The 55,939-nt window shown below is 71.7% G+C and carries 53 protein-coding genes (1 of these 53 only partly in view); 17 read left to right on the top strand and 36 right to left on the bottom strand.

The features are described 5' to 3' along the window. The first annotated feature begins 345 nt into the window (after positions 1-345). The gene (locus tag AB0924_RS09020; RefSeq protein WP_358927484.1) at positions 346-1,149 is read left to right on the top strand and encodes an enoyl-CoA hydratase-related protein; all 804 of its coding nucleotides are present in this window, start codon (positions 346-348) and stop codon (positions 1,147-1,149) included. A gap of 1 nt (position 1,150) precedes the next feature. Here the strand turns inward: AB0924_RS09020 and AB0924_RS09015 are convergent, their stop codons facing one another. Next, positions 1,151-1,747 carry a DNA-3-methyladenine glycosylase I gene (locus tag AB0924_RS09015; RefSeq protein ID WP_358927483.1) on the bottom strand — a complete coding sequence of 199 codons (597 nt, stop codon included), beginning with the start codon at positions 1,745-1,747 and terminating at the stop codon, positions 1,151-1,153. Next, on the bottom strand, positions 1,744-2,094 hold the full coding sequence (locus tag AB0924_RS09010) for a DivIVA domain-containing protein (protein ID WP_358927482.1): 351 nt from the start codon (positions 2,092-2,094) through the stop codon (positions 1,744-1,746). The genes AB0924_RS09015 and AB0924_RS09010 overlap by 4 nt, the downstream gene beginning before the upstream one ends. Positions 2,095-2,231: 137 nt before the next feature. Here AB0924_RS09010 and folP point away from each other — a divergent pair, with 137 nt between their 5' ends. Then, the gene (gene folP / locus AB0924_RS09005; protein ID WP_366911032.1) at positions 2,232-3,092 is read left to right on the top strand and encodes a dihydropteroate synthase; all 861 of its coding nucleotides are present in this window, start codon (positions 2,232-2,234) and stop codon (positions 3,090-3,092) included. Positions 3,093-3,231: 139 nt separating this feature from the next. Here the strand turns inward: folP and AB0924_RS09000 are convergent, their stop codons facing one another. Further along, positions 3,232-3,990 (bottom strand): TIGR00730 family Rossman fold protein, encoded by a 759-nt coding sequence (locus AB0924_RS09000; RefSeq protein WP_358927480.1) that lies wholly within the window; start codon positions 3,988-3,990, stop codon positions 3,232-3,234. Between the two features lie 104 nt (positions 3,991-4,094). Beyond that, entirely contained in the window at positions 4,095-5,174 is a 1,080-nt protein-coding gene (gene dapE / locus AB0924_RS08995) for a succinyl-diaminopimelate desuccinylase (RefSeq protein ID WP_358927479.1), read from the bottom strand. Between the two features lie 94 nt (positions 5,175-5,268). Here dapE and AB0924_RS08990 point away from each other — a divergent pair, with 94 nt between their 5' ends. Next, on the top strand, positions 5,269-6,264 hold the full coding sequence (locus tag AB0924_RS08990; RefSeq protein WP_366911031.1) for a heavy metal transporter: 996 nt from the start codon (positions 5,269-5,271) through the stop codon (positions 6,262-6,264). A gap of 275 nt (positions 6,265-6,539) precedes the next feature. Further along, complete coding sequence (locus AB0924_RS08985) at positions 6,540-6,992, top strand: ATP-binding protein (RefSeq protein ID WP_366911030.1); 453 nt, start codon at positions 6,540-6,542, stop codon at positions 6,990-6,992. A gap of 77 nt (positions 6,993-7,069) precedes the next feature. On the opposite strand, the gene AB0924_RS08980 is transcribed toward AB0924_RS08985, so the two are convergent. Together AB0924_RS08980 and fdxA are read right to left on the bottom strand one after the other, a co-directional pair. Then, the gene (locus AB0924_RS08980; protein WP_358927476.1) at positions 7,070-8,167 is read right to left on the bottom strand and encodes a bifunctional succinyldiaminopimelate transaminase/glutamate-prephenate aminotransferase; all 1,098 of its coding nucleotides are present in this window, start codon (positions 8,165-8,167) and stop codon (positions 7,070-7,072) included. Positions 8,168-8,290: 123 nt separating this feature from the next. Continuing rightward, positions 8,291-8,608: a ferredoxin gene (fdxA, locus tag AB0924_RS08975; RefSeq protein ID WP_004926152.1), complete on the bottom strand. Its 318-nt coding sequence runs from the start codon at positions 8,606-8,608 to the stop codon at positions 8,291-8,293. A gap of 140 nt (positions 8,609-8,748) precedes the next feature. On the opposite strand from fdxA, the gene AB0924_RS08970 reads away from it, so the two are divergent. Next, positions 8,749-9,765, top strand: coding sequence for a GNAT family N-acetyltransferase (locus AB0924_RS08970; RefSeq protein ID WP_366911029.1), 1,017 nt, complete (start codon positions 8,749-8,751; stop codon positions 9,763-9,765). A gap of 29 nt (positions 9,766-9,794) precedes the next feature. Then, entirely contained in the window at positions 9,795-10,661 is an 867-nt protein-coding gene (locus AB0924_RS08965) for a transglutaminase-like domain-containing protein (RefSeq protein WP_358927474.1), read from the top strand. 45 nt (positions 10,662-10,706) lie between these two features. Here AB0924_RS08965 and AB0924_RS08960 read toward each other — a convergent pair whose 3' ends face one another. From AB0924_RS08960 to mshB, 7 genes are all read right to left on the bottom strand, one after another. After that, complete coding sequence (locus AB0924_RS08960) at positions 10,707-11,321, bottom strand: response regulator transcription factor (RefSeq protein ID WP_358927473.1); 615 nt, start codon at positions 11,319-11,321, stop codon at positions 10,707-10,709. A 20-nt stretch (positions 11,322-11,341) separates the two neighbouring features. After that, positions 11,342-12,505, bottom strand: coding sequence for a histidine kinase (locus AB0924_RS08955; protein ID WP_358927621.1), 1,164 nt, complete (start codon positions 12,503-12,505; stop codon positions 11,342-11,344). Between the two features lie 5 nt (positions 12,506-12,510). Beyond that, positions 12,511-13,251, bottom strand: coding sequence for an ABC transporter permease (locus AB0924_RS08950; protein ID WP_358927472.1), 741 nt, complete (start codon positions 13,249-13,251; stop codon positions 12,511-12,513). Further along, complete coding sequence (locus AB0924_RS08945; RefSeq protein ID WP_366911028.1) at positions 13,248-14,177, bottom strand: ABC transporter ATP-binding protein; 930 nt, start codon at positions 14,175-14,177, stop codon at positions 13,248-13,250. The genes AB0924_RS08950 and AB0924_RS08945 overlap by 4 nt, the downstream gene beginning before the upstream one ends. Before the next feature lie 140 nt (positions 14,178-14,317). Beyond that, positions 14,318-16,672, bottom strand: coding sequence for a hypothetical protein (locus AB0924_RS08940; RefSeq protein WP_366911027.1), 2,355 nt, complete (start codon positions 16,670-16,672; stop codon positions 14,318-14,320). A gap of 155 nt (positions 16,673-16,827) precedes the next feature. Beyond that, positions 16,828-17,244 (bottom strand): DUF6113 family protein, encoded by a 417-nt coding sequence (locus AB0924_RS08935; protein ID WP_358927469.1) that lies wholly within the window; start codon positions 17,242-17,244, stop codon positions 16,828-16,830. Further along, positions 17,241-18,107, bottom strand: a complete 867-nt coding sequence (mshB, locus tag AB0924_RS08930; RefSeq protein WP_366911026.1) for an N-acetyl-1-D-myo-inositol-2-amino-2-deoxy-alpha-D-glucopyranoside deacetylase — start codon at positions 18,105-18,107, stop codon at positions 17,241-17,243. Before mshB ends, AB0924_RS08935 begins: the two co-directional genes overlap by 4 nt. Before the next feature lie 165 nt (positions 18,108-18,272). Between mshB and AB0924_RS08925 the strand changes: the two genes are divergently transcribed. Together AB0924_RS08925 and AB0924_RS08920 are read left to right on the top strand one after the other, a co-directional pair. Next, positions 18,273-19,157 (top strand): helix-turn-helix transcriptional regulator, encoded by an 885-nt coding sequence (locus tag AB0924_RS08925; protein ID WP_366911025.1) that lies wholly within the window; start codon positions 18,273-18,275, stop codon positions 19,155-19,157. After that, on the top strand, positions 19,154-19,360 hold the full coding sequence (locus AB0924_RS08920) for a DUF397 domain-containing protein (RefSeq protein WP_366911024.1): 207 nt from the start codon (positions 19,154-19,156) through the stop codon (positions 19,358-19,360). The genes AB0924_RS08925 and AB0924_RS08920 overlap by 4 nt, the downstream gene beginning before the upstream one ends. 34 nt (positions 19,361-19,394) lie before the next feature. Here AB0924_RS08920 and AB0924_RS08915 read toward each other — a convergent pair whose 3' ends face one another. Then, positions 19,395-19,589: a hypothetical protein gene (locus tag AB0924_RS08915; RefSeq protein WP_358927465.1), complete on the bottom strand. Its 195-nt coding sequence runs from the start codon at positions 19,587-19,589 to the stop codon at positions 19,395-19,397. A gap of 211 nt (positions 19,590-19,800) precedes the next feature. On the opposite strand from AB0924_RS08915, the gene AB0924_RS08910 reads away from it, so the two are divergent. Beyond that, positions 19,801-21,933, top strand: coding sequence for a prolyl oligopeptidase family serine peptidase (locus tag AB0924_RS08910; protein WP_366911023.1), 2,133 nt, complete (start codon positions 19,801-19,803; stop codon positions 21,931-21,933). Positions 21,934-22,043: 110 nt separating this feature from the next. Here AB0924_RS08910 and AB0924_RS08905 read toward each other — a convergent pair whose 3' ends face one another. From AB0924_RS08905 to AB0924_RS08885, 5 genes are read right to left on the bottom strand one after another with little or no spacing between them, the layout of a single operon-like run. Next, positions 22,044-23,135 (bottom strand): dipeptide ABC transporter ATP-binding protein, encoded by a 1,092-nt coding sequence (locus tag AB0924_RS08905; RefSeq protein WP_366911022.1) that lies wholly within the window; start codon positions 23,133-23,135, stop codon positions 22,044-22,046. Then, the gene (locus tag AB0924_RS08900; RefSeq protein ID WP_366911021.1) at positions 23,119-24,102 is read right to left on the bottom strand and encodes an ABC transporter ATP-binding protein; all 984 of its coding nucleotides are present in this window, start codon (positions 24,100-24,102) and stop codon (positions 23,119-23,121) included. Before AB0924_RS08900 ends, AB0924_RS08905 begins: the two co-directional genes overlap by 17 nt. A gap of 8 nt (positions 24,103-24,110) precedes the next feature. Then, a complete protein-coding gene (locus AB0924_RS08895) occupies positions 24,111-25,097 on the bottom strand; it encodes an ABC transporter permease (protein WP_358927461.1) in 987 nt (328 codons plus the stop codon). Further along, positions 25,090-26,013 (bottom strand): ABC transporter permease, encoded by a 924-nt coding sequence (locus AB0924_RS08890; RefSeq protein ID WP_358927460.1) that lies wholly within the window; start codon positions 26,011-26,013, stop codon positions 25,090-25,092. Before AB0924_RS08890 ends, AB0924_RS08895 begins: the two co-directional genes overlap by 8 nt. A 6-nt stretch (positions 26,014-26,019) precedes the next feature. Then, the gene (locus AB0924_RS08885; RefSeq protein ID WP_358927459.1) at positions 26,020-27,645 is read right to left on the bottom strand and encodes an ABC transporter substrate-binding protein; all 1,626 of its coding nucleotides are present in this window, start codon (positions 27,643-27,645) and stop codon (positions 26,020-26,022) included. A 120-nt stretch (positions 27,646-27,765) separates the two neighbouring features. Here AB0924_RS08885 and AB0924_RS08880 point away from each other — a divergent pair, with 120 nt between their 5' ends. Next, positions 27,766-28,506: a class I SAM-dependent methyltransferase gene (locus tag AB0924_RS08880; protein ID WP_366911020.1), complete on the top strand. Its 741-nt coding sequence runs from the start codon at positions 27,766-27,768 to the stop codon at positions 28,504-28,506. A gap of 12 nt (positions 28,507-28,518) precedes the next feature. Here AB0924_RS08880 and AB0924_RS08875 read toward each other — a convergent pair whose 3' ends face one another. From AB0924_RS08875 to AB0924_RS08845, 7 genes are all read right to left on the bottom strand, one after another. Next, the gene (locus AB0924_RS08875; RefSeq protein ID WP_358927457.1) at positions 28,519-29,640 is read right to left on the bottom strand and encodes a dipeptide ABC transporter ATP-binding protein; all 1,122 of its coding nucleotides are present in this window, start codon (positions 29,638-29,640) and stop codon (positions 28,519-28,521) included. Between the two features lie 13 nt (positions 29,641-29,653). After that, the gene (locus AB0924_RS08870) at positions 29,654-30,715 is read right to left on the bottom strand and encodes an ABC transporter ATP-binding protein (protein ID WP_358927456.1); all 1,062 of its coding nucleotides are present in this window, start codon (positions 30,713-30,715) and stop codon (positions 29,654-29,656) included. A gap of 15 nt (positions 30,716-30,730) precedes the next feature. Then, positions 30,731-31,708: an ABC transporter permease gene (locus AB0924_RS08865; protein WP_358927455.1), complete on the bottom strand. Its 978-nt coding sequence runs from the start codon at positions 31,706-31,708 to the stop codon at positions 30,731-30,733. A gap of 99 nt (positions 31,709-31,807) precedes the next feature. Next, entirely contained in the window at positions 31,808-33,616 is a 1,809-nt protein-coding gene (locus tag AB0924_RS08860; protein WP_358927454.1) for an ABC transporter substrate-binding protein, read from the bottom strand. Between the two features lie 104 nt (positions 33,617-33,720). Further along, positions 33,721-34,767 (bottom strand): ABC transporter permease, encoded by a 1,047-nt coding sequence (locus AB0924_RS08855; protein ID WP_358927453.1) that lies wholly within the window; start codon positions 34,765-34,767, stop codon positions 33,721-33,723. A gap of 404 nt (positions 34,768-35,171) precedes the next feature. Next, on the bottom strand, positions 35,172-37,088 hold the full coding sequence (gene typA / locus AB0924_RS08850; RefSeq protein ID WP_358927452.1) for a translational GTPase TypA: 1,917 nt from the start codon (positions 37,086-37,088) through the stop codon (positions 35,172-35,174). Between the two features lie 207 nt (positions 37,089-37,295). Beyond that, entirely contained in the window at positions 37,296-39,467 is a 2,172-nt protein-coding gene (locus AB0924_RS08845; protein ID WP_358927451.1) for an ABC transporter family substrate-binding protein, read from the bottom strand. A gap of 286 nt (positions 39,468-39,753) precedes the next feature. Between AB0924_RS08845 and AB0924_RS08840 the strand changes: the two genes are divergently transcribed. Genes AB0924_RS08840 through AB0924_RS08825 form a run of 4 tightly spaced genes read left to right on the top strand, consistent with a single transcriptional unit; the run spans position 39,754 to position 43,613 of the window. Beyond that, entirely contained in the window at positions 39,754-40,044 is a 291-nt protein-coding gene (locus AB0924_RS08840) for a hypothetical protein (RefSeq protein WP_358927450.1), read from the top strand. A gap of 25 nt (positions 40,045-40,069) precedes the next feature. Further along, positions 40,070-40,891 carry a hypothetical protein gene (locus AB0924_RS08835; protein ID WP_358927449.1) on the top strand — a complete coding sequence of 274 codons (822 nt, stop codon included), beginning with the start codon at positions 40,070-40,072 and terminating at the stop codon, positions 40,889-40,891. A 23-nt stretch (positions 40,892-40,914) separates the two neighbouring features. Next, positions 40,915-42,846, top strand: coding sequence for a fumarate reductase/succinate dehydrogenase flavoprotein subunit (locus AB0924_RS08830; protein ID WP_366911019.1), 1,932 nt, complete (start codon positions 40,915-40,917; stop codon positions 42,844-42,846). Beyond that, complete coding sequence (locus tag AB0924_RS08825; protein WP_366911018.1) at positions 42,843-43,613, top strand: succinate dehydrogenase/fumarate reductase iron-sulfur subunit; 771 nt, start codon at positions 42,843-42,845, stop codon at positions 43,611-43,613. Before AB0924_RS08830 ends, AB0924_RS08825 begins: the two co-directional genes overlap by 4 nt. Before the next feature lie 9 nt (positions 43,614-43,622). Here AB0924_RS08825 and AB0924_RS08820 read toward each other — a convergent pair whose 3' ends face one another. After that, positions 43,623-44,828 (bottom strand): hypothetical protein, encoded by a 1,206-nt coding sequence (locus AB0924_RS08820; RefSeq protein WP_366911017.1) that lies wholly within the window; start codon positions 44,826-44,828, stop codon positions 43,623-43,625. 80 nt (positions 44,829-44,908) lie between these two features. Here AB0924_RS08820 and AB0924_RS08815 point away from each other — a divergent pair, with 80 nt between their 5' ends. After that, positions 44,909-46,459, top strand: a complete 1,551-nt coding sequence (locus tag AB0924_RS08815) for a hypothetical protein (RefSeq protein WP_366911016.1) — start codon at positions 44,909-44,911, stop codon at positions 46,457-46,459. 107 nt (positions 46,460-46,566) lie between these two features. On the opposite strand, the gene AB0924_RS08810 is transcribed toward AB0924_RS08815, so the two are convergent. From AB0924_RS08810 to AB0924_RS08780, 7 genes are all read right to left on the bottom strand, one after another. Beyond that, the gene (locus AB0924_RS08810) at positions 46,567-49,155 is read right to left on the bottom strand and encodes a SpoIIE family protein phosphatase (protein WP_366911015.1); all 2,589 of its coding nucleotides are present in this window, start codon (positions 49,153-49,155) and stop codon (positions 46,567-46,569) included. A 250-nt stretch (positions 49,156-49,405) separates the two neighbouring features. Then, positions 49,406-49,834, bottom strand: coding sequence for an ATP-binding protein (locus tag AB0924_RS08805; protein ID WP_358927443.1), 429 nt, complete (start codon positions 49,832-49,834; stop codon positions 49,406-49,408). Positions 49,835-49,969: 135 nt separating this feature from the next. Further along, on the bottom strand, positions 49,970-50,380 hold the full coding sequence (locus AB0924_RS08800; RefSeq protein WP_358927620.1) for a (deoxy)nucleoside triphosphate pyrophosphohydrolase: 411 nt from the start codon (positions 50,378-50,380) through the stop codon (positions 49,970-49,972). 45 nt (positions 50,381-50,425) lie between these two features. Continuing rightward, positions 50,426-50,620 (bottom strand): SPOR domain-containing protein, encoded by a 195-nt coding sequence (locus tag AB0924_RS08795; protein ID WP_358927442.1) that lies wholly within the window; start codon positions 50,618-50,620, stop codon positions 50,426-50,428. Between the two features lie 336 nt (positions 50,621-50,956). Further along, the gene (locus AB0924_RS08790; RefSeq protein WP_358927441.1) at positions 50,957-51,709 is read right to left on the bottom strand and encodes a GntR family transcriptional regulator; all 753 of its coding nucleotides are present in this window, start codon (positions 51,707-51,709) and stop codon (positions 50,957-50,959) included. Between the two features lie 184 nt (positions 51,710-51,893). Beyond that, positions 51,894-53,102, bottom strand: a complete 1,209-nt coding sequence (locus AB0924_RS08785; protein WP_358927440.1) for a DUF4190 domain-containing protein — start codon at positions 53,100-53,102, stop codon at positions 51,894-51,896. 146 nt (positions 53,103-53,248) lie between these two features. Then, entirely contained in the window at positions 53,249-53,392 is a 144-nt protein-coding gene (locus tag AB0924_RS08780) for a hypothetical protein (protein WP_366911014.1), read from the bottom strand. Positions 53,393-53,774: 382 nt separating this feature from the next. Between AB0924_RS08780 and AB0924_RS08775 the strand changes: the two genes are divergently transcribed. Both AB0924_RS08775 and AB0924_RS08770 read left to right on the top strand, forming a co-directional pair. Next, on the top strand, positions 53,775-53,942 hold the full coding sequence (locus AB0924_RS08775; RefSeq protein WP_366911013.1) for a hypothetical protein: 168 nt from the start codon (positions 53,775-53,777) through the stop codon (positions 53,940-53,942). Next, positions 53,939-54,190 (top strand): hypothetical protein, encoded by a 252-nt coding sequence (locus AB0924_RS08770; RefSeq protein WP_366911012.1) that lies wholly within the window; start codon positions 53,939-53,941, stop codon positions 54,188-54,190. Before AB0924_RS08775 ends, AB0924_RS08770 begins: the two co-directional genes overlap by 4 nt. 101 nt (positions 54,191-54,291) lie before the next feature. Here the strand turns inward: AB0924_RS08770 and AB0924_RS08765 are convergent, their stop codons facing one another. After that, positions 54,292-55,635 carry a hypothetical protein gene (locus AB0924_RS08765; RefSeq protein WP_366911011.1) on the bottom strand — a complete coding sequence of 448 codons (1,344 nt, stop codon included), beginning with the start codon at positions 55,633-55,635 and terminating at the stop codon, positions 54,292-54,294. A gap of 73 nt (positions 55,636-55,708) precedes the next feature. Continuing rightward, positions 55,709-55,939, bottom strand: partial view of a hypothetical protein gene (locus AB0924_RS08760; protein ID WP_358927437.1) — the final stretch only. 1,113 nt of this gene lie beyond the right edge of the window; 231 of the gene's 1,344 nt are visible here — the last part of the coding sequence; its start codon lies beyond the right edge, outside the window; it ends in the stop codon at positions 55,709-55,711.

Genomic DNA, 55,939 nt, shown 5'->3' with positions numbered 1-55,939 from the left:
GTCTGCCGAAGCCCCACGAAGGGCACCCCGCGGTCCTCGTACCGGACACGCGACACCGGCATCGAACACATTGCTTCCAGGCCATTATCCCGCATCGCAGGACCCGATGACCAACATCAGTCGGCATCGCTTGCGCAACGCGCGCGAGCAAAACCACCCAATTCGGCGATGTGGCTGCGATACTGCGCCACCGCGCGGACGCATGGGGAGCGGCCCCGCTCCGTTTTTGTTTGACGCAGGTCACACGTCCGGTCCGGCCCCCGGGCGGCGATCTCCGCCATGCTGTCCTTCGGACCGTGGCGTACTGAGCGGTACGTCACCACTTCTGACCGGAGGGGATGCCCCATGGCCGACACCGTTCTCTACGAGGTGAGCGAGGGACTCGCGACGATCACGCTGAACCGCCCGGAGGCGATGAACGCGCTGAACATCGCGACCAAGGTCGCCCTCCGGGAGGCGGCGGAGTCCGCGGCCGGGGACAGCGCCGTACGGGCGATCCTGCTGACCGCGGCCGGGGACCGGGCGTTCTGCGTGGGCCAGGACCTCAAGGAGCACATCGGGCTGCTGGTGTCGGACCGCGAGACCGGTTCGGGGCAGACGATGACCACGGTCAGGGAGCACTACAACCCGATCGTGCGGGCGCTGACCGGAGCGGCGAAGCCGGTGGTCGCCGCGGTGAACGGGGTCGCCGCCGGGGCCGGTTTCGGTTTCGCGCTGGCCGCCGACTACCGGGTGGTGGCCGACACGGCGGCGTTCAACACCTCGTTCGCGGGCGTCGCGCTCACCGCCGACTCCGGCATCTCCTGGACGCTGCCCCGGGTGGTCGGCCCGGGCCGCGCCGCCGACCTGCTGCTCTTCCCGCGCAACATCAGCGCGCAGGACGCCCTGGAGCTGGGCATCGCCAACCGGCTCGTGCCCGCCGCCGAGCTGCGGGCCGAGGCCGAGAAGGTGGCCCGGGCCCTGGCCGAGGGCCCGACGGTGGCGTACTCGGCGATCAAGGAAGCGGTGGCCTACGGCCTGACGCACTCCCTTGCCGAGACCCTGGACAAGGAGGACGAGCTGCAGACCCGCGCGGGCAGCTCCGAGGACCACGCGATCGCGGTCCAGGCCTTCGTGAACAAGGAGAAGCCGAAGTACCTGGGCCGCTGAGCTACCGGGCCTGCGGGCGGGTGCGGCTCACGCACCCCTCCAGGTGGTCGTCGACCAGCCCGCAGGCCTGCATCAGCGCGTACGCCGTCGTGGGGCCGACGAACTTCAGGCCCCGCTTCTTCAGCGCCTTGGACAGGGCCGTGGACTCGGGGGTGACGGCGGCGACGTCGGCCAGGGTCCGCGGCACCGGGCGGCCCGCCGGGTCGGGGGCGTGCGACCAGATCAGCTCGTCCAGTTCGCCCTCGGCCCAGCCGGCGAGCACGCGCGCGTTGGCGAGCGTCGCGTCGATCTTGGCGCGGTTGCGGATGATGCCCGGGTCGGCCAGCAGCCGCTCGCGGTCCTCGTCCGTGAACGCGGCGACCTTCTCGATGTGGAAGCCCGCGAACGCGGCGCGGAAGCCCGGGCGGCGGCGCAGGATAGTGATCCAGGACAGGCCCGACTGGAAGGCCTCCAGGCTGACCCGCTCGAAGAGGGCGTCGTCGCCGTGGACCGGCCGGCCCCACTCCTCGTCGTGGTACGAGACGTAGTCCTCGGCGGACAGGGCCCACGGGCAACGCGCCCTGCCGTCCGGGCCGGCGAGGGCGGCTCCGGCGCTCATCGCTGGTCCTCCTGGCCCGGCTTGTCCAGCCGGGCGTGCGCGGCGGCGCGGGCGCCGGCCAGCGCGGACTCCAGGTCGGCGATACGGGCGTCCCGCTCGGCGAGTTCGGCGGCGAGCCGGCCGAGGGCGTCGTCCACGTCGGACATGCGGTAGCCGCGCGGCGCGAGCGGGAAGCGCAGGTTCTCCACGTCCTGGCCGCCGACCGGGCGGTCCGGGGGCAGGGGGTCCCGCAGCCGCTCCGGGGCGGCCTCCGGCAACGGGCCGCGCTCACCGCCGCTGACCACGGCGAGTGTCACCGCGGCCACCACGACGGCCAGGGCGACGACCAGGAACAAGAACATCAGCATCGCCAGGGGTCCCCACGCTCGGTACCGGACGCTGTGCCGGAAGACGAATCTGTCAGGCTCCGATCGTGCCATGCGAGCCGGGCGGTTAGGGTCGCAGGCGGCTGTACCGAGGGACGTACTAGGAGAGGTCACAGCGGATGCTCAGGCTGGGCAAGCGGGAATTCGGGTCGCACGAGCCCGTGATCATGGCGATCGTGAACCGGACCCCGGACTCCTTCTACGACCAGGGGGCCACCTTCCACGACGAGGCGGCCCTCGCGCGCGTGGAGCGGGCGGTGGCCGAGGGCGCCGCGATCGTCGACATCGGCGGGGTGAAGGCGGGACCCGGCGAGGAGGTCACGGCGGAGGAGGAGGCACGGCGGACGGTGGGCTTCGTCGCCGAGGTACGCCGCCGCTTCCCCGATGTGATCATCAGCGTGGACACCTGGCGGGCCGATGTCGGCGAGGCGGTGTGCGAGGCGGGCGCGGACCTGCTGAACGACGCCTGGGGCGGCGTCGACCCGGCCCTCGCGGAGGTGGCCGCGCGGCACGGTGCCGGGCTGGTGTGCACGCACGCGGGCGGGGCCGAGCCCCGGACCCGTCCGCACCGGGTGACCTACGACGACGTCGTCGCCGACATCCTGGAGGTGACCCTGGGGCTGGCGGAGCGCGCCGTCGCCCTGGGGGTGCCGCGGGAGTCGGTGCTGATCGATCCCGGGCACGACTTCGGCAAGAACACGCGGCACAGCCTGGAGGCGACGCGGCGGCTGGACGAGATGGTCGCCACGGGGTGGCCCGTGCTGGTGTCGCTGTCCAACAAGGACTTCGTGGGCGAGACACTGGACCGGCCGGTGAAGGAACGGCTGATCGGCACGCTGGCGACGACCGCGGTGTCGGCGTGGCTGGGGGCCCAGGTGTACCGCGTGCACGAGGTCGCCGAGACCCGCCAGGTCCTGGACATGGTCGCCTCCATCGCCGGCCACCGCCCCCCGGCGGTCGCCCGCCGCGGCCTGGCGTAGACGAGGGCCTGGCGTAGACGAGGGCCTGGCGTAGAAGAGGCCGGCGAAAGGCCCTGGCAAACCCCCGAGACGGGCGGGCGGTCGGGAAAAAAGGGGGCCGGGGCGAAGCCCCAGGCCCCGCCCCACCCAGGCACAGCGCCTAGCGCCCCGCCTCCTTGGACACCAGTGCCACCGCTTCCTCGACCTCGTCGGTCAGGTGGAACAGCAGCAGGTCCTTCTCCGTCGCCTTCCCCTGGGCCACGAGCGTGTTCTTCAGCCAGGACACCAGCCCGCCCCAGTACTCGCTGCCGAACAGGACGATCGGGAAGCGGGTCACCTTCTGGGTCTGGACCAGGGTGAGGGCCTCGAAGAATTCGTCCAGCGTGCCGAGGCCGCCCGGCAGCACCACGAACCCCTGCGCGTACTTGACGAACATCATCTTGCGGACGAAGAAGTAGCGGAAGTTCAGGCCGATGTCGACGTAGGGGTTCAGCCCCTGTTCGAAGGGCAGCTCGATGCCGAGCCCGACCGAGGTGCCGCCGGCCTCGCACGCGCCCTTGTTGGCCGCCTCCATGGCTCCCGGGCCGCCGCCGGTGATCACGGCCCAGCCGGCCTCCACCAGTCCCCGGCCCAGCCGCACGCCCGCGTCGTACTCCGCGGAGTTCACCGGCGTCCGCGCCGAGCCGAACACGCTGATCGCGGGCGGGAGTTCGGCCAGCGTGCCGAAGCCCTCGACGAACTCCGACTGGATCCGCAGGACCCGCCAGGGGTCGGTGTGGACCCAGTCCGCGGGGGCGCGCTCGTCCAGCAGCCGCTGGTCGGTGGTGCTGGCCGTCACCTTGTCCCGCCGCCGGAGGACCGGTCCGAGCCGTTGCTCGTCCGGCGGCTGCTTCTTCCCCAGGGGGTTGCCGGTCGCCATGTGCGCTCCCTCCGCTTGCGGGTAGTACGGGCTCAGCCTAGATCCACGTGGGTTTCGGAGGGGGGACGTGAGCATGTCCGGCGTGCGGCGCCCGGTGGCCCCCGCTACGCGGTCAGCCAGGAACGCAGCCGCTCCTCACCCGCGAGGATCTTGGCCACTTCTACCCGCTCGTCCCGCTTGTGTGCCAGGTGCGGGTTGCCGGGACCGTAGTTGACGGCGGGCACGCCGAGCGCGGAGAAGCGGGAGACGTCCGTCCAGCCGTACTTGGGCTGCGGGGTGCCGCCCACCGCCTCGATGAAGGCCGCCGCGGCCGGGTGGGAGAGGCCGGGCAGCGCGCCGGGGCTGTGGTCGTCGATGACGAACTCCGCCACGCCGCAGTCCGCGAACACCTCACGGACGTGCGCGATCGCCTCCTCCTCGGTGCGGTCGGGGGCGTAGCGGAAGTTGACCGTCACCACGCACTCGTCGGGGATGACGTTGCCCGCCACTCCCCCGGAGATCCCCACGGCGTTCAGGCCCTCGCGGTACTCCAGGCCGTCGATGACCGGCCACCGGGGCTCGTAGGAGGCGAGCCGGGCCAGGATCGGGGCGGCCGTGTGGATGGCGTTGGACCCCATCCAGCCGCGCGCCGAGTGCGCCCGCTCGCCCCGGGTCTTCAGCAGCACCCGCAGCGTGCCCTGGCAGCCGCCCTCGACCTGGGCGTCGGAGGGCTCCAGCAGGACCGCGAAGTCACCGCGCAGCCAGTCCGGGTGGGCCTCGGCGACATGCCGGAGGCCGTTGAGGTCGGCGGCGACCTCCTCGTTGTCGTAGAAGACGAACGTCAGGTCGCGGTTGGGGGCGGGGACCGTCGCCGCGATGCGGAGCTGCACCGCGACGCCCGACTTCATGTCGCAGGTGCCGCAGCCCCACAGCACGCCGTCCTCGTCCAGCCGGGACGGCACGTTGCCGGCGATCGGGACGGTGTCGATGTGGCCGGCCAGCACGACCCGCTCCGCGCGGCCCAGGTCGGTGCGGGCGATCACGTTGTTGCCGTGGCGGTCGACCGTCAGGTGCGGCAGCGCGCGCAGAGCGGCCTCGATCGCGTCCGCGAGGGGCTTCTCGGTGCCGCTCTCGGAGGGGAAGTCCACGAGCCGGGCGGTGAGCTCGGCGGCGTCCAGCGTGAGGTCCAGGGAGGTGTCGGCCATGACCTCGACCCTAGGCCATGGCGTCGTGGCGGGTCCGCGCCGCGCTGCGCGGACCCGCCGCCCGGGGCGGGAGGCCCTCCAGTACCTTGTACGCGTGCCAGAGCCGTCCCCCAGCCGTCCCAAGCGTCGCGGCCGCCTCCTGCGTTTCGGGGCGGCCCTGTTGGTCCTGTGCGGCGTCGCCGCCTACCTCGTGGTGCAGTACGTCACCGGTGGCTCGGGCGCCCGCGGCTGCAAGGTGGTCGCCGGCGACGACGGGGCGTCCTACGAGTTCACTCCCGAGCAGGCGGTGAACGCGGCGACGATCGCCGCCGTGGGCACCGGGCGGAACATGCCCGAGCGGGCCATAACGATCGCGCTGGCGACCGCCCTCCAGGAGTCGGGGCTGCGCAACCTCGAACACGGCGACCGGGACTCCATCGGCCTGTTCCAGCAGCGGCCCTCGCAGGGCTGGGGCACCGAACGGCAGATCATGGACCCGGCCTACGCGGCGGGCATCTTCTACGCCCACCTGGCCAAGGTGCCGGACTACGCCGGCCTGCCGCTGACGGTGGCCGCGCAGCGGGTGCAGCGCAGCGGCTACCCGGAGGCGTACGCCAAGCACGAGCCGGACGCCGAGCTGCTGGCGGCCGCGCTGACCGGCCGCGCGGCGGCCTCGCTGACCTGCGCCGGGCGCCCGGAGCGCACCGCGCGGGCGACGGGCCCGGACGCGGTACGGGCGGCCTTGGTACGGGACTTCGGGCGGGACGCGCTGCAGGAGACGAACGCCGTGGTGGGCGGTACGCCGGTGCCCTCGCCGTCGCCGTCGCCGAGCGTGACCGCGACCGCGCACGGGCGGACGGTGACCGTGCCGGTGTCCGAGGGCGCGCGGAGGGACACGGGCACGGCGGGCGAGCGGGAGCGCGAGCGGGGCTGGCAGCTGGCGCACTGGGCGGTGGCCAACTCCTCTGCGCTGCACATCCAGCGGGTGTTCTACGCGGACCGGGAGTGGACCGCGAGAGACGGCGGCGGCACCTGGCACCGGGTCGGCGCGGACGGTGCCGGCGGTGCGGAGAAGTCCGCCGGGTCGGTCCGGATCGTGGCCGGACAGTAGTACGGGGACTCCCCCGGCCGGGTTGCGCGGCCGTGGTGCGGGCGCCTTTCCAACCGGGGGTGGAAGACACCGCTACAGCCCTTGGGAATCAAGGGCTGTAAGGATTCTGCACCACCCCCGACGGACTCCCTTTGCCCGTTTTTATCCACAAACGATAATGCGATGCGTTGCCCATTCTTTACCTTCGGCGTCCGCAACCTTCATCGGCCTCGAGCGGTAAGCACGGCGTCCGGGCCCGGCCCGGGCTCACCGTTCCTCCCGTCGAATGGAGCACCATGTCCCTCCCCCTGACCCGCCGGATCGCCCGTGCCGCGCTGCTCGTCGCAGCGGGAGCGGCCGCCGGGGTCGGTGCGGCCGGCTCTGCCGGCGCGGCCACGAACCTGCCGGTAGCCACCCCGGAGCTGGGCGGCATGTCCGCGCTGGACAGCGCGGCCAACGTCGGCAGCACCGTCGACGGTGCGACGCAGCACGTCACCGGCATCACCGGCAACACGGGCGGCAAGGCGGTCAAGAAGGCGGGCCCGTCCGCGGCCCGGACCGGCGCCGGCACCGTGAAGAAGGCGGCCCCCGCGGCGAAGGACGCGGCCGGGAACGCGGCCCGCGCGGCCGGCGGCGTCATCGGGCGCACCGCGACCGGTGCGGCGGGCGGTCTGGCCACGGGCTCGCTGACCCAGGGCGGGCTGCCGACGTCGTCCCTGCCGGCCGCGCAGCTCCCGCTCGGCGGCTGAGCTACGCCGTCACCGGCGCACGGCCGACGGGGTCCGGGGAAACGCTCCCGGACCCCGTTCGCGTGTGCGTTGACGGCCTAGGCGGCCAGGCGCCCCACCGCCGCGCGCACCCGCTCGTCCGTCGCGGTCAGGGCCACGCGCACGAACCGGTCGCCGGCCTCGCCGTAGAAGTCGCCGGGCGCGACCAGGATGCCCAGGCCGGCCAGATGGGCGACGGTGTCCCAGCAGGACTCGTCGCGGGTGGCCCACAGGTAGAGGCTGGCCTCGCTGTGCTCGATGCGGAAGCCGTGGCCGAGCAGGGCCTCGCGCAGCAGCGCGCGGCGGGCGGCGTAGCGCTCGCGCTGGACGCGGACGTGCTCGTCGTCGCCCAGGGCCGCCACCACCGCGGCCTGCGTCGGAGCCGAGGTCATCATGCCACCGTGCTTGCGGATCTCCAGCAGCGGGCCCAGGACGGCCGGGTCGCCCGCCAGGAAGGCGGCGCGGTAGCCGGCCAGGTTGGACCGCTTGGAGAGCGAGTGGACGGCCACGATGCCGTCGTAGGAGCCGCCGTTGACGTCCGGGTGCAGGACCGAGACCGGGTCGGCCTCCCAGCCCAGTTCGAGGTAGCACTCGTCGGAGACGAGCAGCACGCCGTGGGCGCGGGCCCAGGCGACGATCCCCGTCAGCTCGTCCTTGGACAGGACCTTGCCGGTCGGGTTCGACGGGGAGTTGAGCCACAGGAGCCTGAGGTTCGCCGGGTCCAGGTCGCGCGGGTCGTCGTAGACCTCGTACGCGGCGCGGGCCAGGCGGGCGCCGACCTCGTACGTCGGGTAGGCCAGACGCGGGTACGCGACCTTGTCGCCGGGGCCGAGACCGAGCTGGGTGGGGAGCCAGGCCACCAGTTCCTTGGAGCCGACGATCGGCAGGACGTGCCGGTGGGTGACGTCCCGGGCGCCGAGGCGGCGCTCCAGCCAGCCGGTGATCGCGTCGCGCAGCGCCGGGGTGCCCCAGACCGTCGGGTAGCCCGGCGAGTCGGCCGCGTCGACCAGCGCCTTCTGGATCAGTTCGGGGACCGGGTCGACCGGGGTGCCGACGGACAGGTCGACGATGCCGCCGGAGTGGGCCGCGGCCGTCTTCTTGTACGGCTCCAGCTTGTCCCAGGGGAAGGTCGGAAGCCGGTCGGAGACTGCGGACACGGGTGCTGGCTCACTTTCTGCTTCGGCGAACGCCACGGTCCCGCACGGCACTGATCGAGGCGATCGGCCGTACGGGACCGGGGCGGCGCGCTGCGGGCCGCTGGGCCGCCGCCCAGCGGGTCACTAGGCCTGCGGCGGCAGCGCGGCGATGAAGGGGTGGTCCCGCTCGATCAGGCCCAGCTTGCTGGCCCCGCCGGGGGAGCCCAGCTCGTCGAAGAACTCGACGTTCGCCTTGTAGTAGTCCTTCCACTCCTCCGGAGTGTCGTCCTCGTAGAAGATCGCCTCGACCGGGCAGACCGGCTCACAGGCACCACAGTCGACGCATTCGTCCGGGTGGATGTACAAGGACCGCTGGCCCTCGTAGATGCAGTCGACCGGGCACTCCTCGATGCACGCCTTGTCCTTCACGTCGACACAAGGCTGCGCGATGACGTAGGTCACGCTGTCGTTCCTCCTCGATAGGGCGCTGGCGGGCCTCCGTAGGCTCCGCCGCCTGGCGCGCGGGAGCGCGGCGTCGTCGATGCCCGCCCCTAGTATCTCCGTTCTGGGGCAAGATCCGAACAGGAGGGGTGAACTGACCGGTGGAAATCTCGGCGCACGGACGCCTCGAGGTCCGTATCACCAATGCTGACGTGGGCAAACGCGTCTCCGTTCGGCGCTTGAGCGAGCCCGGGTCGGGGCCGGAGAAGTTCACCGACACGGTCGGTGTTCTCACATCATGGGACGACGGCGTGCTCATGATCACATCGCGGGACGGGCGCGCCGTCCGGATCGCGGAGTCCGCGCTGGTCGCGGGGAAGGTGATCCCGGCCGCGCCGGCCCGCCGCCGGGGCCCGGCCGCCGCCTACGCGGAGCTGGCCCGGGTCGCCGCACGGGCGTGGCGGCCGGTGGAGAGCGAGCGGCTGGGCGAGTGGGAGCTGCGGGCGGCCCAGGGGTTCACCCGGCGCGCCAACAGCGTGCTGCCGCTCGGCGATCCGGGGCTCGGTCTCGACGCCGCCCTGGAGGCCGTACGGCGCTGGTACGGCGAGCGGGGCCTGCCCGCCTACGTGCAGACCGCCACCGGCGCCGAGGGCACGCAGGAACTGCTGTGCGCGGAGCTGGAGCGGCGCGGCTGGGTGCGCGAGGTGACCGCCGAGTTGTGGACCGGTGCGCTGGCACCGCTCGCGGACGCCGCCGAGGGCGCCGGGGTGGTGCTGTCCCGGGAGGCGGACGAGGCGTGGCTCGCCCGGTACCGGCGCAAGGGGGTGAGCGAGGTGGCCCTGCGGGTGCTGGGCGGTGGCCCCTCGGTGTGGTTCGCGACCGTGCCCGATGCCGCCGGCGAGGCTCCGGCGGCGATCGGGCGGTGCGTGGTGGACGGGCGCTGGGCAGGGTTCGCCGCCGTGGAGGTCGATCCCGCCCGCCGCCGGCAGGGTCTTGCCACCGAGGTGATGGCCGCGCTGGCCCGGCGGGCCCTGGACGAGGGCGCCTCGGCGGCCTGGCTGCAGGTGGAGAGCGACAACGAGGGGGCCCGGGGACTGTACGCCCGGCTGGGCTTCGCGCCCCACCACGCGTACCACCACTACCGCCTGCCGGACACCGGTGGCACCGGAGGGTCGTAGCGATCGCCGTGGGAGGGCATGACCCAGACATGCGGCACCCTCGACTCCCGCCCCCGTACCCGCCCCCGCCGGAGCGGTCGGCGGCGCTGCGGCGGCGGTTCGACGCCGAGGCCCGGTCCGAGCGGCCGGACCTGTCGGCGCTGTGCCTGCTGATCGGCGCCGAGGCGGACGGCTCGCTGGACGAGGACGGCATCGACGCGGCCCAGCAGGAGCTGGACGGGCTGGCCGGGCGGCTGCCGTACCGGCCGGGCGGGCCGCGCGCGTGGGCGGAGGCGGTGTGCCGGCTCCTGGGCGAGGACGAGGCGTTCCACGGCGTCCCCGCCGACTACCAGCGGCTGGAGTCCTCGCTGCTGCACGAGGTGCTGCGGCGGCGGCGCGGGCTGCCGATCCTGCTGTCGGTGGTGTGGCTGGAGGTCGCCCGGCGGGCGGGGGCGCCGGTGTACGGGGTCGCGCTGCCGGGGCACTTCGTGGTCGGGTTCGGCGCGGCGCGGGAGCAGGTGCTGGCCGATCCGTTCGACGGCGGGCGGGTGCTGACCGGTACGGATGCCGAGCTGCTCGTGGCCGGGGCCACCGGGGCGCCGTTGCAGCCGTCGATGCTGGAGCCCGCGACACCGCTGGAGGTCGTGCAGCGCATCCTCAACAACGTCCGGGCGTGGGCCTCGGCCCGTCCCGAGCGGTCGGACGTCGCGCTGTGGGCCGTGGAGCTGAGCCTGCTGCTGCCCGCGCATCCGGCCCGGCTGCGCTACGAGCGCGGTCAACTTCTGGTGCAGCGCGGCGAGTTCGAGGACGGCGCCATGGAGCTGGACGCTTACGCGCATCTGATCGAGGTGGTCGACGAACCGGCCGCCGACCGGGTGCGCCGGCAGGCCCGGACCGCCCGGTCGATGCTCAACTAGGCAGCCGGGTCCGGCCCGGAACGCGGGCCGCGCCCGGCCGGAACCTCAGAGCCAGCCCTTCTCACGGGCTGTGCGGACCGCCTCAGCCCGGTTGCGGACCGCGAGTTTCTGGATGGCCGTGGAGAGGTAGTTGCGGACCGTGCCCTGGGACAGGTGCAGGGCCGCCGCCAGTTCCGCGTTGGTGGAGCCGTCGGCCGCCGCGCGCAGGATCTCGCGTTCGCGGTCGGTGAGGGGGTTGGCGCCCTCCGCGAGGGCCGCCGCGGCCAGAGTGGGGTCGATGACCCGCTCCCCGGCGAGCACCTTGCGCACCGCGGCGGCGAGTTGGGCGGCCGGCGCGTCCTTGACCAGGAAGGCGTCGGCGCCGGCCTCCATCGCGCTGCGCAGATAACCGGGACGGCCGAAGGTGGTGAGCACGACGAGCTTCACCTCGGGGTACTCCCGGCGCACCCGGGCCGCCGCCTCGATGCCGGTGCAGCCGGGCATCTCGATGTCGAGCAGCGCCACGTCCACGCCGTGCGCGCCGACGGCCGCCTGCACCTCGTCGCCGCGCGCCACCTGGGCGACGACCTCGATGTCGTCCTCTAGGCCGAGCAGGGCGGCCAGCGCCTCACGGACCATCGACTGGTCCTCGGCGAGGAGGACCTTGATCGGGCTGCTCATGCCCGGGATCCTACGTGCCGTCAGGGCGTCAGCGGCACCCGGGCGACCAGCCGGAAGCCCCGCCTGGCACGCCCGGCCTCGAGCATGCCGCCGGCCTTCTCCAGCCGCTCGGTCAGGCCGGTCAGACCGTTGCCGGGGGCGCCGCCGGGGCCGCCGGGGCCGTCGTCCTCCACGGAGAGTTCGAGCATCGGGCCGTCGAGGGTCTGGCGGTGCAGGAGCTGGACGACGCAGCGGCGGGCGCCGCTGTGCCGGACCACGTTGGTGACGGCCTCGCGCAGCGCCCAGGCGAGCGCGGCCTCGCTGTCCTCACCGGCGCCCGCGAGGTCCGGCTCGGCGGGCAGTTCGGCGCTCACCCCGGCCGCGGTCAGCGCGACCTGGGCGCCCGCCAGCTCGGCGGACAGGCGGGGGCGCCGGTATCCGGTGACGGCCTCCCTGACGTCCACCAGGGCCTGCCGGCTGACCTGTTCGATGTCCGCGACCTGCTGGGCCGCCTTGTCGGGGTGCCCGGGCAGCATCCGCCCGGCCAGCTCGCTCTTCAGCGTGATCAGGGAGAGCGAGTGGCCGAGGAGGTCGTGCAGGTCCCGGGCGAGGCGCAGCCGCTCCTCGTTGGCGGCGAGATGGGCGACGGTGGCCCGGGCCTCGCGCAGCTCCACCGTGGTGCGGATGAGCTGGACGACACCCGTCATCGCGAACCCGATGAGCACCACCACCAGCACCAGGTTCCACGCCGTCGTCACGTCGGTCGCCAGGCCGACCAGCATCATCACCACGCCGGTCGCCGGGACGGCCCAGTAGGCGGCCCGGAGCGGCAGGGCCGCCCCGCAGGCGACGGAGACGTAGCAGAACAGGCCGAGCCAGGCGGCGCCGAGCGTGAGGCACAGCACGACGGCCAGCAGGCAGAGGACGACGATGAGGCCGGCGACCAGGGACCGGCGCATCGGATGCCCCATGTTCCGGAAGACCAGCAGCAGGTAGACCCCGGCGAACACCGTCAGGCCCAGCCAGCCGGCCGCCGTGCCGGAGGGCGTGTGGTGGCCGGCGGCCAGGTCGTGGACCGGGGAGCTCATGAAGACCAGCCAGACGGCGATCCAGACGAGCTTGCGCAGCAGCTCCCGGCGGTTGCGGGGCGGCTGCCCCAGGCCCGTGGGGTGCTCCGGGCCGCGCGGTCGGTCCTCGGTCGTCATGGCGCTCACGCCTTCAGCGTGTCCTTCCGGTACAGCCAGGCCGCACCGCCCGCGAAGAGGACGAAGTAGACGGCGAGGACGGCGATGTCCGACGTGTGCGGGGCCTGGCTCTGTTCGATCGCCCGCCCCAGTGCAGCGTACGCGTGCGTCGGGAGCCACTCGGCGATGTCCTGCAGGATCCGCGGGAAGGTCGTGGAGGGCATCCACAGGCCGCCGAGGATCGACAGACCGAAGTAGACGATCATCGTGATCGGGCGGACCGCGTCCCCGGAGGCGACGTAGCCGATGGCGACGCCGAGCGCGGCGAAGACCAGGCTGCCCGCCCAGATGACCCCGGTGAGGGCGAGCCACTGCCAGGTGGCCAGGCGCACGTCCTTGAAGGCGGCGGCGACGACGAACACCACGACGATGGACGGCAGGCTCACCACGGCGGCGCTCGCGGTCTTGGCGAGGACGTAGCCGCGACCGGGCAGCGGGGTCAGCCGGAGCTGCCGCACCCAGCCGCTCTCGCGCTCCTTGGCGATGCGTTCGCTGTTGCCCATGAGGACGGCGGTCAGGGCGCCGAAGGACGCCATGGAGACCATCAGGTAGGTGGCGACCGTCAGGCCGGTCTCGTCGACCTTCTCGCCGGAGCCGGCGCTGCTGGAGAAGATCAAATAGATGAACGAGGGGTAGAGCACCGAGAAGAACAGGAACTTCTTGTTCCGCAGGGAGCGGGCCAGTTCCAGCTTGATGAGGGAGTTCACGACTGCTTGGCCTCCTCGGCCTCCGTGATGGCGACGAAGGCCTGCTCCAGACCGAGCCCGGCGACTTCGAGGTTGCGGGGGTAGACACCGAGGCCGTACAGGGCGTGGACGGTGGCGTCGGCGTCGGAGGACTGGATGCGGACGGTCTGCCCCGAGACGTCGAACGACGTGAGGAACGGAAGGCCGCGCAGTGCCGCCTCCTCGATGCTCCCCTCCAGGTCGAAGGAGATCCGGCGGGCTCCGGCGCGGGCCTTGATCTCGGCGGCGGTGCCGTCCGCGAGGAGCCGGCCCCGGTGCAGCACCAGCACCCGGTCGGCGATGGCGTCGGCCTCTTCGAGGTAGTGGGTGGCGAAGAGGACCGTTCGGCCCTGGTCTGCCTGCTCGCGCATGGTGGCCCAGAAGGCCTGGCGGGCGGAGACGTCCATGCCGGTGGTGGGCTCGTCCAGGACGATCAGGTCGCTGTCGCCGGCGGTGGCGAGGGCGAAGCGGACGCGCTGGGCCTGGCCGCCGGAGAGCTTGTTGACCTTGTGGTCGGCGATCTGCGTGATGCCCGCGCGGGCGAGGACGTCCGCGGCCTTGTACGGCTTCGGGTGCAGTGAGCAGGCCAGCTTCACCAGTTCGGCGACGGTGACCTCGTCCATCAGCCAGCCGCTCTGCAGCATGGCCCCGACCCGCCCGGCGACGATGGCCTCGCGCGGGCTGGTGCCGAACACGCCGACCGTGCCGCTGTCGGGGTGCTTGAGCCCGAGCAGGAGGTCGAGCGTGGTGGACTTGCCGGCGCCGTTCGGGCCGAGCAGTGCGACGGTCTCCCCCGGGTACAGCCGGAGCGAGAGGCCGTCGACGGCCCGCACGCTCCCGTACGTCTTGGTCACCTGGTCGAACCCGACCACCGGGGTGGTGGTGGCCGGTGCCGCTGTCGTTGTCATGTCCCCATGCTGGCCGGGCGGGGCGGGGGCCCGGCAGTGTCGGCGGTCCTCGGTGCCGGATGACAGATGTCATACGGTTCCGGTGACATGACGAAAAAAGGGGGGCGTCCAACCCGCGGACGCCCCCCTTCCCTGTCTCGCTAGCTCGGGTTCGTGTCGATGACCGCGACCCGGTTCGTCCCGCTCGTCAGCGCCTGGCGCAGGGCGACGTACACGTCCTGTGGCGTGACCGCCGTCTTCTTGCCGTTGCCCCGGGTGATGAGCACGCCGTCGAAGGTCTGGCCGTAGAGCTGCTTCAGGGCGGCCAGGTCGGGCTTGTCGGTGAGCTTGCCGTCGGGCGTGGCCTCGACCCGGAGGAACTTCCACAGGGATTTCTGCGGGCTCATCTCGATCGAGTGCACGGCGTCGGTCCGCACCGTCACGTTGGCCGACATCGCCGGCTCCGCGAACTCCTTCATCTCGCGGTCGACCTCGGCCTTGGAGACCGTCGGCTGCCGGGTGGCGGTCGGGACCGCGACGGGGGTGGCGGTGTCGGTCTCCACCAGCGTGCGGTAGGCCTGTTCGACGGCCCGGGTGGAGCCGGCCGCGTCGATGGCCTTGCCCTCCTTGCCGTAGACGGCGACGGCCTTTCCGGCGCGGAACTCGACACCGCCCTCGACCACGGAGCCGGAGCCGGAGCCGCCGCCGGCCTGCTGGAGGGCCGCCTGCAGCTTCTCCTCGTCCACCGGCATGACCGGCTCGACCTCGCGCTTCTGCCCGAAGAGGGAGCCGATCACGGAGACCGGGTTGTAGTCGCTCTGCGCGGCGTCGCTCACCGTGGCCGCGAAGTCGAACTGCAGGCCCGCGTTGTCCGGCTCGACGGAGACGGTCTTGCCGCCCACGGCCAGCTTCAGCGGCTTGTTCACCCGCCCGCCGAAGGCGTCGTCGAGCTTCTTGACGGCCTCGTCGCGGGTGCCGCCGCCGATGTCGACGCCGAGCACAGTGGTGCCCTTGGGCACGTCGGTGTGGTTCATCAGCAGCCCGGCGCCGTAGGCACCGGCCGCGACGACGACCACGCCGACGGCGAGCAGCACCAGCTTGCTGCGGCCCTTCTTCTTCGGCCGGGCCGCCGCCTTGGGCCGCGGGGCCGGGTCGGGCAGCTTGGGTGCCTGGTGCGGCACCGGGCCGTCGGCGGGGGCGCCGGGGCCGAACGGTGAGTTCCCGGCGGACGGGACGACCGGGATGCCGCTGGTGACGGTGTGGCCGGACACGTTGCCGGCGGGGCGGTATCCGGGCGTGCCCGGTTCGGGGGCCGGCTTCTGCGGGGTGAGGATCGCGGTGTCGTCGCTGAGGCCGCCGCCGGGGCCGGCGAAGGCTCCTGGTGCCAGCGGACCGCCCTGGCGGCCCTGGCCGTTCGCGCCGCCGGGGAGCGAGTGGCTGCCGGTGTCCCCGGGCAGCGGATGGCTGCCGGTGTCGCCGGGCAGCGGATGGCTGCCGGTGTCGCCGGGCAGCGGGTGACTGCCGGTGTCGCCGTAGCCGCCGAAGGACTCGCCCAGATCCCGGTCCAGGTCGCTGAGCGAGCTGCGGGGAGCGGCCGGCGGGATCCTCGGCCCGTCGCCGGTGACCGGTCCGCTCGTCGGGCCCGCGGGGCCCTTGGGGCCGCGGGCCCCCTGGCCGTTCTGCCCGTTGGAGCCGCTGGGCCCGCCCGGGCCGCCGAGTCCGCCGGCTCCGCCCGCGGGGCCGCCGCCGGGGCCGTCGAACCCGCTCGGTCCGCCCTCGGAGAAGAACGGCAGGTCGTCGCGGCTCGGCTCGTCACCGGTGCCGCCGGAACGGGCGCCGCCGCGCGGGCCCGCCGCCAGCGCCTCGGTCACGTCGAAGGAACCGGTGCCGCCGCCGTGGCCCGGGGCCACGGGGCCGCCGGTGGCGCCGGGCAGGCCGGATCCGTTGGTGCCGCCGGGGCGGGAGCCGCCCGGTGCGCCCATGGCGCCGACGACACCGCCGGGGCGGCCGGCGCCCGGGCGGGAGCCGGTGGCACCCGGCCGCGGAGACGGTGCGGCGGGTGCGGACGCTGCCGCCGCCGAACCGCCGGGCTGCCCGGAGCCGTTCGTGCCGCCGCCGCCCGGACCGCCCTTGGGCGCGGACGACTTGCGGGGCGCGAACCAGTCGCTGGTCTTCTCCTCGGCCTGCGGCGCGGGCTCGGCGGGCGTCTCGGCGGGCGCCGGGGCGGCCGGAGCGGGCCGCGGGTCGGACCCCGCGTCGTCCTTGACGGCCTCGGCATCGCCGACGGGCTTGCGCACCACGACCGGCGGGATGGGCCGCGATCCGGGGATGTTGATCCGGATCCGGGTCGTCAGCGTGGTCTCGGTCTTGCGTTCCTCCGGCTGCGCGGCCGAACGGCCCGCGTCCGCACCGGCTTCGGAGGCGACGGGGGTTCCGTACGGAGGCGTCCCGGAGGGGTATGCGGCTCCGCCGCGCCCGTTGGGCCCGGAGGACGGAGTGTCAGTTTCACGACTCAAGGCAGGTTCTCCCGGTTGGCTCCACCGCCCGTTACGACCTCAGCGGGCAGTTCGGCGGCGCGCACCACCATACTGGCCACTTCTGGCGCGTATCCCATGACCGCTGAGGAAATGCACACCGGACTCGCACGTGCGCCGTACGGCGAAGTGGTACGTCACTTGCCAAGTCGGGCAGCGTCGCCGCCGGGTTGCCGCCCCGGGCCAAGGGTGGCGCAGATCACAGCCACCGCCATGCCGCCGAACAGGAAGAGGTAGGAGCCCAGTCCGGCGCTGAACAGGAAGTCGCCCTCCGGACGGCTGGCGGTGAGCAGGATGACGGCGATGATCCAGCCGGCCACCGGCGCCACCGCCCCGCCCCGGCCACGCAGCACGTAGGCGCCGCCGAGGAACAGCCCGGCCGCGCCCGCGAGGGCGAGCAGCAGGCCCCCGGGGAACCAGGCACCCTGGACCAGGGCCCCGGCGAGGGCGACGACCGCACCGAGCACGAACAGCCCGGCGTAGGCGGCCATCCGCCCGGCCGAGGGGCGCCGCAACGGCTGGGCCAGCGCGGATCCGCGTCCGGCGGTGCTCATGACGCCTCCTCGGCGTCGCCGGTGACACCGGCGAACAGGTCGGTCTCCCCGGGCCCGGCGGTACCGCGCACCAACTCGTAGTACTCGGTGGTGAACAGTGGCTGCGCCAGCTCGTTGGACAGCGCGAAGCAGGGCTCGGCCACCTCGATCTGGGTGGCGTGGGCGCGCATCGCGGCGGCCTTGGCCGAGGCGTGGGCGGTGCCGTCGACGGTGGTGGTGATCCGCTCGTCGTCGACCACTCCGGGCATGTCGTCCAGGGAGGCGCTCTTGGCGAACGGCAGCGCGGGCAGCTCGTCCTGGAGGCGGGCGAAGGCGGCCTCGGCGACGGAGCGCGGGACGCGGTTCCAGTAGACCTTCTCGATCCGGTGACCCTGTTCGGCCGCCAGTTCGACGGCGCGCATGGCGACGCGGTGGGCCTGGATGTGGTCCGGGTGACCGTAGCCGCCGTCGTCGTCGTAGGTGACCAGGACCTGCGGGCGGATCTCCAGGATCACCTCGACGAGCGACCCGGCGGCGGTGTCCAGGTCGGCCTGCCAGAAGCAGCCGGGGTCCTCGTTGTCGGGGGTGCCCATCATCCCGGAGTCGCCGTAGCGGCCGGCGCCGCCGAGCAGCCGGAAGTCCGTCACGCCCAGCTCGCCGAGGGCTGCGGCCAGCTCGCCGCGGCGGTGCGCGCCCAGCGCGGCACCGGTCAGATGCCGCAGCTCGGGCGGGATGACCTCGCCCCGCTCACCGAGGGTGCAGGTGACCAGGGTCACATGTGCGCCCTCGGCCGCGTACCTGGCCATGGTCGCGCCGTTGTTGATCGACTCGTCGTCCGGGTGCGCGTGCACCAGCAGCAGACGCCGGTCGGGCAGTTCCGTCATGGGACCACCCTACGAGGCGCCGTGCGGCGGCGTCCGGAACCGGGCTCTCCCATCGGCGATCTCCCGATTTTCCCGATTCACGCACCCTGGGACGCCCGGGCGCCCCACCCTTGATGAGTGATCGCACTGTCGCGCAGGGTCACTGGGAACTACGGAGGGACGCGGATGTCGGTGGACGGTGAGGCGGTGCGGGTCCGGACCGGGGCGGCGCAGGCCGATGAGCCCGGGTGGGAGGTGGATCCGGACGACGACTGGGCGCTCGCCGTGGTGGCCACCGTGGGCAGGCAGTTGCGGCTCCGCCGGGAGGCGGCCGGGATGCGGGCCGGTGAGTTCGCGGCGGCGGTCGGCTACGGCGAGGACCTCGTCTACAAGATCGAGGCCGGCAAGCGGATCCCCCGGCCCGAGTTCCTGGACACGGCGGACGGGGTGCTGGACGCCGGGGGCCTCATCGCGGCGATGAAGGAGGACGTGAAGAAGGTCCGGTATCCGAAGAAGGTGCGGGATCTGGCGGAGATGGAGGACAAAGCCGTCGAGATCGGGGTGTACGTGTGCAGCAGCATTCCTGGCCTGCTGCAGACACCGGAGCACGCGCGGGCGTTGCTGGAGAGCTGGCTCCCCGCCTACTCACCGGAGGATCTGGAACGACGGGTGGCCGCCCGCATGGCCAGGCAGTCCATTTTCGAGCGGTCGCCCGCCCCTGCCCTCGGCTTCGTCCTGGAGGAGGCGACACTGCGCCGCAGGGTTGGTTGCACAATGGTGCGGCGACAGCAGTTCGAACGCCTGCTGAACGTGGGGCGGCTGAACAACGTCACATTTCAGGTGATGCCGTTGGACAGCACACCGCACCCCGGCATGAGCGGCAGGATCGAGTTGCTGAAGTTCGAGGACGGCACGGCGGTGGGACGCGGGGACGGCATGTTCAACGGGCGGCCGGTCTCGAGCCTGAGGGAGCTGCGCATCCTCGAACTGCGCTACGGCACCGTCAGAGCCCAGGCTCTTCCACCCGGGGAGTCACTGGCCCTCATCGAGCAACTGCTGGGAGCGACATGATCCGCAAGTCCACTACCGGCGACGCCGAACTGGTGTGGTTCAAGAGCAGCTACAGCGACGGCCCCGACGGCGACTCCTGCGTCGAGATCGCGACAGCCCCCCGCACCGTGCACGTCCGTGACTCGAAGGACGTCGAGGGGCCGCGCCTCACCTTCGCCCCCGCCGCGTGGTCCCGCTTCGTGCCGTACGCGGTCGAGGGCTGACCCGGCTGCCGCCGCTGTCCGGCGTCGGCAGCCCTCAGAACTTGATGCTGCCGATCATGCTGGCGACGTTGGTCGTCAGCTCGCTGATCGTGGGGGCCACGGTGGAGGAGGCGAGGTAGAACCCGAGCAGCATGCAGACGACCGCATGACCGCCCTTCAGTCCCGACTTCTTGATCAGCAAGAAGACGACGATCGCCAGCAGCACCACCGCCGAAATCGAGAGTGCCACGGCGGCTCACCTCCAAAAATCCCAGGGACGCGGGGGTTCGGACTATGGGGGTTGTGACCCGGTCGTATGCCGGGCGTCGATCTGTACGGCAAGTCCATGCGGACGCCAGCGGGTTCATACCCACTCAGCGGTAGTGATCATAACTATCCGTACTCGCGCATCGCTCGGCGCACGGCCGCACAAGGGGGCGCATGGCCAATATGGTCGGGGTATGACGACCGAGGCTCACTCCTTCCCCCGTCGGCACGCCCGCACGCAGCGGTTCACGCTCGGCGCGCCGCGCGCGTTCGCGGTGGCACCCGACGGTTCGCGTGTCGCGTTCCTGCGTTCCAACTCCGGTACCGACCGGGCCAACTCGCTCTGGGTCCTGGACCCGGCGGACGGCTCGGAACGCCTGGCCGCCGATCCGGATGCCCTGCTGCAGGGCGCCTCGGAGGAGCTGCCGCCCGAGGAGCGGGCGCGCCGGGAGCGCAGCCGGGAGGGCGGGGCCGGCATCGTCGGCCACGCCACCGACGTCAACGTGGAGTTGGCGGCTTTCGCCTTGTCAGGGCGGCTTTTCACGGCCGAGCTGCGGGCCGGTACGGCACGCGAACTCCGGGTCCCGGGGCCGGTGATCGACCCGCGCCCGTCGCCGGACGGACGGCACATCGCGTACGTGGCGCGGGGCGCGCTGCGGGTGACGGGCGCCGAGGGCGAGGGCGACCGGGCGCTGGCGGAGCCCGAGAGCGAGCAGGTGACCTACGGGCTCGCGGAGTTCATCGCGGCCGAGGAGATGAGCCGCAACCGGGGTTTCTGGTGGGCACCGGGGTCGGACCGGCTGCTGGTGGCGCGGGTGGACGACACGCCGGTGCGGCGCTGGTGGATCGCCGACCCGGCCCACCCCGAACGTGACCCGAACCACGTCGCGTACCCCGCGGCGGGGACTCCCAACGCGGACGTACGCCTGTTCGTCCTCGGCCTCGACGGAGGGCGCACGGAGGTCGCGTGGGACCGGGCGCGCTATCCGTATCTGGCCCGAGTGCACTGGTCGGACGCGGGGGCGCCGCTGATCCTGGTGCAGGCCAGGGACCAGCGCAGCCAGCTCTTCCTGGCGGTGGACCCGGACACCGGTGCCACCCGGATGGTGCATGCCGACGAAGATCCAACATGGCTGGAACTGTTCGCAGGGGTGCCCTGCTGGAGCCCGTCCGGACAGCTTGTCCGGATCGCGGACGAGGGCGGCGCGCGGGTACTGACGGTGGGCGAACGGCCCTTGACCGGCCCGCAGTTGCACATCCGTTCGGTGCTGGATGTGACGGCCGACGACGTGCTGGTCACGGCGTCCGCGGGCGAGGAGGCCGCGTCACCGGAGATCGGCGAGATCCATGTGTACCGGGTGAACGAGCTGGGCGTGGAGCGCGTGTCGCAGGAGCCCGGCGTGCACTCGGCGGTGCGGGCGGGAGGCGTGACGGTCCTGGTGTCCGCCACGTTGGACAGTCCGGGGACCCGTGTCCAGGTGCTGCGTGACGGAAAACGGACGGCGACTGTCACCTCGTACGCCGAAAATCCTGGTATGTCCCCCCGCGTGACGCTCACCCAGGGGGGCGCACGCCGAATTCCGTGCGCCGTGCTTATGCCAACGGACTACCCCGGTGACACTCCCCTCCCCGTGCTCATGGACCCCTACGGTGGCCCGCACGGCCAGCGGGTGGTCGCCGCGCACAACGCGCACCTGACCTCGCAGTGGTTCGCCGATCAGGGGTACGCGGTGATCGTGGCCGACGGGCGGGGCACACCGGGCCGCTCGCCGGCGTGGGAGAAGGAGATCCGCGACGACCTCGCGGCCGTCGTGCTCCAGGACCAGGTCGACGCGCTGCACGCCCTCGCCCGGGACTTCCCGCTCGACCTCGGCCGGGTGGCCGTCCGGGGCTGGTCCTTCGGCGGCTACCTGGCCGCGCTGGCGGTACTGCGCCGCCCGGACGTCTTCCACGCCGCGGTGGTGGGCGCGCCCGTCACCGATCTGCGGCTGTACGACACCCACTACCAGGAGCGCTACCTCGGCCTGCCGGACGAGCAGCCGGAGGTCTACCGCCGCAACTCGCTGATCGACGACGCGGGCCTGGTCGACGCGGCGGAGCCGCACCGGCCGATGATGGTCATCCACGGCCTGGCGGACGACAACGTGGTCGTCGCCCACTCCCTGCGCCTGTCCTCCGCCCTGCTGGCCGCGGGCCGCCCGCACGAGGTCCTGCCGCTGTCCGGGGTGACCCACATGACCCCGCAGGAGAACGTCGCGGAGAACCTGCTGCGCCTGCAGCTCGACTTCCTCCGCCGTTCGCTGCCCCAGCCCGGCGAATCCGCGTGAACTGCCTTAACAAACAGGCAACTTCACGGAAGCGGTGCCGATATACGCACGCGCGAGGCTGAACAGCGTACGGCCGTGCGGGTGCCGTGAGCGGGCCGGGATGCGCCATGTCATCCCGGCCCGCTGCCGTTGCCCGCGGACTCGCCCGCCTCCTCCGCCCGGCCGGGCCCGGAGCGGCCCGTGGGCAGGGTCTCGGCGAAGTGGCAGGCCGAGTCGTGGGCCGCCGGGCCCGGTGCGTCGCGGAAGACGGCCGGGACCGCCAGGGCCGGGACCTCCCGGGCGCACCGTTCCCGGGCCTTCCAGCAGCGGGTGCGGAAGCGGCAGCCGGAGGGGATGTCCGTGGGCGACGGTACGTCGCCGGACAGGATGATCCGCTCGCGGTCCTTCCTGGTCTCCGGGTCGGGCACCGGGACCGCCGAGAGCAGCGCCTGGGTGTAGGGGTGGGTCGGATGGTCGTAGATCTCGGTGTCCGTGCCGGTCTCCACGATGCGCCCGAGGTACATCACCCCGACCCGGTCCGAGATGTGCCGGACGATCGACAGGTCGTGCGCGATGAACACGTAGGAGAGGTCGAACTCCGACTGGAGACGGTCCATCAGGTTGATCACCTGGGCCTGCACGGAGACGTCCAGGGCGGAGACCGGTTCGTCGGCGACGATCACCTCTGGGCGCAGCGCCAGGCCCCGCGCGATGCCGATGCGCTGGCGCTGTCCGCCGGAGAACTGGTGCGGGTAGCGGTTGATGTGCTCCGGGTTGAGACCCACGACGTCCAGCAGCTCCCGGACCTTGCGCCGGCGCTCGCCCTTGGGGGCCGCCTCCGGGTGGATCTCGTACGGCTCCCCGATGATGTCCCCCACCGTCATACGGGGGTTGAGCGAGGTGTACGGGTCCTGGAAGACCATCTGGATGTTGCGGCGGACGGCCTTCAGGGCCCGGCCCGACAGCCCGGTGATGTCCTCGCCCTTGAACCGGATCGAGCCCGCCGTCGGCCGTTCCAGGTTGCACAGCATCTTCGCGACCGTCGACTTGCCGCAGCCCGACTCCCCGACGATGCCCAGGGTCTCGCCCCGGCCCAGGTGGAAGTCGACGCCGTCGACCGCCTTGACCGCGCCGACCTGTTTCCGGAAGACGATGCCCCGGGTCAGCGGGTAGTGCTTGACGAGGCCGTCGACCTCCAGGACGGGCTCAGTGGTCGCGGTCATCCAGGCACTCCCTCCAGAAGTGGCAGGCGCTGCCGCGCTCCTCGGAGACCGCGTACAGCGGGGGCACGTCGGTGCGGCAGACGTCCCGGGCCATCGGGCAGCGGGGGTGGAAGGCGCAGCCGGGCGGGATGTGCGTCAGGCTCGGCGGCAGGCCCTTGATGGCGTACAGCTCCCGGCCCTTCAGGTCCAGGCGCGGGATGGAGTCCAGCAGGCCGCGGGTGTAGGGGTGCGCGGGCGCCTTGTAGATGTCGTGCACGGGGGCCGACTCCACGATCCGTCCCGCGTACATCACCGCGATGCGGTCGGCCACGTCCGCGACGACCCCGAGGTCGTGGGTGATCAGGATCAGGCCCATCCGGTACTCGCGCCGCAGCTCGGCCAGCAGCTCCATGACCTGGGCCTGCACGGTGACGTCCAGGGCGGTGGTGGGCTCGTCGGCGATGATGAGCGCGGGCTCCAGAGCCAGCGCCATGGCGATCATGATGCGCTGGCGCATACCGCCGGAGAACTGGTGCGGGTAGTCCCGCACCCGCTGCGCCGCGGCCGGGATGCGCACCCGGTCCATCAGCTCGACCGCCCTGGCCCGGGCGTCCTTCTTCGACATGCCCCGGTGCACCACGAACATCTCGCCGAGCTGGTCGCCCACGCTGAGCACGGGGTTGAGGGCGGACAGCGCGTCCTGGAAGATCATCGCCATGCCGGAGCCCCGGACGGCGCGCCGCTCCTCCTCCTTCAGCCGCAGCAGGTCCTGGCCCCGGAAGAGGATCTCCCCGTCCGTGATCCGGCCCGGGGGCATGTCGAGGATGCCCATCACGGCCTGCGCGGTCACCGACTTCCCCGAGCCCGACTCGCCGAGCACCGCCAGGGTCTCCCCCGCGTCGACGGCGTACGACACCCCGTTGACGGCCTTGGCGACCCCGTCCCGGGTACGGAACTCCACGTGCAGGTCGCGCACTTCGAGCAGCATGCCGTCCGTCACCTCAGCTTCGGGTCGAGGGCGTCGCGCACCGCGTCGCCGAGCATGATGAAGGCCAGGACCGTGACGGCGAGGGCACCCGCGGGCCACAGCAGCGCGTGCGGGGCGTTGCGGACGTAGGGCGAGGCGGCGGAGATGTCGATGCCCCAGGAGACACTGGGCGGCTTGAGGCCGACCCCGAGGTAGGACAGGGTCGCCTCCAGCGCGATGTACGTGCCGAGCGCGATGGTCGCGACGACGATCACCGGGGCGACGGCGTTCGGGGCGATGTGCCGCAGCAGGATCCGGGAGTGGGAGGCGCCGAGGGCGCGGGCCGCCTGGATGTAGTCGTTCTGCTGGACGGTGATGACCGAGCCGCGCGCGATCCGGGAGATCTGCGGCCAGCCCAGCAGCACCATGAACCCGATGACCGGCCAGACCGTGTTGCTGGTGACCACGGAGAGCAGGACCAGACCGCCGAGGACGACCGGGATGGCGAAGAAGATGTCGGTGCCCCGGGAGAGCACCGAGTCCCACACACCGCCGTAGAACCCGGCCAGGGCGCCCAGCACCGACCCGAGCAGCGCGACCCCGAGCGTGGCGCAGAAGCCGACCGTGACGGACGTACGGGCGCCGTACACGGTCCGGGTGTAGACGTTGCAGCCCTGGCCGTCGTACCCGAAGGGGGCGCCGGGGCCGGGGCCGTCCTGGGCCTTGGCCAGGTCGCAGCTCAGGGGGCTGCCGGGGGCGATGGCGGACGGCCAGAGGGAGATGAGGACGAGGAAGAGGATGACGAGGGCGGAGACCAGGAAGACCGGGTTGCGGCGCAGGTCCCGCCAGGCGTCGGACCACAGCGAGCGCGGCCTGCCGGTGTCCTTCGTGCCCCCGGGTCCGGGGCCGCCCGGGGTCCGTTCGAGCGTCGTCGCCTCACTGGCCGCGAAATCCATGGCGCCTCCCATGCCGGTCCCGGCGATCGCACCGTCCTGCTCCCGTCGCCGTTCAGGCATAGCGGATCCTCGGGTCGAGTACGGCGTACAGGAGGTCCACGAGCAGGTTGGCGACCAGGAAGACCAGTACGAGCACGGTCACGAAGCCGACGACCGTCTGGGTGTTCTGCCGCAGGATGCCCTGGTAGAGCTGGTAGCCGACGCCGTGGATGTTGAAGATCCGCTCGGTGACGATGGCGCCGCCCATCAGCGCGCCGATGTCGGTACCGATGAAGGTGACCACGGGGATCAGGGAGTTGCGCAGCAGGTGCCGGGTGATCACCCGGTGCCGGGGCAGGCCCTTGGCGACGGCCGTGCGCACGTAGTCGGCCCGCTTGTTCTCGGCGATGGAGGTGCGGGTCAGCCGGGTGACGTAGGCGAGCGAGACGGAGGCGAGGACCAGGCCGGGCACGATCAGCTCGTCGAAGCTCGCGGCCGGGGAGACGGAGGGCTTGATCCAGCCCCACTCGACGCCCAGCAGCAACTGGAGCAGCAGACCGGTGACGAAGGTGGGCACGGCGATGACCACGAGGGTGACGACGAGCACCGAGGTGTCGACGGGCCGGCCGCGCCGCAGCCCCGTGACCACGCCCAGGGCGATGCCGACGACGATCTCGAAGAGGATCGCGACGATCGTCAGCCGGATGGTTACCGGGAACGCCGCCGCCATCAGCTCGGTGACCGGCTGGCCGTTGAACGCCGTCCCGAAGTCCCCGGTGAAGACGTTCCCCATGTAGATCAGGTACTGCTGCCACAGGGGCTTGTCGAGGCCGAACTCCTTGCTGAGCTGGGCCGCCGTCGCCGGGTCGCAGCTCCGCTCGCCGCACAGGCCGGCGATGGGGTCGCCCATGACGTTCACCATCAGGAAGATCAGCAGCGTGGCCCCGATGAACACCGGGACCATCTGCAGCAGCCGCCTCACGACATAGCGCCCCATGACGGCTCAGCCGACCTTGATCTCGTTGTAGACCGGGACGCTGAAGGGGTTGAGCGCGACGTGCGACAGGCGGGCGGAGTAGCCGGCGCTGCCGTTCTGGTACCACAGGGGGATGGCGGCCATGTTGTCCCGCACCACACCTTCGGCCTGCTGGAAGAGCGCGACCGAGCGGGCGGTGTCGGTCTCGGCGTTGGCCCGGTCGACGAGACGGTCGAACTGCTTGTTCGTCCACCTGCCGTCGTTGGACGAGGCTCCCGTGTAGTACAGCGGCTGCAGGAAGTTCTGGATCAACGGGTAGTCCATCTGCCAGCCGGCCCGGAAGGGACCGGGCATCTTGTGCCGGGAGATCTGGCTGCGGAAGTCGGCGAAGGTGCCGATCGGGTTGCCGACGCAGGCCCGGTCGTCGCCGAGGGCGTTGTTGATGGAGTTGCACACGGCGTCCACCCACTGCTTGTGCGAGCCGGAGTCCGCGTTGTAGGTGATCTTCAGCCGCCCGCCGGGGATCCCGCCGCCCTCCTGGATCAGCTTCCTGGCGCCGCCGGGGTCGTAGTCGCAGGCGTGGCCGCACAGGCCGGACTGGTAGCCGCCCTTCGCGCCGAGGACCGGGGAGGTCCAGTCGGTGGCCGGGGTGCGGGTGCCGCGGAAGAGGGTCCGGGTGATCTGCGCGCGGTTGATCGCCATGGACAGGCCGGTGCGCACCTTGCGGGCTCCGTCGGTGTTCCACTTGGGGTCGTAGAACGGGAAGGCGAGGGTCTGCAGGATGCCGGCCGGGGTGTTGATGTAGCGGCCGTCGAGGTCGGTCCGCACGTTCTTGAGCTGGGTGGCGGGCACGTCGTCGACCAGGTCGAGGTTGCCGGCCAGCACGTCGGTGTACGCGGTGTTGTTGTCGGTGTAGACCAGCAGGCTGACGCCCTCGTTGCGGGCGCGGTCCCGGCCCGGGTAGGCGTCCCACTTCTCCAGGGCCATCGCGGAGCCCTTGATGTACGACCGGACCCGGTACGGCCCGTTGCCGACCGGCTTGCTCACCCAGGCCGCGTGGTCGGTGAAGAACGCCCTCGGGAGCGGCGCGAAGGCGACGTAGCCGAGGGTGTCGGGGAAGCTGGAGAACTTCTGGTTGAGCCTGACCGTGAAGGTCAGGGGGCCGGTGACCCGGAGCCCCGACAGGGTGTCCGCGGTCTGCTTGCCGCTGTCGGGGTGGACCTTGTCGTAGCCCTCGATGTAGCCGAAGAAATACGCGTTCTTCTGGTTGTGGCGCAGGCTCGCCCCGTAGTTCCAGGCGTCCACGAAGGATCTGGCGGTCACCTTCTCCCCGTTGGAGAAGGTCCAGCCGTCCCTGACCCTGACGCGGAAGTTCGTGGAGTCCGTGGTCTCGATGCTCTCGGCGAGCATGTCCTTCGCCTGGCCGGTCCTGGAGTCGTACCGCTTCAGGCCCCGGAAGATCATGTCGAGCACCTTGCCGCCCTGCACCTCGTTGGTGTTGGCCGGCTCCAGCGGGTTCTGCGGGTCGCCCCAGGAGGAGGACAGCACTCCGGCGCCGCCCGCGCCGCCGGCGCCGCTTCCGCATGCCGTCGCGGCGGCGAGGGCCAGCACCACCGCGCCCGCGACCCGTCGGGCGTGCCCGGCTCCGCGCATCGGCACCTCCTCCTGATACATAATCAGACATATCACAGGAAAAGGCATATAAAACTCATGCCTCGCGGTGGATTTCCCGATCCCCTTACTGATCGAGGGATCAGCAGGCAGACTCACGGCATGGTCGATCGCGTATTCGCCGACATGGAACTCGCCTCGCTGTACGACAAGTTGAACGCCTGGGGACCCTCCGACGACTTCTACCTCGGGCTCGTCATGGAGGCGGAGACGGTCCTGGACGTCGGCTGCGGGACCGGCCGGCTGCTGCGCGCCGCCCGGGACGCGGGCCACCAGGGACGGCTCACCGGCCTGGATCCGGCCGCCGCCATGCTCGTACAGGCACGGCGGGCCGAGCCGGCGGTCGAATGGGTGCTCGGGGACTTCGCGACGCACCGCTGCGAGGGGGCGTTCGACCTGGTCGTGATGACCGGTCACGCCTTCCAGGAGCTGCTCGGCGACGAGGACGTGCGCGGCTGTCTGCGCGGGGTCCGGCGGGCGCTCGCCGACGGCGGCCGGTTCGTCTTCGAGACGCGGAATCCGGCGGCCCGCGCCTGGGAGCGCTGGACGCCGGAGAAGGTGTACGAGATCCCCGACGGGGACGGGGGCCTCGTGAAGGTGTGGCACGACGCCGAGCCGGCCCCCGTCGGGGACCGGCTCGGGTTCACTGAGACCTACGCGGGCGCGCGGTGGGACCGGCCGCTGGTGTGCCGCAGCACCCTGCGCTTCCTCGGCACCGACGCCCTGGACGGCTTCCTCGGCGAGGCCGGGCTGGCCGTCGCCGAGCGCTACGGGGACTGGCGGCGGGGGCCACTGACCCCCGCCGGCCCCGAGATCATCACCGTGGCCCGGGCGGCTTCCTAGGCCGCCTCCGGCTCAGGCCTCCGGGGTCTCGCCCTCCTCCAGCGCCACCAGCGCCGGGTCCATGACGATGTCCTCGTCACGGGCCTCGGTCGTCGGGTCCTCCGGGAAGTGGCAGGCCGTCAGGTGGCCGTCACGGTTGCCGGAGAGCTGCACCAGCGGCGGCTCCTCCGTCGCGCACTTGTCCTGCGCCTTCCAGCACCGGGTGCGGAAGCGGCAGCCGGACGGCGGGTGGATCGGCGAGGGGACGTCGCCGGAGAGCCGGATGCGCTCCCGGTCCGCGGTCTCCTCGTCGACGCCGACCTCCGGCACGGCCGACAGCAGGGCGTGCGTGTAGGGGTGACGCGGCCTGTTGTAGATCGACTCGCGGTCACCGACCTCGACGATCTTGCCGAGGTACATCACCGCGACGCGCTGCGAGAAGTGCCGCACCACGGCGAGGTCGTGGGCGATGAACAGGAAGGCGATGCCCAGTTCCCGCTGGACCTCCTGGAGCAGGTTCACCACCTGCGCCTGGATGGAGACGTCGAGCGCGGAGACCGGCTCGTCCGCCACGATCAGCTTCGGGTTCAGGGCCAGCGCGCGGGCGACGCCGATGCGCTGACGCTGACCGCCGGAGAACTCGTGCGGGAAGCGGTTGTAGTGCTCCGGGTTCAGGCCGACGAGCTCCAGCAGCTCCCGGACCTTCTTCTCCCGGCCGCCCTCCGGCTCGATCCCGTTGACCTCCATCGGCGACTTGATGATCGAGCCGACGGTCTGCCGCGGGTTCAGCGAGGAGTACGGGTCCTGGAAGATCATCTGGATCTCGGACCGCACGGGCGCGATCTGCCGGCGCGAGGCGTGCGTGATGTCCTGCCCCGCGTAGGTGATCGAGCCGGCGGTCGGCTCCAGCAGCCGGGTGATGAGCCGGCCCGTGGTCGACTTGCCGCAGCCCGACTCGCCGACCAGGCCGACGCTCTCGCCGACGCCGACCGTGAGGTCGATGCCGTCGACGGCCTGCACCGCGCCGACCCGCCGCTTGATCGGGAAGCCGCCGTAGATCGGGAAGTGCTTCGTGAGGCCCTTGACCTCGAGCAGCGTCTCCGCCGGCGTGCCGGAGGTGTCCTGCTGTGCGGGGAGGGTGAGGTTGTCGCTCATGTCTCAGTTCTCCCTAGCGCAGCCGGGGCTGGATCTTGTCGATGAAGATGGTCTGCTTCTGCTCGGCCGTGAGGTGGCACGCGGCCGCGCGACCCTCGCCCAGCGGCGGCCGCACCTCCGAGCAGAGGTTGCCCGGCACCTCTTCCTTGAACGCGCAGCGCGGGTGGAAGCGGCACCCGGCGGGCGGGTTGAGCAGCGAGGGCGGGCTGCCGGGGATCGGCGTCAGGTGCTGGTCGAGGTCGCTGTCCAGGCGCGGCATCGAGCTGAGCAGGCCCCAGGTGTAGGGGTGCTTCGGCTCGTGCAGCACCTCGCGGACGCTGCCGCGCTCCACGGCCCGGCCCGCGTACATCACCAGCAGGTCGTCCGCCATGTGGGAGATGACGCCGAGGTCGTGGGTGATGAAGATGATCGCGGAGCCGAACTCCTGCTGGAGGTCCTTGAGCAGGTCGAGGATCTGCGCCTGCACCGTCACGTCGAGCGCGGTGGTCGGCTCGTCGGCGATCAGCAGCTCGGGGTCGCACATCAGCGCCATGGCGATCATCGCGCGCTGGCGCATACCGCCGGAGAACTGGTGCGGGTAGTCGTCGAAGCGGACCTTGGGCTGCGGGATGCCGACCTTCTCCAGCATCTGGATGGCCCGGTCCTTGGCCTCCTTCCGGGAGGCGCCGCGGTGCTTCATGTACGGCTCGGACAGCTGGCGGCCCACCGTGTAGAACGGCGACAGCGCGGTCAGCGGGTCCTGGAAGATCATCGCCATCTTGTTGCCGCGGAGCCGCTCGAGCTCCCGCTCGCCGGCGGTGACGAGTTCCTTGCCGTCGAGGACGATCTCACCGTCGACGGTGGAGGTCCGCGGGTTGTGCAGGCCCAGGATCGTCAGGTTGGTGACGGACTTGCCGGAGCCGGACTCGCCGACGATGCCCAGGGTCTTGCCGCGCTCGACGTCGAAGGAGAGGCCGTCGACCGCCTTGACGATGCCGTCCTCGGTGGAGAACTGCACCTTCAGATCGCGCACCGAGAGGAAGCTCTCCGGACCGGTCGGGGCCGACGCGTCCTCGGTCTTGGTCAGTGTGGTCACGGTGGTTCGTTCTTCCTAGGAGAGCCGGACGCGCGGGTCGATCCAGGCGTACGCGATGTCGGTGACGATGTTGAAGATCAGGATGAAGAAGGCACCGAACAGCATGACGCCCATGGTCATGGGAAGGTCCTTGTGGATCGCGCCGTCCACGGCCAGGCGACCGATGCCCTGCAGGGAGAAGGTCAGCTCGGTGACGACGGCACCGCCGAGCATGCTGCTCAGGTCGATGCCGAGGACGGTGACGATCGGGATGAGCGCGCCACGCCAGGCGTAGCGGAAGAAGACGTACTTGCGCGACATGCCCTTGGCGCGGGCGGTGCGCACGTGCTCCTCGGCGAGCTGCTCGATCATCGAGGAGCGCGCCATACGGGTGTACTGCGCGGTGAAGATCGTGGCCATCACCAGCGTCGGCAGCAGCATGCCGACGAACCAGCCCCAGGGGTCCTGCGTGATGGGGACGTACGCGGGGTTCTCCATCCAGCCGGTGCTGTAGACGAAGATCCACAGGGCGATCGGGCCGAGGAGGTAGATCTGGAACGAGCTGAGCACCATCGAGGCGCCGGTGGCGACCTTGTCGACCACGGAGCCGCGCTTGTACGCGGCGACCATGCCGGCTCCCACACCGACCACGAGGAAGACGACCGCGCCGCCTGCGGTGAGCGTCAGCGTCGTCGGGAAACGGTCCATGATCGTCGACCAGACCATCTCGCCCGAGTAGAACGACTGGCCGAGGCACGGAGCGCTGCAGTGACCGGTCGGGAAGTCACGGCCGACGAAGATGGCGGACATGAAGTCCCAGAACTGCTGGGTGATGGGCAGGTTGAGACCGAGGGCCTGGCGGATGTCCTCCAGCCGCTGAGGAGAGCAGTCCTTGCCACAGGCCAGGGAGGCGTAGTCGGAGGGCGCGGCTACGAACAGGAAGAACGTGACGGCACCGATGAGGAACAGAGTGACGACGGCGCCGACCGTGCGCCGGAGGATGAACTGAAGCATGGCGGGAGGGCTGCTCTCTGCGGAGACGAAAGGGGGGGTTCACGGAGGTGCGGGGACGCGCTCCGCCTGGTGCGCGTCCCCGCGTTCAGCCGTAGAGAGTTACGACTTCTTCAGGTACAGCTGGTTGATGTCGATGAGGCTCGACACCGATCCGTAGCGGGCGCCGCCCACGTTCGAGCCCGAGAGCTGGAACTGCTTGGTGTACCACAGCGGAGCAGCCGGGACGAGCTTCTCCAGCATGTAGTGCTGGGCTTCCTTCCACGTGGCCGCGGCCTCGGTCGGCTTCTGGGACAGAGCCTTCTGGATGAGGCCGTCGAGCTTCGCGTCCTTGACGTGCGAGTAGTTCGGCGAACCGTCCGCGACCTGCGTGCCGTCGTAGACCGGGGTGATGACGGTCGAGGCGCTCGGCCAGTCCTGGCCCCAGCCCGTGACGTACATGTCGTACGGGTTGTCGAGCTTGCCGATCTGCTCGTAGTAGCTCGCGGCGTCGACCTCCTTGGAGACGACGTTGAAGCCGACCTTGGAGAGCGCGTCCTCGATGGCGACCTTGCGCTTCTGGCCGTTCTCGCTGTTGCCGTAGGCGAAGACGACCTTCTTCTCGGCCGCCGGGACGCCCTTGAGGAGCTCCTTGGCCTTCTCGAGGTTGCCCTGCGGCGTCTTCAGACGGCCGTAGGGGTCGTACTTGGCCTCGTAGCCCGGCAGGGTCGGGGCGAAGTAGTTCGGGGCCACGTCACCGCCGTAGACACCGCCCTCACCGGCGATGAGCGACTTCGAGTTGACGGCGTAGGTGATGGCCTGGCGGACCTTCAGGTTCTTCACGCGGTCCAGGTTGAACGACAGCTGCATCACGTAGGGCTGGTAGCCCTTGACCGTGCGCTTGCTGACGGCCGGGTTCTTGATGACGTCCTGGATCTGCGTGGCCTCGACACCGCCGGTGAGCTGGATGGCGTTCTTGTCGTTGCCCTGGTCGGCGATCAGACGCTTGGTCTGGGTCGACTCGGTCACGCCGAACTGGAAGTTCCAGCCGTCGACGTACTGGTGACGCACGGAGTCGGTCTTCGGGTCCCAGTTGGTGTTCTTGACGAGCACCAGGGACTTGCCGTTCTTGTACGACTGGATCTTGTACGGGCCGGTGGCGACCGGGGCCGTGTCGTACTTCTCCTTCGTGTCGTCCTTCTTGGGGACGATCGCGTAGCCGGCCATGGCCAGCGTCTGCGGCAGGTCCGGGCGGGCCTGGTCGAAGTGGAAGACGACGGTCTTGTCGTCCGGGGTGTCCAGGACGGACTTCGGCAGGTGCTTGCCGTCGAAGCCGCCGCCGGGCAGCAGCTCACGGTACTTGCCCGTGTACTTCTTGCCGGCCAGCCAGTCGTGCAGGTAAGGCGGGCCGTCGAAGATGAACTTGGCGAACTGGCGCTCGACGGTGTGGCGGACGTCGCCGGAGGTGATGGCGTTGCCCTTGGAGTCCTTGATGCCGTCCTTGAGGGTGAACGTCCAGGTCTTGCCGCCGTCGGACATCTTGCCCGCGTCGGTCGCGAGGTCACCCACGACCGAGACGCCGCCCTTGCCGTCCTCCTTGAACTGGGTCAGGCGACGGAACAGCAGGTTGGCGACCTGACCGGCGTCGGAGACGTAGATCTGGCCCGGGTCCAGGTGCGAGAGGCCCGCCTCCTGGTAGACCGTGATGGTGCCGCCGCTCTGGGCACCGGGGACATCCTCGGCCGGACCGGTCGAGCCGGCGGCGTCGGCGTAGGTGACCGCCTTGGACTGGACCGAGGCCTGCTGCTGGTCCTTCTTCGAGTCCTGCCCGGTGTTGCCCCCCTTGTTCTCGGAGCACCCGGTGAGCACGAGGGAGCCGGCCGCTATCGCGACGACGATGGCCTGCGCTCTGCGCGAGCTGAACGACTTCATGAGGCGAATGCACCTACCTGTCGGTTTGATATTCCTGAGTACTGCCTTACGCGGCTGGTAGGCCGACTCCGGGGGTGGCAGTGATCCCCCCACAAGTGGACGATCTACCGCCCGGACTTGGGGTCGAACGCGTCCCGTACCGAGTCTCCGAGGAGGTTGAAGGCAAGGACGAAGATCACCAAGGCGAGACCGGGGAAGAAGAGGAACGCCGGGTCCTGCTCGGTGTACTTGGCACCGTTGGCGAACAGCTTCCCCCAGTCCGGGGTCGGCTCGACGAAGCCGACACCGGCGAAGGACAGGAACGCGATGGTGAGGATGGTGCTGGGCAGCGTGTACGTGAACTGCACCAGGATGGGCGTCACCACGTTCGGAAGGATCTCCTTGCGGACGATCCGCCAGGGCGAGGCGCCGGAGACCTTGGCGGCCTCCACGAACTCCCGCTCGCGCAGGGACAGCACGGTCGAGCGCACCAGGCGCGCCATGCCCATCCAGCCGAGGAGCCAGAGCACGATCAGCATCGCGACGGCACGGAGGTACGTGGGCGTCGACTCGCGCGGGTCCACGAAGAACGCGGTCACCACGGGCATGAAGGCGATGAAGAACAGCTGCTGCGGGAAGGCGAGGAAGAAGTCGGTGACGCGGCCGATCCAGTAGTCGGTCTTGCCGCCGAAGTAGCCGCCGATCAGACCGAGGACGATTCCGGTCACCATCATCAGGACCGTGATGCCCACCGCCATGTACAGCGAGGTGCGCATGCCGTACACCAGCATCGCGAACACGTCGCGGCCGTACTGCGGCTCGACGCCGAACCAGTGCGACCCGGACAGACCGCCGAAGTAACCGAGCGGCAGACCGAACTCGTCGAGGACGGGGGAGTCCTGGTAGGTCGGGTCCTGGCCGTACAGCGTGTACGGGTCCGTCCCGCTGAGCTTCGTCAGCAGCGGCGCGGCCAGACCGATGACGAAGTACAAAATCACTATCACCGCACAGATGACACCGGTACGGTCACGCTTGAAGCGCTGCCACATCAACTGGCCGGGAGAGCGACCCTCGAGCTTGGTCTCGCCCTTGGCGGGCACAGGAGCCGGCTCGAGTTCGGGCTCCAGGGCAACCGACGGCCCGGAGCCTTCAGCCTTGGCAGGACTGGACATGTGAGTTCTTCCCCCGGGGGGTTGGAGAGCTGAGCGCAGCGCAGATACCGGAGAGTTCTGCGGTTTGGGGGAACTTTCGCCAATGCGTTCAACGCGCGTCAAGGGCGGAAGACATAGGGATCTCCCTACCGTCATTATTTTGAGCAAAAATTGCAGAGATCGACACCTGTGCGCGCTTGACACAACCAAAGGGTTCTCGGCAAATCGGACAGGTCGTTACTTTTTTTTCGTTACATGTCCGAAACTTGACGCGCTTGTCCCCGGTATCCGAACACTCGGTACCGGCGGCTGTCCGGGCGAACCGGTCACGGAGTCGCTACCCGTGCGGCGTCCGGACATACACGCCGAAAGCCCGGCCCTCCTGACGGCGGAGGACCGGGTTCTGCGGGCTTCGGGCGCCGGCGTCAGCCGTGCTTGGCGCGGCTCGCGGCGCGGGCGCGCTCGCGGGCGTCCAGGTTCACCTTGCGGATGCGAACCGCCTCCGGGGTCACCTCGACGCACTCGTCGTCGCGGCAGAACTCCAGGGACTGCTCCAGGGAGAGCTTGCGCGGCGGCACGATCGCCTCGAACGAGTCGGCCGACGAGGACCGCATGTTCGTGAGCTTCTTCTCCTTGGTGATGTTCACGTCCATGTCGTCGGAGCGCGAGTTCTCACCGACGATCATGCCCTCGTACACCTCGGTGCCCGGCTCGGTGAAGAGCACGCCGCGCTCCTGCAGGTTCGTCATCGCGAAGGCGGTGACGGCGCCGGAGCGGTCGGCGACCAGGGAGCCGTTGTTGCGGGTCGTCAGGGCGCCGAACCAGGGCTCGAAGCCCTCGTGGATGGAGTGGCCGATGCCCGTGCCGCGGGTCTGGGTGAGGAACTCGGTCCGGAACCCGATGAGACCGCGGGACGGCACGACGAACTCCATGCGGACCCAGCCCGAGCCGTGGTTGGACATGTTGTCCATCCGGCCCTTGCGGACACCCATGAGCTGCGTGACGGCGCCCATGTGCTCCTCGGGCACGTCGATCGTCATGCGCTCGACCGGCTCGTAGGTCTTGCCGTCGACGTCCCTGGTGACGACCTGCGGCTTGCCGACGGTCAGCTCGTAGCCCTCGCGGCGCATCTGCTCGACCAGGATGGCGAGCGCCAGCTCACCACGGCCCTGGACCTCCCAGGCGTCCGGGCGCTCGGTGTCCAGCACCCGCAGTGAGACGTTGCCGATCAGCTCGCGGTCCAGGCGGTCCTTGACCTGGCGGGCGGTGACCTTGCGGTCCTTGACGGCCGCCTTCGCGTCGGCGCCCTTGCCGGTGCCGCCCCGGCCGACCAGCGGCGAGGTGTTCGTCCCGATCGTCATCGAGATCGCGGGCTCGTCCACCGTGATCAGCGGCAGCGGAACCGGGTTCTCGGTGTCGGCCAGCGTCTCGCCGATCATGATGTCGGGGATGCCGGCGACGGCGCAGATGTCACCCGGGCCGGCCTTCTCGGCGGGCTTGCGGGTGAGCGCCTCGGTCATCATCAGCTCGGTGATGCGGACGTTGCTGATGGACCCGTCGCGCTTGATCCAGGCGACCGTCTGCCCCTTGCGCAGCTCGCCCTGCTCGACGCGGAGCAGCGCGATACGGCCGAGGAAGTTGTCGGCGTCGAGGTTGGTGACGTGGGCCTGGAGCGGGGCCTCCTCGTCGTAGGTGGGGGCCGGGATGTGCTCCAGGATCGTGGAGAAGAAGGGCTCCAGGCTGTCGCTGTCGGCCGGGACCGTGCCGTCGTCCGGCTTGGTCAGCGAGGCGACGCCGTCACGGCCGCAGGCGTAGACGATCGGGAACTCGATCTGGTCCTCGTCCGCGTCCAGGTCCAGGAACAGGTCGTACGTCTCGTTGACGACCTCGTCGATCCGGGAGTCCGGGCGGTCCGTCTTGTTGATGCAGAGGATGACGGGCAGGCGCTGCTGGAGGGCCTTGCGCAGCACGAAGCGGGTCTGCGGCAGCGGGCCCTCGGAGGCGTCGACGAGGAGCACCACGCCGTCGACCATCGACAGACCGCGCTCGACCTCACCACCGAAGTCGGCGTGGCCGGGGGTGTCGATGATGTTGATGGTGATCGGGTCCCCGCCGGCCTTCGGGTGGTACTTCACCGCCGTGTTCTTGGCGAGGATCGTGATGCCCTTCTCACGCTCCAGGTCGTTCGAGTCCATGACCCGGTCGTCGACCTGGTCGAGCTGGTGAGCGGCGAACGCGCCGGCCTGCTTCAGCATGCCGTCGACGATGGTGGTCTTGCCGTGGTCGACGTGGGCGACGATGGCGACGTTGCGGATGTCGTGACGCGTTGCAGTCACAGCCATGGTGCGGCGTACTCCCGGAGTATGAGGATTGCCCTGCGCGGACGTCTTCTGATGCGCGGGCCCTGCCGGGCTGGACACGCCACGGCCTCACCCCATGGTACGTGGCCCTGCGGGTGAAGGCCTCCGCAGGGCCACGGGGTCGGGTGCCGGACGACCCGGGTTCACGCTCCGGACGGGCTCCGGTTCACGAGCTGGACAGGCCGGGTCTCACTTCGTGGCGGTCGGGCCGGGTGCGATCTTCGCGCCCTTCTTCAGGAAGCCCATGTCCTCGTAGACCGGCGTCCGGAAGCCGAACGCGCCCGCGTTGACCACGTCCTTGCGCACGCCGACCAGCTCGGGCCGCTGGTAGAGCGGGATGGAGGCGGCCGCGGCCCAGATCCGGGAGTCCGCCTTGCGGATCAGGTCGCGTGCCTCGTCCTCGTCCAGTGTCGTCGCGGCCTGGTCGAAGAGCTGGTCGACCTGGTCGGTGCCGACCCGGGTGTAGTTCTGCTCGATGTTCACCGAGCCGTCGGCGGCCGGGATCGGCTTGCCGTAGATCGGCCGGGCGTCGGTGGCGGGGAAGGCGGAGGAGGGCCACGAGTACAGGGCGAGGTCGTAGTCGCCGGAGGCGATGTGGTCCTTGAAGTAGCTCTCGTCCGAGACCTTGGTGACCGTCGTGCGGATGCCGACCTTCGCCAGCATCGCCGAGATCCGGGCGGCGACGGTGTCCAGCGTCCCGGAACCCGGCCCCGAGGGAAGCACGAAGCGCAGGTCGAGCGCCTTGCCGTTCTTGGCCAGCGGCGCGGTCACGGCGCCGGCCGGGGCGGCGGTGCCCTGCGGGGCGTAGGCGCCCGGCGCACCGCCGGTGTACTGCCTGCCGTCCTGGGCGAGGTGCTTGCCGCCCTCGTCGCCCTTCTCCCGCCGCTCCTCGGCCGACTCGTGCTGCTTGGCCTTGTCGTCCTCGCCGACGATGTACTCGCCGTCCTCGCCGCCGTCGGACTTCTTCTCCTTGTCGCCCTTGCCGCGCTCGGCGCCGGCCGCCTTCTCGCCCTGCTTCTGCTCCTTCACCGGTCCGCCGGCCACCCAGCCGGCGTCCGTGAGCAGCGCCTGCGCCTCCTTGACGTCCGGGCCGCCCAGGGCGCCGCTGCCGTCGGCGTAGGCGTCCTGCCCGGACAGGGCCAGGTGGCTGCCGACCGGTACGGCGGGCAGGCCGAGCGGGGTCAGCACGACCTTGGCCAGTTCCTCGCGGTCCAGGGCCCGCGCGACGCCCCGGCGGACCCGCTCGTCGGCGAGCATGCCCCCGGCGCCGTTGAGGGCGAGCTGGGTGTAGGCGGGCTCCAGCGACTTGCGGACGCCGAAGGCGCGCAGTTCCTGCTGCTGTTCCAGGTACCGGGTGATCGCCTTGCGCAGCTTCTTCTTGCCGGCCGTCACCTGTTCGGCGTCGAAGCCGTGCGCCAGCGCCCAGGACCGCAGCTTGCTCGCGGAGGTCTTGCCGCCGCCCCGCAGCGGGGAGCCGCCCGAGCCGGAGGCCGCCTTGATCCGCTCGGCGTCGGCGGAGTCGATGTCGGCGATCTGCACGGTTCCGTCGGCGAGCGCCGACACCCGCTTGTCGCGGTCCACCGCGTGCAGCACGAGTTCGTTCAGCTTGGCGGGGCTGCCCCACCAGCGGGGGTTGCGGGTGAGGACGACGTCCTTCTTGGCGGTGTCGACCTTCTCGACCTTGAAGGGGCCCGCGGTGACGGCGAGCTTCCGGCGGGCGCCGTCGTTGAAGGTGTCCGGGGTGCCCATGACGTCCTTCGGGTACAGCGGGGAGAACAGCGACTTCCAGTCGGCGTAGGGGCGCGAGAAGGTGACCCGGACCTGGAGGTCGCCGGAGCCGCGCTCGATCTTCTCGATGCGGTCGTAGCCGGCGTTGCGGGCGGTCCAGTAGGCGCTGTCCTTGCCGGACAGGGCGCGCCACTGGGCGGCGAAGTCGGCGGCGCCGATCTCCCGGCCGTCGCTCCACACCGCCTGCTGGTTCAGCTTGTACAGCACCACCTGGCGCGGTTCGGTCTCGATGACCTTGGCGGACTCCAGATAGGCGGGGTTGGCCACCGGCCGGCCGTTGGCGTCGGACCGGAACATCGACGGCAGCACCGCCTGTGCGACACGGGTGGTGCCCGCGTCGGCGTCGGCCTGGTAGGTGTTCAGCGTCTCCGGTACGGCGTCCACGGCCCACTTCAGCGTGCCGCCCGCGGTGACCTTGTCGCGGGCGACGAGGCCGATGTCCTGCCCGGCCAGGGGGCGGCTCGCCTCCTCGTCGGAGCCACAGCCGGCCAGGAGCGGCACCGCTAGGGCGCCCGCGGTGAGGAAGGCGGCCGGGCGCAGGACCGCGCGCAGGCCGACGCCGTGGTGGGACATCTCTGCTACCTCCGGGAAGCCGCGGGCGTTACGATCACTTTTGGCGGTATATGGAGCTGATCAGATCTATGCACCCACTGAAGAGGAAAGGATCCGGCAAGAGCGGGCGACACGGCGGCAACGGACACGAACCCCACCCGTGCGGCGCAACACACCGAAAGTGCATCCGTACGCCTCGGCCAATCGGTGCACATCTCTTCACAGCACCAGGTGTGACGCGCAACACTCCAAGGCGCATGAACGTCGCCGCTCAAGGCCCGCAGACCCGCGGAAGTGAGGGCAAGTCATGTCCGTGCACGACGAACTGACATCCGTCCAGCGCTGCCTGGACGACCTGCACCGGTCGATCGGACGCCTGGAGCAGCAGCTCGGCAGCGGTGGCCTGGAGATGCGCCGGGTCCGGATGGACGCCGACCATCTGCGCGACAGCCTGCGGCTGCTGCGCGAGGCGGCGAACCACGCGACCGCCCCGAACCGGCCCGACCTCGTCACCATCTCCGACACGCCGTACGACATCAGCCTGTGGACGGACTCGGACGACGAGGGTCTGGGCGCCCGCGACCGGCACGCTCCCTGAACCCCGAACCGACCGGAGTCCCGTCTTGGCTACTGGTACGGAATCCCAACAGGACAGCGGTGGCGTGCGCGGCGGTACCCGCGCCGCGATCGCCGCACCGCATCTGCGGACCGACCGCTGGTGGCTGGCGCCCGCCGTCACCGCGGCCGGTCTGCTCGCCTTCGTCGTCTACTCGACCTGGCGGGCGTTCTCGAACGCGGACTACTACGCGGCGCCGTACGTCTCCCCGTTCTACTCGCCCTGCCTGGCGGAGAACTGCCACACCATGCGCGCCGGGCCGAACGCGGAGATCTTCGGAAGCTGGTGGGGCGTCTCCCCGGCGATCATCATCCTGATCTTCCCGCTCGGTTTCCGCCTGACCTGCTACTACTACCGCAAGGCGTACTACCGCAGCTTCTGGGCGTCCCCGCCCGCCTGCGCGGTGGCCGAGCCGCACCGCGGGTACACCGGCGAGACCCGCTTCCCGCTGATCCTGCAGAACGTCCACCGCTATTTCTTCTACGCCGCCCTGCTGGTCGCCGGCGTGCTGACCTACGACACCGTGCTGTCCTTCCGGGACCCGCACTACCACTGGGGTCACATGGGCCTGGGCACCCTGGTCTTCCTGGCCAACATCGTGCTGATCTGGGCGTACACGATCTCCTGCCACTCCTGCCGGCACATCGTCGGCGGCAAGCTCAAACACTTCTCCCGGCACCCCGTGCGCTACCGCGCGTGGCAGTTCGTCGGGCGGCTGAACGCCCATCACATGCCGCTCGCCTGGGCGTCCCTGGTGAGCGTGGCGCTCGCCGACTTCTACGTCTATCTCGTCGCGTCCGGCGTCTTCGACGATCCGCGCTTCTTCTAGTGACTCCAGTGAGGGACTGATTGATGTCCGTGGTCGACCGGCAGGAGTGGGACGTCGTCGTGGTCGGTGCCGGGGGCGCCGGGCTGCGCGCCGCGATCGAGGCGCGCGAGCGGGGCGCCCGTACGGCGGTGATCTGCAAGTCGCTGTTCGGCAAGGCGCACACGGTGATGGCCGAGGGCGGCATCGCGGCGGCGATGGCCAACGCCAACGAGCACGACACCTGGCAGGTCCACTTCCGCGACACCATGCGCGGCGGGAAGTTCCTCAACCAGTGGCGGATGGCCGAACTGCACGCCCGGGAGGCCCCGGACCGGGTGTGGGAGCTGGAGACCTGGGGCGCGCTGTTCGACCGGACGAAGGACGGCCGGATCTCGCAGCGCAACTTCGGCGGCCACGAGTACCCGCGGCTCGCGCACGTCGGCGACCGTACGGGCCTGGAGCTGATCCGCACCCTCCAGCAGAAGATCGTCTCGCTCCAGCAGGAGGACGCCAGGGAGACCGGGGACCACGAGTCGCGGCTGAAGGTGTTCCAGGAGTGCACGGTGACCCGGATCCTCAAAGACGGCGATCAGGTCTGCGGCGTCTTCGGCTACGAGCGGGAGACCGGGCGGTTCTTCGTCCTGGAGGCGCCCGCCGTGGTCGTCGCGACCGGCGGGATCGGCAAGTCGTTCAAGGTCACCTCGAACTCGTGGGAGTACACCGGTGACGGGCACGCCCTCGCGCTGCTGGCCGGGGCGCCGCTGCTGAACATGGAGTTCGTGCAGTTCCATCCGACGGGCATGGTCTGGCCGCCGTCGGTCAAGGGCATCCTCGTCACCGAGTCGGTGCGCGGGGACGGCGGTGTGCTGCGCAACTCCGAGAACAAGCGGTTCATGTTCGACTACGTCCCGGACGTGTTCAAGGAGAAGTACGCCGAGTCGGAGGAGGAGGCCGACCGGTGGTACGACGATCCCGAGCACAACCGCCGGCCTCCCGAGCTGCTGCCCCGCGACGAGGTGGCCCGGGCGATCAACTCCGAGGTGAAGGAGGGCCGCGGCTCGCCGCACGGCGGGGTCTTCCTGGACGTGTCCACGCGGATGCCCGCCGAGGTCGTCCGGCGCCGGCTGCCGTCGATGTACCACCAGTTCAAGGAGCTGGCGGACGTCGACATCACGGCGGAGGCGATGGAGGTCGGGCCGACCTGTCACTACGTGATGGGCGGCATCGCCGTCGAGTCCGACACGGCCGCGGCGCGCGGGGTGCCGGGGCTGTTCGCGGCCGGTGAGGTCGCCGGCGGCATGCACGGCTCGAACCGGCTCGGCGGCAACTCGCTCTCCGACCTGCTGGTGTTCGGGCGCCGGGCGGGCTGGCACGCGGCGGAGCACGCGCGGGGACTCGCGGACCGGCGTCCGCGGGTCGACGACGCCCAGGTCAACACGGCGTCCGCGGAGGCCCTGCGCCCGTTCTCCGCGCAGACGGAGGGCGAGGCGGGCCCGCCGGAGAACCCGTACACCCTGCACCAGGAGCTCCAGCAGACGATGAACGACCTGGTCGGCATCATCCGCCGGGAGGGCGAGATGGAGCAGGCCCTGCACAAGCTGGCCGAGCTGCGGGTACGGGCCCGGCGGGCCGGCGTCGAGGGGCACCGCCAGTTCAACCCGGGCTGGCACCTGGCCCTCGACCTCAGGAACATGCTGCTGGTCAGCGAGTGCGTGGCGCGGGCCGCGCTGGAGCGCACCGAGTCGCGCGGCGGGCACACCCGTGAGGACCACCCCGCGATGGACCGCGGCTGGCGCAACGTGAACCTGCTGTGCGCGCTCGCCGACCCCGGCGGCACCCTCGCCGGCACCGATCCCGCCCGGGGCCAGATCCGGCTCACCCGGGAGACCACCGAACCCGTCCGCCCGGACCTGCTCGCCCTCTTCGAGAAGGAGGAGCTGGTCAAGTACCTCGCCGAAGAGGAGCTGTACGAGTGACCAGCTACGAGGCCCGCTTCAAGGTGTGGCGGGGCGATGCGAACGGCGGGGGCCTCGCGGACTTCGCGGTCGAGGTCAACGACGGCGAGGTGGTGCTCGACATCGTGCACCGCCTCCAGGCCACCCAGGCCCCGGATCTCGCGGTGCGCTGGAACTGCAAGGCGGGCAAGTGCGGTTCCTGCTCGGCGGAGATCAACGGGCGGCCCCGGCTGATGTGCATGACCCGCATGTCGGTGTTCGACCGGGACGAGACGGTCACCATCACCCCGCTGCGGGCCTTCCCGGTGGTCCGGGACCTGGTGACGGACGTCGGCTACAACTACCGCAAGGCCAGGGAGGTCCCGGCGTTCGTGCCGCCGGCCGGTCTCGGCCCCGGCGAGTACCGCATGTCGCAGGAGGACGTGGAACGCTCGCAGGAGTTCCGCAAGTGCATCGAGTGCTTCCTGTGCCAGGACGTCTGTCACGTCGTGCGCGACCACGAGGAGAACAAGCGGGCGTACGCCGGCCCGCGCTTCCTGATGCGCATCGCGGAGCTGGACATGCACCCGCTGGACGCGGCCGCCGAGAAGGGCCTGGACCGAGGGCGCACGGCCCAGGACGAGCACGGCCTCGGCTACTGCAACATCACCAAGTGCTGCACGGAGGTCTGCCCCGAGGGCATCCGGATCACCGACAACGCCCTGATCCCGCTGAAGGAACGCGCCGTCGACCGCAAGTACGACCCGCTGGTGTGGCTGGGGTCGAAGATCAGGAGGCGTTCCTCGTAGCGGACGGCACTACGGCCGCACCCAGTTCCTCTGGTACGCCCTCCAGTCGTCCTCGGTGGCCGCGAAGTCGACGTACAGGGCGACGCCGAAACGGGTGCGGGCCGCGTCGGTGCGGGACAGGCCGAGGCGGACGCCGCGGACGGCGGCCGGGACGGTCTCCGCGTGGGCCCAGTGGCCGAAGCGGTTCTCGTGGTAGAAGGGCAGGCCCATGAGCAGGTCGGTGGTCCTGGGCGTGACCTCCAGGGCGAGGCTGGTCTGCTGGGCCACATAGCCGCCGTACAGGCTCTGCAGCGGCTGCATGGTGTCGTACGACATCACGGCGATCTGGTCCACGCGGCGGGCCACCTGCCCGAAGTAAGCCTGCGACCACCACTTGGGATGGCCGGTGGTCGTGCCCCAGAAGGAGTGGAATCCGGGCAGCGGGTCGATCTGGTGTGCGGCGACGGAGAGCAGGGCGTGGTGGGCGTGCGTGAGGGCGCGCAGGTCGTCGAGGAGGGAGAGGTAGTCCCGGTCACCGGAGTGGAGGGGCTCCAGGTCGAAGTGGGCGCCCTCGAAGCCGGCGGCGAGGACGCCGCGGGTCGATTCGACGATCGACTCGCGGGTGGCGGCGCGTTCCAGGTGCAGGCCGTCGGGGCCCTCGCTGGCCAGCACGTCGCCGAGCCAGGCCTGGACCCGGACGCCGGGGAGTTCCCGGTGCACGGCCGCCGTGAGCCAACCCGCTCTCTTGTAGGCCGACTTCGGGAGCGTGCCGTCGTGCTCCAGGGGGCCGGAGTGGACGTACAGGTCGCGGATGCCGGTGTCCCGGAGGCGGTCGGCGAGGGCCTTGACGTCCGCGTCGGTCTTGCGCCCGTCCACCCAGGCGTGGCCCAGCCAGAGGGCGTCCTTGTGACGGGTGAGGGTGCCGGGGGCCGGGGTGCCGGTGTAGTTGACGCGGAGGGCCGTCTCGGCGGTGAGGACGGGCAGGATCAGGGCCAGGAGGACCGCGACCAGGACGCGGCGCAGGCGGCGGCGCCCGGGGCGTCTGCCGTCGGCGGGTGGGGGCTGCTCGTCGGCGGGTGGAGGCTGCTCGTCGGCGGGTGGAGGCTGCTCGTCGGCGGGTGCGGGCGCGGCCTCGGGGGCCTGCCCTTGCGGTGTCTCCCGCTCCGGTTCCGTTTCCCGCTCCGGTTCCGCCTTCCGGTCCGGTTCCGTCTCCCGGCCGTGCCGTTCCGTGTCCATCCCGACCCCCTGTCATCGCGTTCCCCCAGCCGCGTCCGCCCCACTCGCGCGGGCGCCCACCTGCCCATACGCTCCGAAATGTGACGTCCTCCCGGATCCGTGGCCGGCCCCGGCGCACCCGCGCGCCCATACGGGTGCGCCTGGCGCTCGCCGCGGCCGGTGCGCTCGTGGGCACCGGGTGGCTGGTGTTGCCGGTGATGACGGCGGGGGGCGGTGATCCGGTTCCCGCCGCCCCGGCCGGACCGGTCGCCGGCTCCGCCGCACCACGGCAGGACGAGACCTCCACGACCGACCTCGTACTGCCGCTCGCGGCCCTCGGCGCGGCCGGGGTGCTCGCCGGCTACGGGTATGTGCGGCGCACCCGGCGGGCCCGGACCCGCACCACACCGGGCGTGGTGTCGGCGGCGCCGCCCGTGCCCACCGCGGCCGAGAGCGAGCGGCAGGCCCGCGCCGCGCTGGTCCTGGCGGACGACTGCGTGCGCGGCAGCGAGGAGGAACTCTCCTACGTCGCGGAGCTGTTCGGGGCGGAGGCGGTCGAGCCGTTCACGCACGCCCTGCGGGCCGCGGAGACCGAGCTGTCGGCCGCGTTCGCGATGTGGCGGCGGTACGAGGAGGGGGTCCCGGTGGACGCGGCGGCCCGGCGGCAGGCACTGGTGGGGGTCGTCGGACGGTGTGCGGAGGCGGGGCGGCGGCTGGACTCCGAGGCGGCGGAGCTGGACCGGCTGCGCGGGCTGGAACAGGGAGTGACCGCGGCCCTGGAGGTCGCCGAAGCGCGGTTCCGTGAGCTGGCCGGGCGGACGGCGGCGGCGCAGACGACCGCGGCCGGACTGCGGGAGCGGTACGCGCCCTCGGCGGCCGCTCCCGTCACCGGCTACGTCGAACAGGCCAAGGACCGGCTGGTGTTCGCCACCGAGCGGCTCAACGAGACGCGGCAGGCGGCCGATTCGGGCGAGCTGTCGCGGGCGGCCCGCCAGTTGCGCGCCGCCGAGGGCGGTGTCACCCAGGCCGGTGTCCTGGTGGGCGGCGTGGAACGGCTCGCGGCCCGGCTGCGGGAGGCGGCCGAGCTGGTGCCGGCCGCGCTGACCGGCGCGGAGGCGGAGATCGCCGGGGTGCGGAAGGAGGGCGGGCGCACCTCCCTGACCGGCGGTGAGCTGCGGGCCCGGCTCGCGCACGCCGACGCCGCGCCGGCCGCCGTGCGCGCCGAGCTGACCGGCGGCCCGTACGACCCGCTGGACGCGCTGCGGCGGATCACACGGGCCGTGGAACGCCTGGAGGCGGGGCGTGCCGGGGTACTGGAGGCCGCCGCGCTGCTCGTGTCGCGCGCCTCGGTCGACACCACGGAGGACTTCGTCGCCGTGCACCGGGGGGCGGTGGGCGCACCGGCGCGCGCCCGGCTGGCGCAGGCGGTACGGGCCCTGGGCTCGGGCGCCGAGGCGGACCTGCTCGCCGGGCAGGCCCGGGAGCTGGCCGAGCTGGATGTGCGCGCCCACGGGAACCCGTTCGCCGACGGCCACACCACCGGCCTCACCGGCGCCGTCCTCGGCGGCATCCTGCTGGCCGAGGACCCGGACGGCGGCCCCCCGGCAAGCTTCGGCGGCCCCCGGACCCGCTCCCGCCGCCACCTGCCGTGAGCCGCCTGCCCCGGCTCTCCGGCTCTCCGGCTCTCCGGCTCTCCGGCTCTCCGGCTCTCCGGCAGGGGCTGACCCCGGCCACGGGGCAGGCGACGCCCTTCAGGTTCTCAGAACAGGCTGAGCAGGGCCTCCGCCGGGTCGGTCAGGCTGGTTTCGCCGCCGGGAAGGGGGAGTTCGAACCACACCGTCTTGCCGCGTGGCGTGCGCCGCGAACCCCAGGCCGCGCTGAGCAGCCCGACGAGTTGCAGGCCCCGGCCGCCCTCGTCCGTGTCCCGTGCCCGGCGTCGCCGCGGCTGCACGAGACCGGAGTCCCACACCTCGCACACCAGGGTCCGGTCCAGCAGCAGGCGCAGCCTGATCTCACCCTCCCCGTAGCGCAGCGCGTTCGTCACCAGCTCGCTGACCAGCAGCTCGGTCGTGTCGACCAGCGGTTCGAGGCCCCAGTCGACCAACTGCGTCCGGGCGTACTCACGGGCCCGCCCCACGCTGCGCGGCTCGCGCGGCAGCGTCCAGTCGCCGACCGACTCGACGGGCAGCCCCTGGACCCGGGCCATCAGCAGCGCGATGTCGTCCTCGCCGTGATGGGTGTCGAGGGCGTTCAGGACGTGGTCGCAGACGTCCTCCAGGGGCCGGGAGGGATCGGTGAGCGCGCCCACGAAGGCCTGGAGGCCCTCGTCGAGGGGGTGGTCGCGGGACTCGACCAGGCCGTCCGTGTAGAGGGCGAGCAGCGCGCCCTCCGGCAGTTCGACCTCGACCTCCTCGAACGGCTCGCCGCCCACGCCGAGCGGCATCCCGGGCGGCACGTCGAGCATCAGGGCCGCCTCACCGGGCTCCACCAGCACCGGCGGCAGGTGCCCGGCGTTGGCGAACGTACAGCGCCTGGTGACGGAGTCGTAGACGGCGTACACACAGGTCGCGAGGTAGACCTCGGAGAGGTCGGCGTCACGGGGCTGGCGGGCGGCGCGGGTGGCCTGCTGGACGCCCCCGGGGGTGCCGAGGCCGCGGGCGATCTCGTCCAGCGCGGAGAGCACCTCGGCCGGTTCGAGGTCCAGCAGCGCCAGGGTGCGTACGGCCGTGCGCAGTTCGCCCATGGCGACCGCCGCGCGCAGTCCGCGCCCCATGACGTCGCCGACGACCAGCGCGGTGCGGTGACCGGGGAGTTCTATGACGTCGAACCAGTCGCCGCCGACCTCGGTGGCCGCGTTTCCGGGCAGGTAGCGGCAGGCGATGTCGAGGCCGGAGGCCTCGGGGTCGCCGGGCGGGAGCAGGGAGCGCTGGAGTATTAGCGCCCGCTCGTGCTCGCGGCGGTACAGGCGGGCGTTGTCGATGCAGACGGCGGCGCGCGCGGCCAGTTCGACCGCGAGGTCCCGGTCCCGGTCGCCGAACGGCTCGCTGCCCTTCGTACGGGCGAACCGCGCGAGTCCGACGACGGTGTCGTGGGCGACCATCGGCACGGCCAGCGTGGACTGCACGAGTCCCCCGTCCTCCGGCGGCACATGCTGCGGCCGGGCGGTGCGCAGGGCGTCCGCGCAGGGCGAGTTGAAGGGGAAGTGGTGGACCGCGCCGACCGCGACGGCATCACCCGAGCCGGTGAGGGGCGCGTCGGAGACGGCGCTGGCGAAGGCGACGCGGCGCAGTTCCGCGCTGCCGTCGGCGAGGCCGGGCGGGGTCTCGTCGCCGATGAGCAGCCCCTGGTAGAGGTCCACGGTGGCGAGGTCGCAGAAGCCGGGGACGACGACGTCGAGGAGTTCGCGGGCCGTGGTCTCCAGGTCGAGGGAGTTGCCTATGCGGGCGCCGGCCTCGTTGAGCAGGGCGAGGTTGCGCCGGGCCGCCGCCGCCTCCCGGGCGGCCGCACGGCGGGCGGTGATGTCGGTGCCGAGCCAGGCGATGCCGATGGGACGGCCGCTGCCGCTGTGCACCCGGTAGAGGTTGACGGACCAGTGCCGGCGCTCCTCGGAGCCCGGGACGAACCCGGTCACATGCATGTCGGTGATGGAGTCACCGGTCTCCAGCACCCGCCGCAGCGTGGCCGAAACCCGATCCGCCTCGGCACGCGGCAGATAATCGTGGACTCCCTTGCCACGGTGGTCGTCCGGGGTTCCGCCGAAGATGGAGGCGAAACGCATGTTGGCCCGACGGACTCTCAGATCCGTGTCGATCAGCAGGAATCCGAACGGGGACTGGCCGAAGATCGCCTGCGAGGCGGCGAGGTCCGTCTCGATGCTGCGCAGGGTGCGGACGTCCACCACGATGCAGACGGCGGCCCGCTCGCCCTCGGCGGTCCGGGTGGGCATGACGTAGACCTCGGCGAGACCTTCCTCGCCCCGGGCCCCGTCCGGCCCGTCCGGCATCCGGAAGGGCACCACGCCGGTCCACTCCCGCCCGTCGAGGATCTCGGCCATCTTGCGCTGGCTGCGCTCGCGCAGGTCCGAGTCGACGAAGGCGTCGATCGGGTCCGTCCCGACGGCGCGTTCGGCGGTGATGCCGAAGAGTTGCTCGGCGCGCAGGCTCCACTGGTCGACCAGCCCGCCGGGACCGATGGAGAAGGACGCGACCCTGATGTAGTCGTAGATGGAGCCGGGCGGACTGCTCTGCCACATGGCGTCGCCCGGCCCGCCCGCGTTGCGTGCGGCCTGGTCACTAGCGCCGTCCGACGGGTCCTCGGACTCCGTGGCCTTCGCTGGTATCTCGCTCACGCGAACCGTCCCCTCCAGCTCACCGCACCCGGCACCGGTCACCGGGGGCGGCTGCCCGCAGTATCCAGCACTACGGCGCCGCACAACACGGTGTTCACGATCACAGCTCGGTCGAGGTGCTTTTCGGACCGGGCCGCGACAACACTTCCAGTCTTCTAACCAGGTAACACGGCCTCGAATCACGCACTCCCGCACTGGTCGCCGGGCGGCCCCGCACGATGGACGGCGCGCGCCGCGATGTAGACCGCGCTCAGCCGGGCACCGCCAGCTCGAACCAGACGGTCTTTCCACCACTGCCGGGCCGGGTCCCCCAGCGGCGCGCGGCGCCGGCCACCAGCTGCAGGCCGCGTCCGCTCTCGTCCTCGGGCTGGGCGACACGCTCGCGCGGCGGGTCGGGCAGCGGGTCGGAGACCTCGACCAGCAGCGTGTCACCGAGCCGCGCGGGGCGCACCAGCCGTACGCCGATGGGGCCGGTGGCGTGCCGCAGGGAGTTGGTGACCAGCTCGCTCACCAGCAGCGCGGCGAGGTCGGCGACACAGTCGAGGTCCCAGCCGCGCAGTTGGCCGCGGACCGCGCCGCGGGCGGTGCGCACGACGCCTGGCTCCGCCGGGAAAATCCACTCGGCGCAGTCGCCATCGGTGTCGATCACGCCGATCACTTCCCAGGCCAGCGAGCCCACCCATGTCCGTTTTCATGGGGTTAATGGGCACATACCCGGTATCCAGCGGGCAGTACCGCGCGGGACGGCGCGCTGTGGTGCGAACGGCGTAGGGGCCCGTTCCGCCGCATGCCGTCCGGCGGTCGCGGGCTCCGCTCAGCGCGTTCCGGCGCCGAGACGGGCGGCGACCTCGCGGACAGCGGGTACGTCCTGGTCGAGCCAGGGCACCTCCCAGAGCCGGTCGGGGGTGAGCCAGCGCAGTTCGTCGTGGTCCTGGAGGGGCCGGGGCTCGGCGGAGCCGGCGCGCAGCCGAACGGTCCACACCCGCAGCACGTACGGAGACTTAAGCGGCCACTCCCCCGGTACGCGCTCGACGGGCTCGGCGTCGATGCCGAGTTCCTCGGCCAGTTCACGCGTCAGGGCGTCCTCGGGCCGCTCACCCGGCTCGACCTTTCCGCCGGGCAGTTCCCAGCGTCCGGCCAGCTCGGGGGGTGCGCTGCGGCGCGCGGCGAGCAGCCGGCCGGCGTCGAGAAGGGCGGCTCCCACCACCACGGTCCGGTCCGTCATGGGGCGATCCGTCATGGGACGGAGCCTACGGGAAGGCGGAGAAGGTCAGTTGTGGGCGCCGTTCCCGTTCTGACCGATGCGCTCGACCCAGTAGAGCTGCTTGTGTCCGTGGTCGTCGAGGCTGTCGGCGATCTTCTGGGCCTCGGCCCGGGTCGCGTACCGCCCCACGCGGTAGCGATTGCCGTTGTCGTCCTGCCGTATCACGATCCAGGGCAGGGAGACCCCCGTGCCCTCACTCATGGCTCCCACCGTTCCTTCTCGCACCGCCCCGCCCTCCCTCGCACTCGGGCGCCCGCCGAGCCCCGCCCAAGGAAACCGCAGTCCGCATATGCCCGAGCGTACGCCCAACCTTCACGGAGCGAATACGCCTTTTCACAAAGAGGTACGCAACCAGCCAGAACGCAGGGGGCGCGCAACCGCGAACGCGCCGCCCCTCGTGCCGTTGTCGTGGGTCGGGGGCACTTCGGCCGCAACCGCGATCACCTGGGAGAACGGCCGGATTGCAGCGGCGGGTACGGCACCGGGTGCCAGGGCGTGCGACGGATCGCCGGCCCGCGGCGCGTGCCGGGGTGTGCGCTACTTCACGGGCAGGTGGTACGCGGCCCGGTAGCGGTCGGCCGGGATCACGACGTCGGCGGTCTCCACCGGGCGGCCGGAGGCGAAGTAGGTGCGCTGGATGACGAGGACCACATGACCGGGGACGCCACCGAGCACGTGCAGTTCCTCGGCGAGGCCGGGGCGGGCGCCGACCTCCTCGGTGACGTTGTCCACGATGACGTCGATGGCCCGCATCCGCTCGACCACGCCCATGCCGCCGAGCGGCCCCTCCTCGGGCAGCATCACCGGGGTGCGGCCGGTGACGGCGAGGGGCTCCCAGGAGGTGGAGAGCATCATGGGCTCTCCCGCCTCCCGGAACAGGTACTTCGTACGCATGACGCGCGCGCCGGGCTCGACCCCGAGCCGCTCGGCGATGGCGGCCCCGGCCGTGCTCTGCGCACTGCTGGACTCCCAGGTGCCGCGCACCGAGGCGTCGGCCTGCTCCTGCCGGAAGGGAGTGGCGCCCGAGGACGGACGGAAGCCGGAACGGGCCACGCTCCTGGGCACCGGCCGCTCGCGCACGTACGTCCCCGAGCCGGAGCGCCCCTCCACCAGCCCCTCGGCCATCAGGACCTTGCGGGCCTCCAGCGCGACGGTGTCCGAGACGCCGTACTCCTCGCGGATACGGGCCTGGGAGGGGAGCCGGGTAAGGGGAGGCAGTGAACCGTCGACGATCTTCTTGCGGAGATCACCCGCGACACGCAAGTACGCCGGCTGCTCACCGAAAGTCACTGGCCACTCCCATCGGTTTGTACAGACAGCAACAGCCTGGCAACCGTGGGTTGTCCCGTGCAAGCAAAGGCCAGAGAATCACTCGATGTGATGACAGTGGGCCGGGGAGGGCTTTACCCAGGCACTTTCTCCCCGCTATGGCCGCAGCCACACCTGCGCGCGATCATCACGTCCGCGGCGCGGCTCATACCGCCATGCCGCTGTCGCCGTCGGACCCGCCGTCCCCGGTGTCACCCCTGGCACGGCCGCCCCCGGCCGGCGGGGTGGTCTCCAGAGCCAGGGCCCTCCGCACGGGGACCCCCGCCTTCGGGTCCAGCAGTCGAAGACCGGTGTCGTAGTGCCGGTAGAACGCGTCGGCGTCCGCCGCCTCCGCGGCCTTCGCCCACTCGGCACGCGCCCGGTCCAGATCGGCGGCCAGGGCGGTGACCGGCTTTCGGGCCCCGGCGGGCCACTCGTGTCCGCGCAGCGACCGGGCCTGTCCGTCCAGGGCCGTGGAGATCCGGCCGGCCCACGCCTTGTGCCCCGGCAGGTCGTCCTCGACGTACTTCTCGTCCGGGGCCGACTCCACGGCCGCGTTCAGGATGTGAGCGGCCTTCAGATAGGCCACCTGGTCGGCGTCGAGGACGGTCGCGTCGTTGCGCAGCGAGCCGGTGAGGTCCGCACCCTCGGTCACGTTGCCGAAGACGCAGGTGACCTCCCGGTCCCCGGCCGACCAACTGCGTTCCGTGGGCGTGAGGTAGTAGACGTCGACGTCGTCGGGGACGGCCCAGGCGTCCATCGCGTAGGTGTCCCGCAGTCCGTAGCAGCGCTCGTCGGCGGTACCGGTCACCGAGTCGTCGCCGGGGTAGCCGCCGTCCCGCAGCCGGAACGAGGCGAACACCTCGCCGTCGTGCGCCCCGGAGCAGGGCACCCCGGTCACGACGCCGGTCCCGCCGCTCAGCAGTCCGCCGGGCGCGTCGAAGCACTCCCCCTTCACCAGCGAGGAGTTCGCGCCGTCACGCGCCCCCTCCTGCACTCCCTCCCAGAAGCCGGCCGCGCCGCCCGTGGCCAGCAGCAGCGCCCACAGCGCCAGCCCGATCCCGGACAGCACCGAGCCGCCCACCGCGAGCCCCGTCCCGCGCTCACCCCGCCGCCGGATCTGCCGCAGCGCGATCAGCCCCAGCACCAGCCCGACGCCCGGCAGACAGCACAGCACGCCGAACACCAGGGAAGTGATGGCGAGGCCGTTGACGGGGGCGGGCCGGTTGAAGGGGCTGTAGCCCTGCGCCCACGGCTGGTACGCCGGCCCCTGCGGATGCAGCGGCGGCCCGTACGGCCCCTGCGGGTACGGCGGCTGGGGCGGCTGATACGGCCCGTGCGGCTGCTGGGGGCCGGGGGGCGGGGGTATGGACACCGGTACCGTGCTCCTGGTTCGGGCGGCGGCAGCGCAGGCCCGGCAGGCAGCCGGCTACCGGGCTGATGTGACTGCGCGCATGGTAAGCCGCGCCGGGCCGGCCCCGGCCGGTGCGGTCGCTCGATGCCGCGTCCGCCGACGAGCGGTCACGCACAGTCCGGGACCTTCTCGTCGACGTCGTGCGAGTAGGGGCCCTCGGGCGGATCGCCGTTGAGGAACGTGTTGGCGACCGCGTAGTAGGTGTCGGACCACGGGGGTGAGGCGATGCGGTACCAGTAGCCCCCCGGCATGGCGCTCCCGATCGAGGGGTCGTAGACGTTGCAGCTGACTTCGACGGACGTCAGGTGGTCGATGTGCCTGCCGGGACCACTCGCGGAGTGGTGATCGCTGAAGGTGTCCGCGCCGTGGGCGTTGCCCTGGATCTCCGTCCGGACCGCCGGGGTGGTGGGGGAACCGGTCGCGGGGCCGCCGCCGTTGCCTCCCCCCGTTCCGCCTCCGATTCCGCCTCCGGTCCCGCTTCCATTACCGCCGCCGCTGCCTCTCCCGGTGCCGCCACCGGTCCCGCCCCCGGTGCTGCCACCGGGCCCGCCGTTCCTCCCGCCGCCCGGCGACTCCCTGGTGCCGCCGCCGGTGCGGGGACCGGCGGTGCCGGTGCCGGTGTGACGCGGGCGGGTGGTCGGACTGCCACTCGTGCGGGCGGAGGGCCCCGGCGTCCGCCGCGCACCGCCGGACGACGGAGACGAGGGCGACGGATCCGCGCTGGTCGACGGCATGGTGGACCGGGTCGGCCGGACGGCGGTGGGCGACGGTGAGAGGGGACGCCCGTGGAAGGGCGCATGAGTCCGGCTCCGCTGACCCGGCCCGCCGTCCGTGAACGCGGCGGTGACGGCGAGCGCCACGGCGAGCACTCCGGCCGCACCGGCGGCCACCCAGGCCGTGACCGCCCGCCGGCCGGGCCGCCGGACGTCCGGGCCGCGGCCGCGGGGGCCGCCGGGACGGATACGGACGACACCGAGGTCCATTGGTGCCGCCGGGTCACTGACCGGCGGCGATACGGCCGCCTCGGTGACGCGGTCGCCGGAGTGTGATCGCCGGAAGCGGTGCTTCATGTGTCTCCTCCGGTCGCCGGGCCGCGCCCGGCGCCGGCCTGCGGAGTACCGCCGGCCGGGGCGGGCGCGGACGAGACGGCTCAGCAGACGGGAACGGACGAGTCCGTGTTGTGGGTGTAGGGCCGGTGGCCGGGAACGTCACCGTTCCAGAACGTGTTGGCGACGGCGTAGTAGGCGTTGTTCCAGGGGCTCGAGGCGATGCGGTACCACCAGCCGTCCGGGTTCGCGCTGGCGATCTGCGGGGCGTACACCCGGCAGCTGACGTCGACCGTCGCCATCGCCGCGATCCTCGGCCCCGCTCCCGAGGCGTGGTACGGATCGGTGAAGGTCGGCGAGCCATGGCTGCCCGACTGCTCCGGGCGCGACCTGGGCGACGAGGCCGACGGCGGGTCCGTCGGTGCCGACGGCCGCGGGGGGTCCGCGGGCGTTTCGGGTGACGCGGTGGCCGCAGGCGCGGCCGGAGGCGTCGTCACCGGTGCCGGAGGCGGCGCAGCCGCGGAAGCCGAAGCCGCATGGGGTTCGGGCGTGCCGGGGGTCACGGATGCCGCGGGTGGCGGTCCCTGCCCCAGTCCGGCCGGGGGAACGCATTCGGGCGTCCGGATCTGATGGGTGACGTAGGCCGCGTTGACGAACCCGTACCGGTGCTCCGGCCCGGTGTGCGCGTCGACGTAGAACCACTTGTCGGTGGACAGGTGGGCCCAGGAGGGGTGAGAACTGCTGAGCCAGCATTTCATGGTCACACCGGTGCCGTTCGGCAGGTAGCCGGCGATGCCGCACTGCGCGGAGCCGGCCACGGTGCCGCAGTTGCGGAACGTGGTGGGTCCCGAGTCACCGGAATCGGTCGTGCTCACGCGGTTGTTGGACCACAGAGGGCGGCCGTCGGCGTCGTGGACGACGACGTTGGCGTCGGACTGCACCTCCAGTCGTGCGCCCGGATGCCCCTCGGTGCCACTGGCCCAGAGCACGCCGCCGTCGGCCGAGTAGACCACCAGGTTGCCGTCGTCCTGCATGATCGCCCGCGCTCCGGGGTGCCCCGCGGTGCCGGTTTCCCACAGCAGCTGCCTGTCGTCGCCGACGAGGATGCCGTTCTCGGCGTTGCCACCACCGAAGTAGGCGTTGCCGTAGGGGTCGTCGACCTCCTGGTAGATCGGTGAGACTCCATGGAGGGAGTACTCCGCGAGGTTGCCGTCGTCCTTCATGACCAGTTCGTAGTCCCCGTCGTCGGAAACGGCCGACTGACCGGCCGTCAGCACCCGGCCGGCGGGCAGGCCCGTGCCGGCGGCGTCGGCCGTGCGCAGCTCGGCGGTGACGGCCGCCGCGGCGAGGAGAACCGTGGCACCGCACACCACGGCGAAGCGGGGAAGACGCCGACGGGCGGCGGGCTTTGCGGCGTCCGGCGATCGCCGGGCGGGATCGGTGGGCATGGCCGGGGCTCCCGGTGGGTCAGGCACGGATCGTGCGACCGGATGGTGGAGGGCGGGTCGAGAGGAGCGCGGGTCACGTCTCGGAGCATCGCGGGACGGCCACGTCGATGGTGTGGGTGCCGCCCTGTTCCCCCACCGGATCCCCGTTGGCGAAGGTGTTCGCCGGTGCGTAGAGGCCCTTCCAGGGGCCGTCCGCGATCACGTACCAGGCGTTGACGCTGACCATGCCGGACCTGTTGGCCGCCACGCAGGACACGGGGACCTCGGTGCCGAGCGGGATGCGGTTCCTGCCCTCGGCGTTCGC

Source organism: Streptomyces sp. NPDC047869 (assembly GCF_040704065.1).
GTDB lineage: Bacteria > Actinomycetota > Actinomycetes > Streptomycetales > Streptomycetaceae > Streptomyces.
This window is presented reverse-complemented; position numbering and strand designations above follow the sequence as displayed.

Bases quoted from the DNA above. Each gene is read 5' to 3' on its own strand.
- AB0924_RS09015 (WP_358927483.1), bottom strand. From the start codon at position 1,747: ATGAGCGCCGGAGCCGCCCTCGCCGGCCCGGACGGCAGGGCGCGTTGC.
- AB0924_RS08795 (WP_358927442.1), bottom strand. From the start codon at position 50,620: ATGAGTGAGGGCACGGGGGTCTCCCTGCCCTGGATCGTGATACGGCAG.
- AB0924_RS08780 (WP_366911014.1), bottom strand. From the start codon at position 53,392: ATGCCGGGGGGCTACTGGTACCGCATCGCCTCACCCCCGTGGTCCGAC.
- AB0924_RS08770 (WP_366911012.1), top strand. From the start codon at position 53,939: ATGAGTCCGGCTCCGCTGACCCGGCCCGCCGTCCGTGAACGCGGCGGT.
- dapE (WP_358927479.1), bottom strand. From the start codon at position 5,174: ATGGCCGACACCTCCCTGGACCTCACGCTGGACGCCGCCGAGCTCACC.
- AB0924_RS08875 (WP_358927457.1), bottom strand. From the start codon at position 29,640: ATGAGCGACAACCTCACCCTCCCCGCACAGCAGGACACCTCCGGCACG.
- AB0924_RS08890 (WP_358927460.1), bottom strand. From the start codon at position 26,013: ATGGGGCGCTATGTCGTGAGGCGGCTGCTGCAGATGGTCCCGGTGTTC.
- AB0924_RS08840 (WP_358927450.1), top strand. From the start codon at position 39,754: ATGTCCGTGCACGACGAACTGACATCCGTCCAGCGCTGCCTGGACGAC.
- AB0924_RS08910 (WP_366911023.1), top strand. From the start codon at position 19,801: ATGACGACCGAGGCTCACTCCTTCCCCCGTCGGCACGCCCGCACGCAG.
- AB0924_RS08945 (WP_366911028.1), bottom strand. From the start codon at position 14,177: ATGACAACGACAGCGGCACCGGCCACCACCACCCCGGTGGTCGGGTTC.
- AB0924_RS08830 (WP_366911019.1), top strand. From the start codon at position 40,915: ATGTCCGTGGTCGACCGGCAGGAGTGGGACGTCGTCGTGGTCGGTGCC.
- mshB (WP_366911026.1), bottom strand. From the start codon at position 18,107: ATGACGGAACTGCCCGACCGGCGTCTGCTGCTGGTGCACGCGCACCCG.
- AB0924_RS08765 (WP_366911011.1), bottom strand. From the start codon at position 55,635: ATGCCCACCGATCCCGCCCGGCGATCGCCGGACGCCGCAAAGCCCGCC.
- AB0924_RS08920 (WP_366911024.1), top strand. From the start codon at position 19,154: ATGATCCGCAAGTCCACTACCGGCGACGCCGAACTGGTGTGGTTCAAG.
- AB0924_RS09000 (WP_358927480.1), bottom strand. From the start codon at position 3,990: ATGGCGACCGGCAACCCCCTGGGGAAGAAGCAGCCGCCGGACGAGCAA.
- AB0924_RS08860 (WP_358927454.1), bottom strand. From the start codon at position 33,616: ATGAAGTCGTTCAGCTCGCGCAGAGCGCAGGCCATCGTCGTCGCGATA.
- AB0924_RS08965 (WP_358927474.1), top strand. From the start codon at position 9,795: ATGCGGCACCCTCGACTCCCGCCCCCGTACCCGCCCCCGCCGGAGCGG.
- AB0924_RS08880 (WP_366911020.1), top strand. From the start codon at position 27,766: ATGGTCGATCGCGTATTCGCCGACATGGAACTCGCCTCGCTGTACGAC.
- AB0924_RS08985 (WP_366911030.1), top strand. From the start codon at position 6,540: ATGTCCCTCCCCCTGACCCGCCGGATCGCCCGTGCCGCGCTGCTCGTC.
- AB0924_RS08800 (WP_358927620.1), bottom strand. From the start codon at position 50,380: ATGACGGACCGGACCGTGGTGGTGGGAGCCGCCCTTCTCGACGCCGGC.
- folP (WP_366911032.1), top strand. From the start codon at position 2,232: ATGCTCAGGCTGGGCAAGCGGGAATTCGGGTCGCACGAGCCCGTGATC.
- AB0924_RS08900 (WP_366911021.1), bottom strand. From the start codon at position 24,102: ATGCTGCTCGAAGTGCGCGACCTGCACGTGGAGTTCCGTACCCGGGAC.
- AB0924_RS08960 (WP_358927473.1), bottom strand. From the start codon at position 11,321: ATGAGCAGCCCGATCAAGGTCCTCCTCGCCGAGGACCAGTCGATGGTC.
- AB0924_RS08885 (WP_358927459.1), bottom strand. From the start codon at position 27,645: ATGCGCGGAGCCGGGCACGCCCGACGGGTCGCGGGCGCGGTGGTGCTG.
- AB0924_RS08905 (WP_366911022.1), bottom strand. From the start codon at position 23,135: ATGACCGCGACCACTGAGCCCGTCCTGGAGGTCGACGGCCTCGTCAAG.
- AB0924_RS08935 (WP_358927469.1), bottom strand. From the start codon at position 17,244: ATGAGCACCGCCGGACGCGGATCCGCGCTGGCCCAGCCGTTGCGGCGC.
- AB0924_RS08925 (WP_366911025.1), top strand. From the start codon at position 18,273: ATGTCGGTGGACGGTGAGGCGGTGCGGGTCCGGACCGGGGCGGCGCAG.
- AB0924_RS08845 (WP_358927451.1), bottom strand. From the start codon at position 39,467: ATGTCCCACCACGGCGTCGGCCTGCGCGCGGTCCTGCGCCCGGCCGCC.
- AB0924_RS09010 (WP_358927482.1), bottom strand. From the start codon at position 2,094: ATGCTGATGTTCTTGTTCCTGGTCGTCGCCCTGGCCGTCGTGGTGGCC.
- AB0924_RS08865 (WP_358927455.1), bottom strand. From the start codon at position 31,708: ATGCTTCAGTTCATCCTCCGGCGCACGGTCGGCGCCGTCGTCACTCTG.
- AB0924_RS08895 (WP_358927461.1), bottom strand. From the start codon at position 25,097: ATGCCTGAACGGCGACGGGAGCAGGACGGTGCGATCGCCGGGACCGGC.
- typA (WP_358927452.1), bottom strand. From the start codon at position 37,088: ATGGCTGTGACTGCAACGCGTCACGACATCCGCAACGTCGCCATCGTC.
- AB0924_RS08820 (WP_366911017.1), bottom strand. From the start codon at position 44,828: ATGGACACGGAACGGCACGGCCGGGAGACGGAACCGGACCGGAAGGCG.
- AB0924_RS08855 (WP_358927453.1), bottom strand. From the start codon at position 34,767: ATGTCCAGTCCTGCCAAGGCTGAAGGCTCCGGGCCGTCGGTTGCCCTG.
- AB0924_RS09020 (WP_358927484.1), top strand. From the start codon at position 346: ATGGCCGACACCGTTCTCTACGAGGTGAGCGAGGGACTCGCGACGATC.
- AB0924_RS08955 (WP_358927621.1), bottom strand. From the start codon at position 12,505: ATGACGACCGAGGACCGACCGCGCGGCCCGGAGCACCCCACGGGCCTG.